At 51.8% G+C, this 57,671-nt stretch carries 45 protein-coding genes and 5 pseudogenes (1 of these 50 running past the window's edge); 29 read left to right on the forward strand and 21 right to left on the reverse strand.

Features of this window, described 5'->3' with window-relative positions; all coding sequences use genetic code 11:
• The 3 genes from HMPREF1028_RS15030 to HMPREF1028_RS01115 form a co-directional block, all read left to right on the forward strand.
• The coding region (locus HMPREF1028_RS15030; RefSeq protein ID WP_009310979.1) for a hypothetical protein at positions 1–242 on the forward strand (242 nt) is incomplete at its 5' end.
• Positions 243–364: 122 nt separating this feature from the next.
• On the forward strand, positions 365–1,594 hold the full coding sequence (locus tag HMPREF1028_RS01110; RefSeq protein WP_009310980.1) for a restriction endonuclease subunit S: 1,230 nt from the start codon (positions 365–367) through the stop codon (positions 1,592–1,594).
• Between the two features lie 49 nt (positions 1,595–1,643).
• Positions 1,644–3,245, forward strand: a complete 1,602-nt coding sequence (locus HMPREF1028_RS01115) for a class I SAM-dependent DNA methyltransferase (RefSeq protein WP_009310981.1) — start codon at positions 1,644–1,646, stop codon at positions 3,243–3,245.
• A gap of 159 nt (positions 3,246–3,404) precedes the next feature.
• Here HMPREF1028_RS01115 and HMPREF1028_RS01120 read toward each other — a convergent pair whose 3' ends face one another.
• From HMPREF1028_RS01120 to HMPREF1028_RS01130, 3 genes are all read right to left on the reverse strand, one after another.
• The gene (locus tag HMPREF1028_RS01120) at positions 3,405–4,073 is read right to left on the reverse strand and encodes a DNA alkylation repair protein (protein ID WP_009310982.1); all 669 of its coding nucleotides are present in this window, start codon (positions 4,071–4,073) and stop codon (positions 3,405–3,407) included.
• A 212-nt stretch (positions 4,074–4,285) separates the two neighbouring features.
• Positions 4,286–5,431 carry an FUSC family protein gene (locus HMPREF1028_RS01125; RefSeq protein ID WP_009310983.1) on the reverse strand — a complete coding sequence of 382 codons (1,146 nt, stop codon included), beginning with the start codon at positions 5,429–5,431 and terminating at the stop codon, positions 4,286–4,288.
• Between the two features lie 198 nt (positions 5,432–5,629).
• Positions 5,630–7,057: a sodium:alanine symporter family protein gene (locus tag HMPREF1028_RS01130; RefSeq protein WP_009310984.1), complete on the reverse strand. Its 1,428-nt coding sequence runs from the start codon at positions 7,055–7,057 to the stop codon at positions 5,630–5,632.
• A gap of 402 nt (positions 7,058–7,459) precedes the next feature.
• On the opposite strand from HMPREF1028_RS01130, the gene HMPREF1028_RS01135 reads away from it, so the two are divergent.
• The 3 genes from HMPREF1028_RS01135 to HMPREF1028_RS01145 all read left to right on the forward strand — a co-directional run bounded on the left by HMPREF1028_RS01135 (position 7,460) and on the right by HMPREF1028_RS01145 (position 9,657).
• Positions 7,460–8,113, forward strand: coding sequence for a hypothetical protein (locus tag HMPREF1028_RS01135; protein WP_009310985.1), 654 nt, complete (start codon positions 7,460–7,462; stop codon positions 8,111–8,113).
• Between the two features lie 337 nt (positions 8,114–8,450).
• Complete coding sequence (locus tag HMPREF1028_RS01140; RefSeq protein WP_009310986.1) at positions 8,451–9,023, forward strand: TMEM165/GDT1 family protein; 573 nt, start codon at positions 8,451–8,453, stop codon at positions 9,021–9,023.
• A 10-nt stretch (positions 9,024–9,033) separates the two neighbouring features.
• On the forward strand, positions 9,034–9,657 hold the full coding sequence (locus tag HMPREF1028_RS01145) for a TIGR01621 family pseudouridine synthase (RefSeq protein WP_009310987.1): 624 nt from the start codon (positions 9,034–9,036) through the stop codon (positions 9,655–9,657).
• A 197-nt stretch (positions 9,658–9,854) separates the two neighbouring features.
• Here the strand turns inward: HMPREF1028_RS01145 and argA are convergent, their stop codons facing one another.
• The 3 genes from argA to pyrE form a co-directional block, all read right to left on the reverse strand.
• The gene (gene argA / locus HMPREF1028_RS01150) at positions 9,855–11,162 is read right to left on the reverse strand and encodes an amino-acid N-acetyltransferase (protein ID WP_009310988.1); all 1,308 of its coding nucleotides are present in this window, start codon (positions 11,160–11,162) and stop codon (positions 9,855–9,857) included.
• Positions 11,159–11,644 (reverse strand): MJ0042-type zinc finger domain-containing protein, encoded by a 486-nt coding sequence (locus HMPREF1028_RS01155; protein ID WP_003759233.1) that lies wholly within the window; start codon positions 11,642–11,644, stop codon positions 11,159–11,161. Before HMPREF1028_RS01155 ends, argA begins: the two co-directional genes overlap by 4 nt.
• Positions 11,645–11,756: 112 nt before the next feature.
• Positions 11,757–12,398: an orotate phosphoribosyltransferase gene (pyrE, locus tag HMPREF1028_RS01160; RefSeq protein ID WP_003741470.1), complete on the reverse strand. Its 642-nt coding sequence runs from the start codon at positions 12,396–12,398 to the stop codon at positions 11,757–11,759.
• Between the two features lie 302 nt (positions 12,399–12,700).
• On the opposite strand from pyrE, the gene HMPREF1028_RS15265 reads away from it, so the two are divergent.
• Positions 12,701–13,558, forward strand: coding sequence for a transferrin-binding protein-like solute binding protein (locus tag HMPREF1028_RS15265; protein WP_009310989.1), 858 nt, complete (start codon positions 12,701–12,703; stop codon positions 13,556–13,558).
• Between the two features lie 347 nt (positions 13,559–13,905).
• Here HMPREF1028_RS15265 and HMPREF1028_RS01170 read toward each other — a convergent pair whose 3' ends face one another.
• Positions 13,906–14,667 carry an OmpA family protein gene (locus HMPREF1028_RS01170; RefSeq protein WP_009310990.1) on the reverse strand — a complete coding sequence of 254 codons (762 nt, stop codon included), beginning with the start codon at positions 14,665–14,667 and terminating at the stop codon, positions 13,906–13,908.
• Positions 14,668–15,108: 441 nt separating this feature from the next.
• On the opposite strand from HMPREF1028_RS01170, the gene HMPREF1028_RS01175 reads away from it, so the two are divergent.
• Positions 15,109–16,059, forward strand: a complete 951-nt coding sequence (locus tag HMPREF1028_RS01175) for a CysB family HTH-type transcriptional regulator (RefSeq protein WP_003759222.1) — start codon at positions 15,109–15,111, stop codon at positions 16,057–16,059.
• A 225-nt stretch (positions 16,060–16,284) separates the two neighbouring features.
• Here the strand turns inward: HMPREF1028_RS01175 and HMPREF1028_RS01180 are convergent, their stop codons facing one another.
• The gene (locus tag HMPREF1028_RS01180) at positions 16,285–17,997 is read right to left on the reverse strand and encodes an ABC transporter ATP-binding protein/permease (protein ID WP_009310991.1); all 1,713 of its coding nucleotides are present in this window, start codon (positions 17,995–17,997) and stop codon (positions 16,285–16,287) included.
• A 127-nt stretch (positions 17,998–18,124) separates the two neighbouring features.
• Between HMPREF1028_RS01180 and HMPREF1028_RS14315 the strand changes: the two are divergent.
• Positions 18,125–18,232, forward strand: a pseudogene (locus tag HMPREF1028_RS14315) (IS5/IS1182 family transposase); the annotation flags it as partial.
• 105 nt (positions 18,233–18,337) lie between these two features.
• Here the strand turns inward: HMPREF1028_RS14315 and HMPREF1028_RS01190 are convergent.
• The 3 genes from HMPREF1028_RS01190 to HMPREF1028_RS01200 all read right to left on the reverse strand — a co-directional run bounded on the left by HMPREF1028_RS01190 (position 18,338) and on the right by HMPREF1028_RS01200 (position 25,653).
• Positions 18,338–20,557, reverse strand: coding sequence for a TonB-dependent siderophore receptor (locus HMPREF1028_RS01190; protein WP_009310992.1), 2,220 nt, complete (start codon positions 20,555–20,557; stop codon positions 18,338–18,340).
• Positions 20,558–20,746: 189 nt separating this feature from the next.
• A complete protein-coding gene (locus HMPREF1028_RS01195; RefSeq protein WP_009310993.1) occupies positions 20,747–22,960 on the reverse strand; it encodes a TonB-dependent siderophore receptor in 2,214 nt (737 codons plus the stop codon).
• A gap of 566 nt (positions 22,961–23,526) precedes the next feature.
• Positions 23,527–25,653: an AsmA family protein gene (locus HMPREF1028_RS01200; protein WP_009310994.1), complete on the reverse strand. Its 2,127-nt coding sequence runs from the start codon at positions 25,651–25,653 to the stop codon at positions 23,527–23,529.
• Between the two features lie 240 nt (positions 25,654–25,893).
• On the opposite strand from HMPREF1028_RS01200, the gene HMPREF1028_RS01205 reads away from it, so the two are divergent.
• The gene (locus HMPREF1028_RS01205; protein WP_009310995.1) at positions 25,894–26,775 is read left to right on the forward strand and encodes a chorismate mutase; all 882 of its coding nucleotides are present in this window, start codon (positions 25,894–25,896) and stop codon (positions 26,773–26,775) included.
• A gap of 591 nt (positions 26,776–27,366) precedes the next feature.
• On the opposite strand, the pseudogene HMPREF1028_RS01210 reads toward HMPREF1028_RS01205, so the two are convergent.
• Together HMPREF1028_RS01210 and HMPREF1028_RS01215 are read right to left on the reverse strand one after the other, a co-directional pair.
• Positions 27,367–27,687, reverse strand: a pseudogene (locus HMPREF1028_RS01210) (DUF705 domain-containing protein); the annotation flags it as partial.
• A 100-nt stretch (positions 27,688–27,787) separates the two neighbouring features.
• Entirely contained in the window at positions 27,788–28,582 is a 795-nt protein-coding gene (locus HMPREF1028_RS01215) for an inositol monophosphatase family protein (RefSeq protein ID WP_009310997.1), read from the reverse strand.
• Positions 28,583–28,658: 76 nt separating this feature from the next.
• Here HMPREF1028_RS01215 and HMPREF1028_RS01220 point away from each other — a divergent pair, with 76 nt between their 5' ends.
• Positions 28,659–29,384, forward strand: coding sequence for a 16S rRNA (uracil(1498)-N(3))-methyltransferase (locus tag HMPREF1028_RS01220; RefSeq protein ID WP_009310998.1), 726 nt, complete (start codon positions 28,659–28,661; stop codon positions 29,382–29,384).
• Between the two features lie 80 nt (positions 29,385–29,464).
• Here HMPREF1028_RS01220 and HMPREF1028_RS14320 read toward each other — a convergent pair.
• A pseudogene (locus HMPREF1028_RS14320) lies at positions 29,465–29,581 on the reverse strand (IS5/IS1182 family transposase); the annotation flags it as partial.
• 107 nt (positions 29,582–29,688) lie between these two features.
• Here HMPREF1028_RS14320 and HMPREF1028_RS01225 point away from each other — a divergent pair.
• The 8 genes from HMPREF1028_RS01225 to HMPREF1028_RS01255 all read left to right on the forward strand — a co-directional run bounded on the left by HMPREF1028_RS01225 (position 29,689) and on the right by HMPREF1028_RS01255 (position 41,665).
• A complete protein-coding gene (locus tag HMPREF1028_RS01225) occupies positions 29,689–30,651 on the forward strand; it encodes a beta-ketoacyl-ACP synthase III (RefSeq protein WP_009310999.1) in 963 nt (320 codons plus the stop codon).
• A 250-nt stretch (positions 30,652–30,901) separates the two neighbouring features.
• The gene (locus HMPREF1028_RS14330) at positions 30,902–31,060 is read left to right on the forward strand and encodes a hypothetical protein (RefSeq protein ID WP_156798027.1); all 159 of its coding nucleotides are present in this window, start codon (positions 30,902–30,904) and stop codon (positions 31,058–31,060) included.
• A 48-nt stretch (positions 31,061–31,108) separates the two neighbouring features.
• Complete coding sequence (locus HMPREF1028_RS01230) at positions 31,109–32,398, forward strand: DUF1294 domain-containing protein (RefSeq protein WP_009311001.1); 1,290 nt, start codon at positions 31,109–31,111, stop codon at positions 32,396–32,398.
• A 19-nt stretch (positions 32,399–32,417) separates the two neighbouring features.
• On the forward strand, positions 32,418–33,344 hold the full coding sequence (gene fabD / locus HMPREF1028_RS01235; RefSeq protein WP_009311002.1) for an ACP S-malonyltransferase: 927 nt from the start codon (positions 32,418–32,420) through the stop codon (positions 33,342–33,344).
• Positions 33,345–33,649: 305 nt separating this feature from the next.
• Positions 33,650–35,503, forward strand: coding sequence for a lipid A export permease/ATP-binding protein MsbA (gene msbA / locus HMPREF1028_RS01240; protein WP_009311003.1), 1,854 nt, complete (start codon positions 33,650–33,652; stop codon positions 35,501–35,503).
• A 112-nt stretch (positions 35,504–35,615) separates the two neighbouring features.
• The gene (locus HMPREF1028_RS01245; protein ID WP_009311004.1) at positions 35,616–39,335 is read left to right on the forward strand and encodes a glycosyltransferase; all 3,720 of its coding nucleotides are present in this window, start codon (positions 35,616–35,618) and stop codon (positions 39,333–39,335) included.
• Between the two features lie 142 nt (positions 39,336–39,477).
• Positions 39,478–40,482, forward strand: coding sequence for a hypothetical protein (locus HMPREF1028_RS01250; RefSeq protein ID WP_009311005.1), 1,005 nt, complete (start codon positions 39,478–39,480; stop codon positions 40,480–40,482).
• A gap of 118 nt (positions 40,483–40,600) precedes the next feature.
• The gene (locus HMPREF1028_RS01255) at positions 40,601–41,665 is read left to right on the forward strand and encodes a hypothetical protein (RefSeq protein ID WP_009311006.1); all 1,065 of its coding nucleotides are present in this window, start codon (positions 40,601–40,603) and stop codon (positions 41,663–41,665) included.
• 254 nt (positions 41,666–41,919) lie between these two features.
• On the opposite strand, the pseudogene HMPREF1028_RS14335 reads toward HMPREF1028_RS01255, so the two are convergent.
• Positions 41,920–42,027, reverse strand: a pseudogene (locus HMPREF1028_RS14335) (IS5/IS1182 family transposase); the annotation flags it as partial.
• Between the two features lie 317 nt (positions 42,028–42,344).
• Between HMPREF1028_RS14335 and HMPREF1028_RS01260 the strand changes: the two are divergent.
• Together HMPREF1028_RS01260 and fabG are read left to right on the forward strand one after the other, a co-directional pair.
• Positions 42,345–43,154: a hypothetical protein gene (locus HMPREF1028_RS01260; RefSeq protein ID WP_232203754.1), complete on the forward strand. Its 810-nt coding sequence runs from the start codon at positions 42,345–42,347 to the stop codon at positions 43,152–43,154.
• Between the two features lie 128 nt (positions 43,155–43,282).
• Positions 43,283–44,029, forward strand: a complete 747-nt coding sequence (gene fabG / locus HMPREF1028_RS01265; protein ID WP_009311008.1) for a 3-oxoacyl-ACP reductase FabG — start codon at positions 43,283–43,285, stop codon at positions 44,027–44,029.
• A gap of 187 nt (positions 44,030–44,216) precedes the next feature.
• Here the strand turns inward: fabG and ispH are convergent, their stop codons facing one another.
• Together ispH and lspA are read right to left on the reverse strand one after the other, a co-directional pair.
• Positions 44,217–45,185 carry a 4-hydroxy-3-methylbut-2-enyl diphosphate reductase gene (ispH, locus tag HMPREF1028_RS01270; RefSeq protein ID WP_003756592.1) on the reverse strand — a complete coding sequence of 323 codons (969 nt, stop codon included), beginning with the start codon at positions 45,183–45,185 and terminating at the stop codon, positions 44,217–44,219.
• Between the two features lie 26 nt (positions 45,186–45,211).
• On the reverse strand, positions 45,212–45,730 hold the full coding sequence (lspA, locus tag HMPREF1028_RS01275) for a signal peptidase II (RefSeq protein WP_009311009.1): 519 nt from the start codon (positions 45,728–45,730) through the stop codon (positions 45,212–45,214).
• 253 nt (positions 45,731–45,983) lie between these two features.
• Here lspA and HMPREF1028_RS01280 point away from each other — a divergent pair, with 253 nt between their 5' ends.
• Together HMPREF1028_RS01280 and HMPREF1028_RS01285 are read left to right on the forward strand one after the other, a co-directional pair.
• On the forward strand, positions 45,984–46,355 hold the full coding sequence (locus HMPREF1028_RS01280) for a hypothetical protein (RefSeq protein ID WP_003762680.1): 372 nt from the start codon (positions 45,984–45,986) through the stop codon (positions 46,353–46,355).
• A 303-nt stretch (positions 46,356–46,658) separates the two neighbouring features.
• Positions 46,659–48,080: a surface lipoprotein assembly modifier gene (locus HMPREF1028_RS01285; protein ID WP_198006974.1), complete on the forward strand. Its 1,422-nt coding sequence runs from the start codon at positions 46,659–46,661 to the stop codon at positions 48,078–48,080.
• Between the two features lie 91 nt (positions 48,081–48,171).
• Here the strand turns inward: HMPREF1028_RS01285 and glnA are convergent, their stop codons facing one another.
• Positions 48,172–49,590, reverse strand: coding sequence for a type I glutamate--ammonia ligase (gene glnA, locus HMPREF1028_RS01290; protein WP_009311011.1), 1,419 nt, complete (start codon positions 49,588–49,590; stop codon positions 48,172–48,174).
• A 244-nt stretch (positions 49,591–49,834) separates the two neighbouring features.
• Here glnA and aroE point away from each other — a divergent pair, with 244 nt between their 5' ends.
• The 4 genes and pseudogenes from aroE to HMPREF1028_RS14340 all read left to right on the forward strand — a co-directional run.
• The gene (gene aroE, locus HMPREF1028_RS01295; protein WP_009311012.1) at positions 49,835–50,644 is read left to right on the forward strand and encodes a shikimate dehydrogenase; all 810 of its coding nucleotides are present in this window, start codon (positions 49,835–49,837) and stop codon (positions 50,642–50,644) included.
• Position 50,645: 1 nt separating this feature from the next.
• Positions 50,646–51,347 (forward strand): monofunctional biosynthetic peptidoglycan transglycosylase, encoded by a 702-nt coding sequence (mtgA, locus tag HMPREF1028_RS01300; protein WP_003756572.1) that lies wholly within the window; start codon positions 50,646–50,648, stop codon positions 51,345–51,347.
• A 101-nt stretch (positions 51,348–51,448) separates the two neighbouring features.
• Positions 51,449–52,015: a hypothetical protein gene (locus tag HMPREF1028_RS01305; protein WP_009311013.1), complete on the forward strand. Its 567-nt coding sequence runs from the start codon at positions 51,449–51,451 to the stop codon at positions 52,013–52,015.
• A 248-nt stretch (positions 52,016–52,263) separates the two neighbouring features.
• Positions 52,264–52,383 (forward strand): annotated as a pseudogene (locus tag HMPREF1028_RS14340) (IS5/IS1182 family transposase); the annotation flags it as partial.
• A 163-nt stretch (positions 52,384–52,546) separates the two neighbouring features.
• Here HMPREF1028_RS14340 and nadC read toward each other — a convergent pair.
• Together nadC and HMPREF1028_RS01315 are read right to left on the reverse strand one after the other, a co-directional pair.
• Positions 52,547–53,428, reverse strand: coding sequence for a carboxylating nicotinate-nucleotide diphosphorylase (gene nadC, locus HMPREF1028_RS01310; RefSeq protein ID WP_009311014.1), 882 nt, complete (start codon positions 53,426–53,428; stop codon positions 52,547–52,549).
• A gap of 73 nt (positions 53,429–53,501) precedes the next feature.
• Positions 53,502–54,440: a membrane protein gene (locus HMPREF1028_RS01315; protein ID WP_009311015.1), complete on the reverse strand. Its 939-nt coding sequence runs from the start codon at positions 54,438–54,440 to the stop codon at positions 53,502–53,504.
• Between the two features lie 202 nt (positions 54,441–54,642).
• Here HMPREF1028_RS01315 and nadA point away from each other — a divergent pair, with 202 nt between their 5' ends.
• On the forward strand, positions 54,643–55,755 hold the full coding sequence (gene nadA / locus HMPREF1028_RS01320) for a quinolinate synthase NadA (protein ID WP_009311016.1): 1,113 nt from the start codon (positions 54,643–54,645) through the stop codon (positions 55,753–55,755).
• 51 nt (positions 55,756–55,806) lie between these two features.
• On the forward strand, positions 55,807–57,351 hold the full coding sequence (gene nadB / locus HMPREF1028_RS01325) for an L-aspartate oxidase (RefSeq protein ID WP_009311017.1): 1,545 nt from the start codon (positions 55,807–55,809) through the stop codon (positions 57,349–57,351).
• A 115-nt stretch (positions 57,352–57,466) separates the two neighbouring features.
• Here nadB and HMPREF1028_RS01330 read toward each other — a convergent pair whose 3' ends face one another.
• Positions 57,467–57,671 carry the end of a hypothetical protein gene (locus HMPREF1028_RS01330; protein ID WP_009311018.1) on the reverse strand. Its footprint extends 506 nt past the window's final position, so 205 of the gene's 711 nt are visible here — the last part of the coding sequence; the start codon falls outside the window, past its right edge; it ends in the stop codon at positions 57,467–57,469.

A 57,671-nucleotide genomic window follows, 5' to 3' on the forward strand; every position in this document is an offset into this window, starting at 1 on the left:
CCCTCTACGGCGACAAACTCAAAGTCTTTAACGCGCTAAACGGTGTAAAAACCGATGCCGACCAAAAAGTGCTGGATATGGAGCAGATTTTGGACAACCAGAATTACTTTGAAAAACAAATGCAGAGTATTGTCTTAAAACGCTTTAGAACGGAACAGCAATTCCCCGTTCAGCCCGCCGACATCCAAGCCATCAACCGCCTGCTGGTGCGGGAGTATTTAAAAGAAAGTGGGCGGATTTGAGGAAGTGGTTTCAGGTAGCCTTTACGGGCGTATTGCATACGTTCGAAGTGGACAATAAAAGTGCGGTCGGATTTTGAAATGTTTTTTCAGACGGCCTTTGAAGAGTTTTGTAACGGAACATCATGAATCATTTTAAGAAACAACAAATTCAAAATATTGCTGATTTTAATCCGAGAGAGCAACTAGCCAAGGGAGCATTGGCAAAAAGTGTTCCGATGGCAATGTTGAAAGAATTTCAACGGCAAATTACGGGTTACGAAATCAAGGCATTTAACGGTGGAGCGAAGTTTCGCAATGGTGATACCTTATTAGCCAAGATTACCCCGTGTTTGGAAAATGGAAAAACCGCTTTTGTGGATATTTTAGATGATGGAGAAGTGGCTTTCGGTTCTACCGAATTTATCGTGTTAAGAGCAAAAAATGAAACTAATCCCGAATTTCTCTATTATTTTGCAATCAGTCCCGATTTTAGAAAACGGGCGATTGAATGTATGGAAGGAACTTCCGGCAGGCAACGTGTCAATGAAAATGCATTAAAAACACTGGAGTTGCCGATTCCAGAACCTCAAACCCAACAATCCATCGCCGCCGTCCTATTCGCTTTGGACAAAAAAATTGCCCTGAACAAACAAATCAACGCGCGCTTGGAACAGATGGCGAAAACCCTGTACGACTACTGGTTCGTGCAGTTTGACTTCCCCGACGCCAACGGCAAATCCTACAAATCCTCAGGCGGCGACATGGTGTTTGACGAAACCTTGAAACGGGAGATTCCGAAGGGGTGGGAGGTGAAGAGTTTATGGAAAGTAGCGAAGTATTTTAACGGATTAGCTTTGCAAAAATATCGTCCTGAAAATGAATTCGATGATTTTTTGCCAGTTATTAAAATTAGAGAAATGAATGAAGGTGTTTCTTTAAATACTGAAAGAGCTAAAACAAATATCCCAAAAGAAGCAATTATTGATGATGGGGATATTTTATTTTCTTGGTCTGCAACTTTAGAAATCAAAATTTGGTCTCAAGGCAAAGGGGCTTTAAATCAACATATTTTTAAAGTAACTTCTTCCGAATATCCAAAATACTTTTTTTATTTTGAATTATTAAACTATTTGAAGCATTTTAAAATGATTGCTGATTTAAGAAAAACGACGATGGGACATATTACCCAAGACCATTTAAAACAAGCATATATTTGTATTCCTTCTCAATTATTGTTAGAAAAAATGGAAAGAATTGTTACTCCTATTTTTCAAAAAATGCTAATAACCCAAAAACAAAACCACCAACTAACCCAACTCCGCGATTTCCTACTGCCCATGCTGATGAACGGGCAGGTATCCGTGGCGGAATAATCTGGATTCAAGAATCTGACCAATACAATAAAAAGAACGAGATAAAAAAATGACCGAACAACACTTTACCGAACAAACCAAAGCCCTGATTGACAGCTTAAAAACCATTTGCGCCAACTATGGTTTGGGCAATGACGGCAACGAGTTCAAAATCATCAGTCAGGCGTTTTTGTATAAATTCCTAAACGACAAATACGATTTCGAAGTTAAACAAATTCGCGAAGAAAAGCCCAACGAGCCAATCGAGTTCGTCAATCTGGATATTGAGAGAAAAACAGCCGTTTTGAAGCCTGAACATTCCATCAAGTATTTGTCGGAGCGACAAAACGGTGCGGACTTTGCCAAACTCTTTGACGATACGCTTACCGACATTGCCACCTGTAATGCGGAATTGTTTTCAGTGAAAACCGAAGGCGGGGCGAAAATCGTGTTGTTCGAGCGTATCAGTCAGTACATTACTGACGAAGGTCGCCGCGACGATTTTTGCCGTGCGCTGATTTCCAAGTTGGCGGGTTTTAGTTTCGAGGCGATTTTTGCGCAAAAATTCGATTTTTTTGCCACGATTTTTGAATACCTGATTAAAGACTACAACAGCAATTCCGGCGGCAAATATGCCGAATACTACACGCCGCACGCGGTGGCACGGATTATGGCGGATATTTTGGTGCCAGAGGCGGTGCGCGGGCAAATCCGCAGCGTGGACGTTTACGACCCGTCGGCCGGTTCAGGAACGCTGTTGATGAATGTCGCCCATGCCATCGGCGAAGATAAATGTATGATTTATACGCAGGATATTTCACAAAAATCATCCAATCTGTTGCGGCTGAATCTGATTTTGAACAATTTGGTGCATTCTTTGAATAATGTGGTTCAGGGCAATACGATTTTGTCGCCCGCCCATAAAGATGCTTCAGGCCGTCTGAAAAAATTTGATTTCATCGTTTCCAATCCGCCGTTTAAATTGGATTTCAGCGATTTCCGCGACCAATTGGAGGGCGATGAAAACCGCGAACGCTTTTTTGCCGGTATCCCGAAAATCAAGGCGAAAGATACGGATAAGATGGAAATCTACCAGCTTTTTATCCAGCATATCTTGTTTTCCCTGAAAGAAAACGGCAAAGCGGCAATTGTATTGCCGACGGGCTTTATCACCGCCCAATCGGGCATCGACAAAAAAATCCGCGAACATTTGGTGGAAAACAAAATGCTAGCCGGCGTGGTGTCCATGCCTTCCAATATTTTCGCCACGACGGGAACCAACGTTTCCATCCTGTTTATCGACAAAGCCAATAAAGATAACGTGGTGTTAATCGACGCATCGGGCTTGGGCGAAAAAATCAAAGACGGCAAAAACCAAAGAACCGTACTCTCCCGCGCAGAAGAACAAAAAATCTGCAATACCTTCACGCACAAACAGGTAGTAGAAGATTTCAGCGTGGTGGTCAGTTACGATGAAATTAAAGCCAAAAACTACAGCCTGTCGGCGGGGCAGTATTTCGAGGTGAAGATTGATTATGTGGATATTTCTGCCGACGAATTTGCGCAGAAAATGGCGGGATTTTCGGCGGATTTGGACAAGCTCTTCACGGAATCTGCCGAATTGGAAAAAGAGATTAAAGAAAAGCTGCAAACGCTGAAATTTAACGGATAAGCGTAAGTCTGCACAAAGCGGGTTTGTGTAAAGGATGAGTGATGTTTTAGTATTACTCAAATGAAATTAAAGTAGAAAGCGGTCTGCACTTTGATAAATGCAAGTGCAGACCGCTTTTTACATTTTGGCTCTGCAGAAACTTCGTTGAAGCCCAAGCTTTCAGACGACCTTTGGCGGCAGGTATTTACTTGCTTCGCGCAAGCTCAGTTTGGCCATTTTGTGCCGGTGTCGGTTGATAAAGCCTTGTACCCATTCGGGGTTGGTTTTGCTGTAATCGCGCAATGCCCAGCCTATGGATTTGTTGATGAAAAATTCTTTTTGCCCCAGATTGTTGCAGATAATTTTTTCCAGTAGCGCGGTGTCGGTGCGTTGTTTGCGGAGCAGTTGGTGGTCGATGGCGACGCGGCGCAGCCAGATGTTGTCGTCCGTGCTCCATGCCAATAGGATGGTATTGACTTCGGGGTGGCGCAGGGCAATGCCGCCGACAATGCGGTCGAGGACGTCCGAACTGTCCCACCATGATTTTTCGGTAATCAGCGTTTGCAAACGCGGGATGTCCTGCGGGGTCAGGTGCTTCTGCATTTTTTTCAGGTATTCGAGCGCGGCGTATTGCAATTCGCGGTTCGGGTCGTCCCAGCAGCGGCGCACGAAATCCCAATCGACCGGCTGTTTGGCGGCGCCTTTGAAAAACGGGCTGCACAGGCGGGCAAGCTGGGGTTTGCCGATGCCGAAATAGGTAAAGCGGTGTTTCATGTATGCCTGCATCGGCACAGCGCGTTCGGGGTTGGCGTGTTGTTGCAGGACGGCGAGCAGGGTGGGGTAGTCCATACGTTTTTCCTTTTTGCAGGAGATGGCAGGGTTTGGGGTCGTCTGAAATCTTGGTCTTTGTTCTGCTTCCCTTTCGCCGCGCTGGTTTTTTTGCGGAAACATTTTCATCCTAAATGTGGTGCAGCGCTTCTCGAAAAATCTTGGCGGGTTGTCTGGCTGAATCTGTTTTCTGTTTTTCTTTGATATGGCGGGTTCTTTGAAAGGATTTGTTTTCAGACGACCTCTTCTTCCAAATCGCCTTCGCGGGTTTCGCGCAGGTGTTCGCGCAGGCGTTGGAGTTCGTGTTTGTCCAGCCACTTGCGGCGGCTGCGTTGCAGGAGGATGACGAGTGCGGAGATTTCGTTGCGCATATTGGTGCTGAGCCAGAGGAAGCCTTGCCATTCGTAATGGAGGCGGGCGGCGAGTTTGCCCAGCTCGGGATTGATGGAGGTGTCGATGCGGATGCGGCGGGCGTAGTGGCCTTTGATGAGGCGGACGGTCAGGCGCAGGTCGCGTTGGAGGCGGTTGAAATGGCGGTCGAGCAGGCGGATTTCGTGTTCGTTGAGGGTAGGGGCTTGCAGCTTGGCGGCGGTGGTGAGGAGCAGCTCGGTGGTGTTGACGATTTTGCGGTGGGCGTGCTGCATGGCTTCCATCATGGCGGGGCTGATGTGGCTTTCGCCTGATGTAGCAGCGAGGTGGCTGCGGCTTTTGACCATGCGGGCGTTGATTTGGCGCATTTTGACCATGTTTTGCTCCAGCCGCTCGCGGGTCATGCGTTTGCCGTTGCTGATTTCGGCAATCATTTTGCCGCATTCGGTCAGGTTGTCGGCAAGCATGAACCGCCACATGAGTGTGGAACGCAAGGGCAGGAGTTTGGCGGAGATGATGGCGATGGCGGCGCCGATGAGGACGTTCATGGCGCGCATAAGGCCGCTGTCGAGCCAGTTGTTGCTGTTGTCGCCGATGAGCATGCACATGGTCAGTCCGGCAAGCATGGGGACGTAGCCGTTTTTGCCGACCGCCGCCCAACCTGCGGCTGCGCTGGCGGTGCCGACGGTCAGGTAAAAGAGAATGCCGCCGTGGAAGTAGTGCTGGTTGAGCCACAACAGGGTCAGGCCTGCGCCCAAACCGATGACGGTACCGAGCATGCGTTCGACGGCTTTGGAGTAAATCGCGCCTTGAAATTGGAGCATGCCGAGGACGACGAATACGGTCATGCCTATCCATTCGCCGTGTTGGAGGTGGAGGAGTTTGGCGAGCAGGGTAGAAAACAGTACGGCCAGTCCGAGCCGGACGGCGTGTATGTGGCGGCGGTAGCGGTAGCGTTCGTAGGAGTTGAGCCAGCGTTTGACGAAGCGTTCGCGTTGTGAGGCGTTCATGATTGGGGCTATCTTGTTGAGATTTTTGGGTTTATCGGGCGGTATTGTAACGGGAATCGATAGGGAGATACAGGTTTCTGAATAAAGGATTTTCGGCAGGGCTGAAACGGATTGGTTTGGGGAGATTCGGTAAAAGGCAAAAGGTCGTCTGAAACGCTGTATGGTGTTTCAGACGACCTTTTTAACCGGGCTATGGGTTTACCAAATATCGGATTTGATTTTGCGTTTCAAGCCCGGATGTTCGGAAAGTTTGAAGACGGGGTCTTTGCCCATTTTCAGTTTCGCCGTGTAGTCCCTCAACAGCAGGAAGGCAAGCGGAGAGAGGATCAGGATGGCGACCAGGTTAATCCATGCCATCGTACCCATCGCCATATCCGCCATATCCCAAATCAGCGGGACGTTGGCGACTGCGCCGAAATATACCCAGCCCAAGACGAGCATGCGGAACAAGGCGGTCAGCAGCCAATGGTTTTTGATGAACTGCACGTTTGATTCGGCATAGGCATAGTTGCCGATGATGGTAGAAAAGGCAAACATAAACAGAATGATTGCCAAGAAGTCTGCGCCCCATGCACCGACTTGGCTGATAATCGCTGCTTGGGTCAGCTCTGCGCCGTTCAAATTGCCGTAAGGTTGTTGGTAAACCAAAACGATAAACGCCGTGCAGGAGCACACGATAATCGTATCGACGAATACGCCCAGCATTTGAATCATGCCTTGGGAAACAGGGTGTTTGACTTCGGCTGCCGCGGCAGCGTTAGGCGCAGAACCTTGACCTGCCTCATTGGAATACAGGCCGCGTTTGATACCGATCATCATGGTTTGCGAAATCAAACCACCGAGCAGGCCGCCGCCGGCTGCTTTAAAGTTGAATGCGCTGTCAAAAATCTGACCGAAGACGTGGGGAATCAGGCTGATGTTGGTGACGATGATGTAGAGTGCCATCAGCAGATATAAAGTCGCCATCAGCGGAACAAGCATTTCGGCAAAGCGGGAAACGCGGCGGATACCGCCGAAAATAATCGGTGCAGTCATGATGACCAATGCGACGCCGACCGCATGTTCGTCCCAGCCCCATGCGGCTTTGGCGGTTACGGCGATGGTGTTGGTTTGAACGGCTTCATAAACGAATCCGAAGCAGAAAATCAGGCTCAATGCAAATACGATGCCCAACCATTTTTGACCCAAGCCTTGGGTAATATAGTAAGCAGGACCGCCGCGGAAATGATGGTTGTCGTAATCGCGGATTTTGAACAACTGCGCCAGTGAAGATTCGACAAACGCCGAACTCATACCGATTAATGCGGTGATCCACATCCAAAATACTGCGCCCGGGCCGCCGCTGCTGATGGCAATCGCCACGCCCGCGATGTTGCCTACGCCCACGCGGCTGGCAAGTCCGGTAACGAAAGCCTGAAACGGCGTAATACCGTGCGGATCATCGCCTTGTTGGCGGCCGCCGAGCATCTCTTTGATACTGCGTCCGAGCAGGCGGAATTGTACGAAACCGGTGGCAACTGTGAAAAACAGCCCTGCACCCAGCAGGACATACACCAGCCCTGTCCACATCGGATCATTGATTTTCTGAACCAATTGGTGCAGCGATTCGGTAAAGTTGTTATCCATAAAAACCTTTCTGAGTTTGAATGACGGACGGTTTGCCGCCGTTCGGAAGTAGTGCATTGTAACAGACTGTCAACAAATTGAAAAAGTTTTATATCGGCGTGAAATAATATATCTAATTGATTGATATTTAATAATTAAAATCCTTGATCAGAGGCGGATGAGGCCGGATCTGCTTTCCTGTGCGAAGCGGACAAATGCCTGAAAGAGGTCGTCTGAAAACGGGTTGGGCCTGTCTCGGAACCGGGTGCAAAGTGCCGTATATTTCCCAACTGTTACCGCTTGTTATTCAATTGCGCCGAAAAATACGGTTTACGTTAGAATGCCATCCGAAATTCCGGCTGTATGGCGATAAACGCGGCAGTCCGGTTTCAGACGACCTTTGTGCCACAAACAGGAAAATCTATGCATGCTACGATTCAAAGCCGTTTCGCGCCGATTTTATACGTCGTAATATTTTTTGCGGGCTTTCTGACCGCCTGCCTTTGGTTTAACCCCAAAGACTATCTTGCTGATTTGGCGCCCGTTGTTGCCGCGGTTTGCGCCGTTGCGCTGGTGTGGTTGGCATGGACGGCGGTTTCGGTCATTGCGCGGAAAAAGAACGAATGGCTGCGCAGGGAAAAATTGATACAGCAGGAAAAAGTCCATCCCGTCTTGCATGCTTCCCTGCAAAGCGTGGAAGAACAGCCGGAGATGCTGGCATTGACTATCCGCAACCACGGCAAAGGCATGGCGAAAAACATCCGCCTGCAAGTGTCGTCCGTGTCTGATAAAGCGGCGGAACGCGCTATCGTTGAAGCGGTCAGCAAATTGGTTATCGTTGGCGACGGCTTGGATATGCTGGCTTCGGGAGAAGTGTACGGCAGCGTCTTTGGCGATATCCGCGAGCTGTCGGCAAGTCTGCCGGAGAAAAAATTCGGCGGCATCATGAAGCTCGTCATGACGTATTGCAATGTGTTCGGCGAAACCTGTATCTCCGAAACATCTTTGGATTTGAGCCTGCTCAACGCGGTGGAGCTGTCCGAAGCCGAACACAAACCCAGCAAATTATTGTATTGATGCTGGCTGAGTCTGACATCAAAGGTCGTCTGAAACGCATTTTTGTGAAGCAGGTAAAAATAGCTTCTGGAAAATGAAAGCCGTTTCAGACGACCTTTATGATTGTCTTTACGCGCCAACCTCTTTATAATGCGCACACTCTTACGGGAGTAGCCATCTGATTTTCACTGACAATCAGAGCCGTTATCAACATAATTGACCGAGTTCGACAAAGATCGGTCATGGTGGCGGCATCTTCCTGACAACAGGAAGACAGGCAAGACGTAAGCGTTGTCCATACCCTTGCGGGCGGTATGTGCAACGCTTTTTGTTTTTGCCCGCTTCGGTTGAGTATCTTATGGAAGCATTTTTCTCTTCAATACTGGGCGTTGCCATTGCCGAAATCGGCGATAAAACGCAACTGCTCGCCCTTTTCCTTGCCGCACGTTTCGCCCAGAAAAACGCGGTAGTCTCCGGCATCTTCATTGCCACTTTACTGAATCATTTGGTCTCCGCATTTGTCGGCGTATGGCTGGCGGAAACCGTTTCCCCCGATACCGTCAAATGGGCGGTCGGCATCAGCTTCATCGCGGTCGGCTTGTGGCTGCTCCTGCCCGATAAAGATGAAAATCCCGACAGCCGTTGGCTTAAATACGGCGCGTTCGGGGCGACGGTTTTCCTGTTTTTCATGGCGGAAATCGGCGATAAAACCCAAATCGCCACGGTCTTGTTGGCGGCAAAATACCAATCCTTATCCATGGTCGTACTCGGCAGCGTTGCCGGATTGATGTTGGCAACCGTCCCCGTGGTTTATTTGGGCGATATGCTGATGAAAAAAATCCCCGCCAAAGCCGTGCGGATTTCTGCCTGCGTACTGTTTTGCGTATTGGGCGTCATCACTTTGGCGGGCGGCGGCATTATGTTGAAATAGGTCGTCTGAAATGTGGGAAATCTTATTCAGACATCCGGATTTTGTCGCCGTCAACAAACCTTGCGGCGTATCCGTACATCAGGAAGAGGGCGCAGTCAGCCTGACGCAGACGCTGGCGGCGCAACTCGGCCTTGAGCAGGTTTGGCTGCTGCACCGCTTGGACAAGCTGACCAGCGGCGTGCTGCTGTTTGCCCTGAACCCGCAAAGCGCGTCGTCGCTGGCGCAGCAGTTTGCCGCCAAAACCATGCGTAAAACTTATTTGGCGCTGGCAACGGACAAGCCGTCTAAGAAGCAAGGTTGGATTAAAGGCGATATGGAAAAATCGCGGCGCGGCGCATGGAAACTGACGCGCGGCATGGAAAATCCCGCCGTGACCGAATTTGGCAGTCATAGTTTAGAACCCGGCCTGCGCCTGTTCGTCCTGCATCCGCATACGGGCAAAACCCACCAACTCCGTGTCGCCATGAAAAGCTTGGGCAGCCCGATTTTGGGCGATACGCTCTACGCCGGGAAGCCTGCATCGAGGATGTTCCTTCATGCGTGGAAAATCAAATTCGACTATCAAGGTCAGACGTTTGAAATTGTCGCGCCTTTGAGTGAGGAATGGCCGTTTAGGAATATCGATTTTTTGTGAACATCAAGCCGCCTGAAAACCTGCTGCAACAGCGTTTTCTTTTTAGTTTTTCAAAACGTAAGCCTGACGGTTTGTCGTCTTCTCTTCATGAAAGAGGGCGGCAAACCGTCAGGCTTATTTTTTAAGTCATGTTTGATGTTTGGGTGCGTTAAACAAGGTCGTCGGCAGTTTCAGACGACCTTGGGTTTGAGTCCCGCTTAAGCCAACTCTCGGACGAATACTTGCGAATTGCGGCCGTTGGCGAGGTAGTCGCGGCGGCGTTCTTCGGGTAATGCGTCGGGGGAGGTCGTCTGAAAACCACGTTCGGCAAACCATTCGCCTGTGCGGGTGGAGAGGGCAAACAGGCGGCGGATGCCTATGGCGCGGGCTTTTTGGAAGAGGTGGTCGAGCAGCATTTCGCCGTAGCCGCTGTCGCGGGCTTCGGGGGAGACGACGAGGCAGGCGAGTTCGCCGATTTCGGGGTTGTCGAAAGTTTTGAGGGCGACGCAACCGTAGATGTTGCGGTCGTGTTCGAGAACGGAGAAGCCGGAGATGTGGTTTTCGAGATATTCGCGGCTGCGGTGCAGCAGGATGCCTTGTTCTTCCAGCGGGCGTATCAGGGCGATGATGCAGGGGATGTCGCGGCTATGGGCTTGGCGGATGGAGACGAAGGAATCGCGGGCGATGGCGGTGCCGCAGCCTTCTCGGGTGAAGAGTTCGCGCAACAGTCCGCCGTCTTCGCGTCCGCTGAGGATTTGAACGCGGCTGACGCCGTTTTCGACGGCGTTGACGGCGGCTTGGAGCAGGCGCACGGGAACGTTGTTTGCGGTTTCTATCAGATTGCGGACTTCGCCTGAGGACAGGGTGGACATGAGGATGCTGTCGGCGTTGCAAATGCCGGCTTCTTCGGTCAGGTACACGAGTTTTTCGGCTTGAAGGGCGACGGCGACGGATTCGGCGGCTTCGCTCATGCTGAGGTTGAAGGTTTTGCCGCCGTAGGAGTGTCCGAGCGGGCTGATGAGGACGATGGCGCCGTCGTCGAGGCGGCGGTTGATGGAGTCGGTGTCGGTTTTGCGGACGATGCCGGTGTAGCCCATGTCTATGCCGTCAATGACGCCGAGCGGACGGGCGGTGAGGAAATTGCCTGAAGCGGTGGGAATCGGTTTGTTGCGCAAGGGGGCGGATGCGCTGCTGCACAGGGCGGCTTCGATGTCGCTGCGTATCATGCCGACCGCCTGCTTGGCGTCGCGCAGGGTGGCATCGTCGGTAATGCGGCGGTTGCGGTGGTATTGCGGAACGAATTGTCTGTCGGCGGCGAGGCGGTTGAGGAAATGGCGCGTGCCGTGTACCAACACGAGCCGCACGCCCAATCCGGCGAGCAGGTGGAAATCGGCGGCAAGCCGGTTCAGGGTGTCGCCTTCGAGCAGGCTGTCGGTGATGCCGATAACCAGTGTTTTGCCGCGCAGATAGTGGATATAGGGTGCGGCTTCGCGAAAATCGGCAACAAAGCCCGGAGATGTGTTCATAACAAGACCAGATAGAAAAGCTGCATGATGAGGACGGTCAGCGCAACCAGTACCGCCAGCGTCCAGTTGAAGCCTTCTTCGGATTTGGCGGGTTTGGCAGCGGCAGCCGCCATTAGGGCTTGGAATTCTTCAGTCCGCCGTTTTTCTTCTTCTGCCCGTCGCTTTTCCTCTTCGGTGCGCCGTGCCGCCTCTTCTTTGGCTTTTTTGGCGCGTTCGGCGCTGTCGAGCAGGCTGGCGATTTCGTGGCGGGAGAGTTGTTTGCGGTTGCGGATGTTGCCGCCCATGTCGTGTACGAGGCGGACGTCGGTAACGGCGTTGGGCAGCGTGTCGGGATTGGCGGGAGCGGAAGACGGCGCAAGACTGTCTTTGGCTTTGAACAGACCTTCGCATTTATTGCAAACGACAAAGCCTTGTGCGACGTTGAGCTGGGTGTCTTTGACCCAAAGTGAGGTTTTGCAGTGTGGGCATATACAGGCGGGCATAGGGGTTTTCCGTGTAAAGTGTGGAATGTGTTGTTTTAATGTGTGTTTGATTGGGGTGGGTCGTCTGAAAAAGGGATTGTCCGTTTTCAGACGACCTTTTGTTTATCGTATTTTAGGCGACGCCGTAGCGTTCGCGGTAGGCTCTGACCGGCTCGAGGAAGCCGCCGAATTCCGCATTGTTTTGCAGGAGCGTGAACAAGTCGTTCAGATTGGCAATGGCGACGACGGGCAAGCCGTATTGTTTTTCCACTTCCTGAACGGCGGACAATTCGCCCGTGCCTTTTTCCATGCGGTCGAGTGCGATGGCGACGGCGGCGGGCGTTGCGCCTTCCGCTTCAATCAGTTTGACCGATTCGCGCACAGATGTTCCCGCAGAAATCACGTCGTCGATAATCAATACGCGGCCTTTGAGCGGCGCACCGACCAATACGCCGCCTTCTCCGTGGTCTTTCGCTTCTTTGCGGTTGTAGGCAAACGGCACGTTCACGCCTTTTTCCGCCAGCATCATCGCAGTCGCCGCCGCCAAAATAATGCCTTTGTAAGCCGGGCCGAACAGCATGTCGAATTTTACGCCGCTCTCGATAATCGCCTGCGCATAAAATTTCGCCAGTTGCAGCGTCGATGCGCCGTCGTTAAACAGTCCGGCGTTGAAAAAATAAGGCGACTGACGGCCTGCCTTGGTCGTGAATTCACCGAATTTCAATACATTCTGCGCCAGCGCAAACTTGAGGAAATCTTGACGGAAATCGGACATTTTGCTTCTTTCAAAAGATATTGATTTATAAAGGAAGAGATTATAAAGGATTCATGAGGAAAATGCAGGTCGTCTGAAAAAGTGAGTTGATTTGATGTGTTTCCTGCCAATAAATTGTTAACTTAGTCATAATTTAGTTATATTTTGTTTGTAAATTTACTTGAATTAACTATTACATATGGGTTGTCTTATCTTTTTAGTATAAATGTCTAAGTCATTGATTCAGGTGCATCGCAAGCACAATCAAGACTTGTTCCAGGATACAGAAACTTCGAGACCCGATTTCAAAAGGATGATACGACATGAAAAAAGTACTTGCATTGATTTGTACAGCAACTTTGGCTGCCTGCGGAGGCGGGGGCGGCGGTGGAAATTCCACTCCATCTTCACAATCTACGCCTAACGCAGGTCCAAGCAATCCAACAGCGTCGCAGAAGCCTGCAACTCCCCCATCAACGACAACTCCTGCAAAACCTGAGACGGGCAAAACACCTTCCACTCCTAAAACTTCTACACCCCCTAAAACGCCAACTGCTCCTAAAACTCCTGCTACTCCGACGGTTCCTACCGCCGCACAGCAAACAGTTGGCGGTAATAGCATTGCCATCGATAATAGCAATATCAAACACATCCGCGTTGACGGTGTGGATTTCGACTTGACCCAAAGCGGCGGTATTTCTTTGAATAATTGGAAAGGCAAAGTTCCTGGTTTCATTTCAGGAATTGCATCCGGCGAGCCGAAATCCGTACAGAAATTCTTGGTCAATACCGCTTCAGCAAACGCTACTGCCGGCGTGTTGGAAGTTAACGGCAAAAAACAAGCTTTCTTCAGCGGACACTTTACGCCCTCAGCCGAGCTGCCTAAAGGACAAGTTCATTACAGCACCAGCGTTGCCTCTATGCATAGCGGCGCAAATTACGATATTACCCGCACAGAGTTGACTGCCAATTTTGACAGTAAAAAATTAACAGGCACTATCTCTCGTGATGCTAAATTTGGCGACAACATTGCTGTTAATGCCCAAATTAGCGGCAACAAGTTTGAACAATCCGGTGCGACCCAAGTCAAAGGCGGTTTCTTTGGCAAAAATGCAGCGGAAGTTGCAGGCGGATTCTCTAGCGGCAATACGGTAGGCGCATTCGTCGGCTCGAAGAAATAATCTTCCGGTAAACGGTATTGCAAATAAAGGTCGTCTGAAAACAGGTTTTCTGGTTTCAGACGACCTTTTGCTTTTGTACGCTTTTTAATTTTTTGTATTTGGCTATTATCTGTGTCAAATGGTGACGGCGATATATGGCAGGTTGATACCGAAATTCTCAGCTTCTATCAGATAGATTGATCGAGAAGAGGTAGAAAAGGATTCATGAGGAAAATCTAGGTCGTCTGAAGGGGAAGTTGTGGCAAAGTGAAAAGAAGCCAAATCTTGATTTTCAGACGACCTTTGTTTCAGTGTTAATCCGATAAAATAAAACCCCGCAGAGAAGCGGGGTTTCTGGGATGTTTCGATTAAGGCTTAGCGTAGCCGTGTACGCCGTTGTATGGAGAAGGAATCCAGCCTTCATCCACTGCAGGACGTTCGCCTTGACCTTCAATTGTTTGACCCGGGGCAACTTGTTTGGTAACAGTGCTGCGGATTTTCACATCAACGCGACGGTCAGGCTCGATACATGCGATCAAAGCAGCGCGTTTTTTGGCTTTGGATACTTTTTTGCCCAGTTTTGCTACTTCTGCTTCACAAGTAGCAGTCATTTGAGCTTGAGACTCGCCAAGACCTGTAGCGGAAACTTTGCTGGAAGGAACGCCACGACCTACCAAGTAGTTGGCCACTACGTTGGCACGACGCTCAGACAGGTTTTGGTTGTACTCTTCAGAACCCATGAAGTCGGTATGACCTTCGATACGTACGGTTTGTATGTTTTCGTTGCTCAGGCGTTGAGCCAGGCTGTTCAGGTTTTCTTGAGCTTCAGGACGCAGGATGTCTTTGTCGAAGCCGAACAGGGTTTTCGCAGACAGGGAAACAGTTTCGTCAACGTATTCGGGAGCTTGTTGAACTGCGGCTACCGCTTCGCGGTCACCACATTCGACACGACCTTGGGTTTCTTTGTCGAAGTAGCTGTTTTTCCAGCACTCGCCGTAGTTGTTACGGACGACTTCTTGAGATTGGCTGCTTACGGTGTAGCCGTGTTTGGTGTGCGCTTCACTTGCCATTGCAGTGCCTGAAGCAACCAATGCAACGAACAATGCGCTTAATTTCAGCTGTTTGGTCATTTTATTCCCTCATCAAAATTGTTATGCGGCGGATACAGGAAGCAGCCGCAGCAAATTACCAATATACAGGCCGCAGCATAAAACAGCGGCAAATCGGATATATCAGTTTGCACTATAAAGAAGCATGGCACAGACTGTCAATACTCGATGCCTTGATAAAAACATGAAACTGCTTGCCTCCTAATGGTGAATCATGCCTAAAAATCAAGCTTGTGTCATTTATTTATCAGGAAATTCGGGTCTGTTTCCATTTGCAGTTGCGGAAACGCAACAAGAGTTTGCGTGCTGTAAAGACGGTTTTCATAGTTTATATGTATAGTTTTATTGAAAACAAAAACTTCCTTGTGTGTTTTTTGGATGTCCGACAAATCCGGCAAAATATGTTAAATTATGTGCCGCTTGTCGTATAAAACATACAAACACAATACAACCGGACTACCTATGAAATTACAGCAATTGCGGTATGCGTTGGAGGTGTACCGCCATAATTTGAATGTATCTGAGGCTGCGGATGCGCTATTTACTTCGCAACCGGGTATTTCCAAGCAAATCCGCCTTTTGGAAGAAGAACTGGGGGTGCAGATCTTTATACGCAGCGGCAAGCGTGTGGTGTCTGTTTCCCAGCCGGGTAAGGCGGTGTTGGAAATTTCGGAACGGATTTTGCGCGATGTCCAAAATATTAAGAATATCGGCAGCGAGTTTACTGATCACGACAGCGGTGCTCTGACGATTGCGACGACGCATACGCAGGCACGCTATGCGCTGCCTTTGATTGTGGCGGATTTTGTGAAGCGTTATCCGAGGGTCAATCTGACGATCAAGCAGGGGAGCCCTGCTGCTATTGCGCAAATGGTCAGCAATGGTGAGGCGGATATTGCGATTGTGACGGAGCGGATTGACGATCATCCCGAACTGAGCAAGTTGACGTGTGATGAATGGAACCATGCGGTCATCGTGCCGAAAGAGCATCCTTTGTTGGAATGTATGAATCCTTTAAGTATTGAGGATTTGGCTTCGTTTCCTCTGATTACTTACGAATTTGCATTTAATCAGGGCAGCAGTATTGCGCGTGCTTTTAATAAGGCGCATTTGGATAATCCGGATGTGGTGTTGTCGGCAGCGGATACGGATGTCTTGAAGACTTATGTCCGACTGGGGCTTGGGGTCGGGTTGATGGCGAAGATGGCATTTGATCCGGAGAAGGATGCGGATTTGGAATTGGTCGATGCGGCGCATCTGTTTGAACCTTCGCCCATTTGGATTGCAGTACGCTCGGATACTTATCTTCGCGGTTATACCTACGATTTTATCGAAATGTTCTCGCCGAAGCTGACGCGGGATGTGGTGGACCGTATTCTTTATACGCCGGTGGTCGAAGATTTTTCTATTTGATTTTGGATATGGCAAGAGGTCGTCTGAAAAGCAGAAATGTTTTCAGACGACCTTTTTTTTTAGTGCGGTTGATATTGGCCGGGTGCTTTGAAATTCAATGTCTTAAGCGCAGGCAAAAAACTGCGGAAAAAAAAACGCCTCCTGCCGGGAGCTGGCGGAGGCTATCCAAGGAGTTTTAAAAGTAACCCTAAAGAACTATGAAACTAGTCAGAAAGAACTATATTACTAATCTGAACGGTTTGCAAGTTCGTCGAGTGGTTTTAAATTAACTTTACGTCCGAACAAGGCTTGGATTTCGGGTTGATGGCTGATGCCGACGACGAGGGTGTCGGGTAAAGTGCGTTTGAGGATTTGCATCAGCGTTAATGCAGATTCGCCGTCGAGCTGGTTGGTGGCTTCGTCGAGGAACAGGATTTGCGGTTTGTGCAGCAGCGCGCGGGCGAGGCTGAGGCGTTGCTGTTCGCCGCCGGAGAGAATGCCGTGCCATTCGTATGGTTCGTCTAAATTATCTTTCAGGCGGCCTAGTCCGACTTGTTCCAAGGTCGTCTGAATAAGTCGGTCGTCTTGACAGGCGGGGTGGGGATAGCTGACAGTGTGGCGCAGGGTGTCGGCGGGGAGGTAGGGGCGTTGGGGCAGGAAGAGGAGGCTGCCGTCGAGGGCGAAGCTGCCTTGATAATACGGCCACAAGCCTGCGAGGGCGCGCAGCAGGGTGGATTTGCCGATGCCGCTTCTGCCCTCGAGCAATACCCATTCGGGGGTGTGGGCTTCGAGGTTGATGTCGGTAAGCAGTGGGCTGCCGGTTTGGGTGTGGACGGTGAGGTTTTGCAGGACGAGGATGCCGCCTTGGCGGCGGTTGTTTAAAGTCAGGGCGGGTGCTGGGTGGGCGGGATTTCTGCCTTCCTGCTCTACTTGTTCCAAGGCCGTCTGAAAACCGGAGAGGCGTTCGACGACTGCCGCCCATTCAATGAGGCGGCGGTAGGAGTCGGTAAACCAGCCGAAGCTGTCTTGGACGCGGGCAAACGATGTGCGGGTCTGCATCATGTCGCCGAAGGTCATGGTTTTGGCGAGGTACATGGGCAGGGTGGCGAGGATGGGGATGAAGATGCTGATGCGGACATAGGTTGCCCAGAAGGTTTCTTGGCGGAATTCGCAGTTGGTGAGCCGCCGCCAGTTGTCGCGGATGCGGAGGTAGCGTTGTTTCAGACGACCTGTTTCGGCTTCGCCGCCGTTGTAGAAGGCGATTTGTTCGGCGTGGTCGCGCACGCGCAGGAGGGCGGCGCGGTAGTCGGCTTCGCGGTGCTGGCGGTCGATGTTGAGGTTTTTCAGTTTGCGGCCGACGAGGTGGGCAATCAGGGTGCTGATGACGGAATAAATCAGGGCAACCCAGACGAGGTAGCCGTGTATGGTGATGTCGCGCCCGCCGATATTGAAGGTCTGTATGCCGGAGAGCGTCCACAATACGGCGACGAACGCGCTGAATTTGGCAATATTATTGATGAAGGAGCGGAACAGTCCGATGCTTTTGTCAGCGAGGAGGTAGATGTCTTCGGCGATGCGCTGGTCGGGGTTGTCGGGTTCGCCGGTCAGGCGCAGGCGGTAGTGTTTGTGGCCTTCGAGCCAGTTTTGCTGGAATTGCTCGGTCAGGTGGGTGCGCCAGCGGAAGATGAGGCGTTTTTGCAGCCAGTCGCCGCAGACGATGCAGCCGATAATCATCGCCATGTAGCCGAGGTATTCGACGATGAGCGCGGGCATGGACGCGCCGTCAAACGCGGCGAGCGCGTCGTAGAAACGTTTGTCCCACGCGGCGATCCAAACGCTGATGGTGATGGAACAAAGGGTGAAGCCGATGAGGACGGCGAGCATCAGCCATTGGATGCGCCCGTGCGCCCCTGTCCAGAAAGGACGGGCGAGTCGGGAGAATTTTTTGAGGATGTTCATGGATGGTGTGTTGGTACGAATAACGGGAGGTCGTCTGAAAATCTGCATTGGCGGGATAACGGCATCAGACACGTTATCCGACGCTTTTGTTTCCTGCTGGGTTTCAGACGACGGTTTGCAGTGGTTCAAATATAGTGGATTAACTTTAAATCAGGACAAGGCGACGAAGCCGCAGACAGTACAGATAGTACGGCAAGGCGAGGCAACGCCGTACTGGTTTAAAGTTAATCCACTATAAAAATACCGATGCCGTCATGTCGGGATGGGCAGCATGGCGGCAGGACGGGAGGTCGTCTGAAAGCCGGATGGTGTTTTCAGACGACCTCGCTTTATAAAATGGCTACATCTTCCACTTGAAGTTCAAGGTTACATTGCGCGGTTGTCCGTAGAAATGTCCTTGGTAGGTAGCGCGGTGGGCGTAACTTTCGTAATAGCGTTTGTCGGTCAGGTTGTCGACTTTCAAGCTGAGTTTGGCGTGTTTGGAGGGTTCGTATTGTACGGTAGCATGCCAGACTGCGTAACCGCCCAAATATTGTTTCTCTCCGTCCACCATAATCGGGCCGGATTTGTTTTGGACGTTGACACCGCCGCCCACCGTCCATTTGCGTGCCGCGCCGGGCAGGCGGTACAGGGTATTGAGGCGGAAGATATGTCGGGGCGTGTGCTGGCTGAAATCGACCCCGCGACCGTTGCGTTCTGCGGTTTGGGCGGCAGCGGTGGAGGTATAACGCCTTTTGTTGAAGGTGTAGCCCGCAAAAATCTGCCAGTCGTCGGTGATGTTGCCGGCAATTTCGGCATCAATACCGCGGCTTTCCAGACGGACAGGCGTGTAGATGGCGCGGTCGCCGCGTACCCAAGGACGGATATTGCCCGTTGAGAGGTCTTTACCCAGCCATGTGTCTGTGGGTTGGTTGTGTTTTTCGGTTTGAAACAGGGCGAGGGTGGTGTTCAATTTATTGTTGTTCCACGCGCCTTTCCAGCCGATTTCGTAGCTGTTGCCCATTACAGGCGGCAAGAGCTTGTCATTGATGTCGTAATAATCGCCCGAGTATTTGAAAATGCTGGTGTAACTTGCATATAGGTTTTGTTGTGGGGTAATGTCGTAGGTAATACCTGCGTAGGGGATGAAACGGCCTTTTTTATAGTGGCTGTCGGGGGTTTTCATCCATGACAGATATTGTGATTGCCGCCAGCGGCTGTAACTTGTGCCGAGCAGGATGTGCCATTTGTCGGCAATGTTCAGGCGGGTGGCTATGGTTGCCGTGTGGGTGTCGGGAACGGTTTTACGGATTTCGATATTGCGGGCCGTATTCCAATCAGGTTTGGCAATTTCATCACCCGTCCAAGAAAAAACAGGATAGTTGCCATCTTTCAAGGGCGTGCCTCGCCACATATTATCGAATTTTTCTTTGGTGTATTCATAGCCCGCGTAAAACTCATGTTCGCGGCCGAACCAATCAAATTTTCCTTCTAAATCGCTTTGCACCGTCCATTGACTGTTGTTGCGGTCGCTTCTGCCGGTATAGCCGTCGCTCAATGTGCCTGTGGGCGAAATATTTTGCCGCTGCGGGACGTAACCATATTCGGTAACGGATTTGTTGCGGCGGTAATCGACGGAAGTGGTCAGATTCCAACGATCGCCGAAATAGTGCTTCCATTCGGCGAAAATAGTGGCTTTTTTGTAATCCGCACGGTTCCAGTTCGCACCCAAATAGCTGTCACGCGGCAATCTCAGGTCGCTGCCGTCGGGATTGGCGGGCAGCCCGAACAGGGAAGGTACATCTTTTTCACGGTGGTACATCGCACTCAACGTCAGCATATCGTTTTCCCCGACTTGCTTGTCGATAACGCCGTAAATGATCCCTTTATTGCCGTCGCTGTTTTTACGCCAGCTTTTATTTTTTTCAAGTACGGCAACCGCGCGCCCGCGCAAGCCATTTTCGCGGCTGAGGAATCCCGATACATCGGCGGAAGTTCGCAGTGTGCCGAAGCGGTCGGCGGTTGCGTCAAATTCAAGTAGCGGCGCAGCGGTCGGGCGTTTGCGGATGGCGTTGATGCTGCCGCCCGGCTCGCTTTGCGCTTTACGCAGACCGGTTGCCCCGCGCACGACTTCGATGCGGTCGTAAAGCGCGGTGTCGGTCAGTTGTTTGGCATCGTGCGGATTATTGCCGCACATGGTACAGACAGTCGAATTGACACCGTCTTCGCTTATCTGCGCGATGTCGAAGCCTCTGGATTGAAAGCGGGTTTGGAAACCCTGTTTGTAAATATTCAGCCCTGTGGTGGTTTTCAATGCGTCTTCCAGCGTGGTCGCGCCCGAATCGTCCATCTGTTTGCGCGTAATGACGCTGACGGATTGCGGCGTGTCTTTGGGGGAGATCGGCAGGCCGGTGGCGGTGGACATGGTTGGCACGGTATAACTGTCGCGTGAAGCAGTACGGCTTTGGCCGGTGACGTTAACGGCTGGCAGGTCAACATGTTCCGTCTGTTCGGCGGTTTGGGCGGAAAGTTGCAGCGGGACGGCGGCAAGCAGGCAGGCGTAGCGGATCGGATGGTTCATCGCAGCTCCTTCAAGTGGGGATGAAGAGGTTTTTATGGGAAAGGGGTCGTCTGAAAACCCAACGGCGGTTTTCAGACGACCCCTTTCTTTACAGCAACGGCAACCGTTTCCTGTCTGTCAGGAGCAGGTCGGATAGATTGCCGAATATGATTTGGTTATTGTTTTTTTAATTTTGCTACCGCAGACGGACTACATCTTCCACTTCAGGCTGAACACGGCGTTGCGCGGTTCGCCGTAGAAGCTGCCGCTGTTGGCGGCACGGCTGTATTGGTTTTCGTAGTAGCGTTTGTCGGTCAGGTTGTTGACCGCTAGCCCCAGTTGCAGGTTTTTGCTTGGGCGGTATTGGATGTTGGTATTCCAAACCGTGTAGCCGCCTTGCTTGATGGAGCCGTAGGAATTGGCGGTTTTGCTGCTGCTCTTTACCCCCAGACCGACCGTCCATTTGCCGTCATCCACCGGCAGGATGTAGCTGGTGTAGAGGCGGAACATATGTTTCGGCGTATGGCTGCTGAAGTTGTAGCCTTTTCGGCGCGATTCAACATTGTCGCCGACGCTGTTGCGGTTGGTGCTGCGGTTGAAGGTGTAGCCTGCGTAAACTTGCCAACGGTCGGTCAGGCTGCCGGAAATTTCGGCGTCCAAGCCGCGGCTGCTTTGATCCAGCGGTTCCCAATAAGGGTGCGGACGGGCATTGACGCGTTGGTTGTTGTTGTCCTTGTCGGTGCGGTAGAGGGCGACGGAAGTATTCAGACGACCTTCGTTCCATTCGCCTTTCCAACCGATTTCGTAGTTACGCCCCATAATCGGCGGCAGCAGGTTGTCGTTATAGTCGCGGTTCATCGTTTGTTTGAAGATGGACGTATAGGCGGCGTAAATACTTTGTTTAGGCGTGATATCGTAAGTGATGCCGGCATGAGGAACGAAGCGGTTGCGTTTGAGCGAGTCTGATGAACCTGCTACCCCGTCTTTGAGATCGCGATCCCAATAGAAGTCGCGTTTCCAGCTGGTATAGCGTCCGCCTGCGATGATGTGCAGTTTGTCGGTAGGATTGATGCGCGCGCCCAAACCAAAGGCATGGGTAGTATAACGGCCGTCGCCGCCACGGGCTTTGGCTGTGGCGGAATCCCAATCAGGTTTGGCTTTTTCGCTGCCGTTGAAGGCATCTGCGTCATAGGTGCTGCTGTCGTTGAGCCAGCGGTTGCTTGAGTTCACGTTCTCTTTGGAGTAGCTGTGCATGAAGAAGAGGTCGTGATTTTGGCCGAAAGCGAAGATGCGGCCGGTCAGGTTGTTTTGGAAAGTGAACTGGCGGTTGCCTGCATCGTAACGGTCGAAGCTGTATGTGGTCCCCAGACTGTCTGTACCGATGCCGTTACCCGTGCCGCCCAGCGTGTAATATTCTTTTGAGCTGTCGCTTTTGCGCCAGTCCAGCTTGCTGCTCAGTTTCCAGTTGTCGTTGAAATAATGTTCAAACTCGGCAAAGAGGTTGTGTTTTTTCAGACGAGCTTCGTTCCAATCTGCACCGAGATAGCGGCTGCGTTTCCACTCTTTGCCGTCAGCGCGCATGGGCAGGCCGTCGGGGTCGGGCGTTTTGGTTTGGTTGAGATAGCTCGCGCCCCAAGTGAGCTTGCTGTTGTCGCCGATGTCTTTGTCCATCACGCCGTAAAGCAGGATGTCGCGGCCGCCGGATTGGTCTTGGAAGGTTTTGTTGCTGCCAACCGAGCCGACAAAACGTCCGCGCAGGCCGTGTTCCGGACTTAAAGCGCCTGAAGCGTCAAACGTGCCGCCCACTCTGCCCCATGTGTTGACCGTCAAATCGGCGGAAAGCTGGCGTTTGGAGGTCGGTTTCTTACGGACGGCGTTAATCGTGCCGCCCGGTTCGTTGTTTGCCTGCGTCAGCCCGGCCGCGCCGCGTACCACTTCGATGCGGTCGTACATCGCTATATCGGTTACGCTGGTCGGGTCGCCCGAAGGGCCGCCCAAGCCGAATCCGCCGGGCGAGCCGATTTGAGTAGCAATGCCGTCTTCTTCAAGTTGCTCGATAAAATAGCCGCGCGACATAAAATGCGTGCGCCCGCCGCTTTTGAAGACGTTGATGCCCGTGGCGTTTTGCAACGCGCCTTCGAGGCTGGTCACGCCTTGGTCTTCAAGTTGTTTTTTGGTGATGACGCTAACGGATTGGGGAATTTCCCTCGGAGAAAGCACCAACCCCGTAGTCGAGCGCATCGCGGATACGATGTAGCTGTTTTGATTTTCGGTACGCAAGCTGCGGTTTTTGCCGACCACATTGACCTGCTTTAATTCCACCTGCTGCACTTCTTCAGCGGCGTGAACGGCTTGCGGCAGCGCGGCAAGACAGAACGCCAAGGTGCTGAGTTTGAAAAGTTTCTCTTTGTTTGTATTGTTCATTTGATTGATCCCGGATAAAGCTGTTGTCGTAAAATGTTTATTTTTATTTGATATTTATAACCATAAAAACTATAAATATTCAAAGTATTAGGTTTTTCAGACGACCTGCGTCAGATAAAACGAATAAAATTTATCAAACCCTTTCGGATAAAAAAATGTTGCCGCCGGGCGGAGTACCCAATGGCAACTACTTATCCAAGGTTGCAAAGATAGATATAAGGAACTAGCTGAAAAATAGTTATAAAGAACTATAAACCATCTGTAAAAAATGGCAACCGTTTTTTCAGACGACCTCACGTTTTTTCACATACTCTTGCCATAAGTCAAAATTCTGACCGGCGATAAAATACCCCTTCTTCTGTTTGGTGGAAGAGGGGGTGTCTGCGTATCAGTCAGTTTTAGCTTCATTTTCTTGCGAACCGTGAAAAGGCGGATTGCCGTATGGCTAGGCAGGTCGTCTGAAAACCGGTCAACGTCTGTTTGGCATCATTATCTTTTGTGTATCCTCTTCCTGTGGGGCATAAAGCCAAAGGTCGTCTGAAAACGGTTTTCAGACGACCTTTGAGTTATTTGCGGTTGGGGTTGATCCATTGCCATTGTTCGCGCAGGGTGTTTTCGAGGGCTTTTTGTTTTTCCTGCGGGCTGTTGAGGCCGTCGGTCAGGCGGTTGTAGTCGATGGTGATAGACGGGTTTTGTACCGTGCCTCTGATTTTGAGCGGAATGGGTTTGTTTTGCGGGTTCAGGGCATTGCGGATGAGCAGGTCCTCCGATAGCTCTTGGGTGCTGAGGTCGGTATAGCCGCTGCTGACAACGTGCAGGCTGTCGGAAAAGAGTTCGGTGTTGACATGGCGGCTGATGCCTTTGTCGATTTCGCTGTTGAGGACGAAATGGTGGAAAGGGGTTTTGGGCGGTGGGGTTTGTTGGGTGTTGTCTTTACTGATGATGCCGTTTTTGAGGATGTTGTCCATGTCGATGCCGTGCCATGCGCCTTCGGAGATGTTGAGGGTCAGCATCCCGTTGAGGTTTTTGAGCATTTGCTCGCGGTTGTTGCCTTTGGTGGTCAGGTCGATGACGGCGTTGCCGTTGCCGCTGAAGCTGTGGAAGCCGAACAGGTCTTGCAGCAAGCGTTGGATTTGTACGCTTTCTGCGTTTTGTTGGAGGTGGTAGGAGAGGGGAGTGGTGTTGGCTATGCTGATGCCGCCCTCGGTACGGCCTCCGTAGAGTCCGGCTTTGAAGTTGCTCAGGGTGATATGTTCGTTATTGGCGGTCAGCCGGGTTTCGACATTGTCCAATTGGAAGCCGGGCGTTTGGATATTGTTGACCTTGATGCTGGCTTCGATATCGGGGGTGTTGGCGTGATTGAGAAATTTCGGGTAGGGGTCGTCTGAACCGGCTTGAAAGTCTTCCAAGTAGGGAGTGAGGTTGAGTTTTTGCAGGGCGACGCCTGCTTCGAGTCTGGGTTTTTGCTCGGCTTGGGTTTGGTATTTTAAGCTCAAGGCAACGGGTTGGCGGTCGAATGTGCCTTTGAAGCTGCCTTGCCAGTTGCCGGAATCGGTCAGGCTGAAATTTCCGTCGAGCATGCTGATAAAGCGCGGTTGGGGCAGTCGGTTGACGGTGTCCTGCAGGGTGGTAATGCGCAGGCTGTCGGATTGCAATCCGGTTTTTTTCTGCCACAACATGGGGCCGCTGACGGTAAAGCTGGTTTGGCGCAGTTGGTTTTTGTATCTGCCGTTGAGATCGAAGCTGTCCAGGGTGATGACGCTCGGACGCAGATTGGTTTTGTCGAGTTTGAAGGAACCGTCCCATTGGCTGTCGGGCGAGCCTGCGGTAAAGGCTCCGCTGACGGTATTGAGGCTGAGGTGGTTGTCTTTGAAGATGAGTAGGGGCGCTTGGGCGGTCAAGTGGAGGTTTTGTTGAACGCTGTCTGCGCGCAGGTTGATGTTGCTGACTTGCAGGGTGTGGTTTTGCGTTTGCCAGTCTAAGGCACTGGTAATGTTGATTTTTACCGTGTTTTGGTCACGGCGGCTCTGCGCTTCAAAGCGGAGCTCGGGAATGTTCCAGTTTGCTGCGTTGGTTTGAAGCAGGCCGTTGCCGTTCCATTCGAGGGGAAACTGCGGGTTGCGGATGTTGCCGCCGATTTTGAAACGGCGGCCGTCGGAATCTTCCGAACGGAGGTTGAGGCTGAAGTCTTCGATGGTGTACGGTGTGTTGTCGAGTTTCAGACGCAGGGTGCTGTTTTCTACGACGAGGCGGTTGAGCGTGGCCGTGTTGCGGGGCTGCTGCCAAAGGTCTTGCAGGCTCCATTTGCCGTTTTCGGCGCGTTCGATTGAGACATCTGCGCCTTTAAGCACCCATTTTTCGATAATGGGTGTGTCGTTCCACAGGCTGCTCCAGCCGATTCCGATGTTGGTTTCTTTAATGTGGATGGCGGCTTGCGTGCTGTTGGGGTAGGAGATGACGACGTTTTTAAGGGTAAGGGTGGGGCGGGGGAACCAACTGCGCCGGATTTCCGGACTGAAGCGGATGGTGCGTTGGGTTGATTGCAGGGTGGATTGGGTAAGGGTTTCGATGCGTTTGGGTGTGAAGAAGTTGTAAACCGATGCGTATAGTCCGGCTGCGGTGGCGATGACCGCTATGAGGCTGAAGATGAGGAGTTTCAGCCAGAATTTTCCGGAGTTTGGCAGAAGGTTCATGGGCTTTTATAAAAATTAAAGTATAAGAGTATAGCACATGCCTTTGGGATGGTTGGTGCGGCAGGACAGAGGGTTGTAAATGGGTATGAATGGTGGTTGCGGGTTTCAGACGACCTGATGGTTTGCTATGCCTTATAAATATGAATGTGGGCGGTTTGCACTTGTCTCTTTGTGTTGAGGTATCGTTTGGATAAAACGTGGCTATATAATGCAGGTTCTATTGGTATGAGGAGGGTGTCGATGATTATCGTAATGCGCAAATGGTCGAGTGAGGAATCTGTTCAACGGGTGGTGGATACGATTCGCAGCCGTGGCTTGCGGGAACATATTTCGCGTGGCGAAGAAAGGACGATTATCGGCGCGTTGGGCGACGAGCGGGTCTTCCATTCCAATGAATTGGCTAGATTGCCCGATGTGGAGCGCGTGTTCCGGGTTTTGAACGATTGGAAAATCATCAGCCGGGAGGGGCAGTCTGAAGACAGCAAGATTTCGATACGGGGTGTGTTGTTTGGCGGCGAGAAGGTTTTGGATATTGCGGCGGATATCAATCGGATTGAGGATGCGGATGCGGGATTTGTCGATCCGTTTTATCTGTCGGCACGGCCTTATGCGGAAATGGACAACGGGAGCGAAAAGGCGAGAATCCAACTGATGCAGCAGGATATTCGGCGGCTTCATGAACAGGGAAAACCGATTTTGGTGCGTATCCGCGATGTGCGTCAGATTGATGAGGCTTTGAAGGCGCAGGCAGACGTTTTGTATTTGGGCGGAGAGCTGATGGGGAATCGGGTCTTGTTGGATGAAGTGGGTCGTCTGAATACACCGGTAGTGTTGTGTAAAGATAAGCATCATCGGGTTGATGATTGGCTGGCGGCTGCCGAACACATCGCTTTACGCGGCAATCACCATATTATCTTGGGCGAGGCGGGGACTTTGAGTTTCGAGCCGGAACATGCTTATCGTTTGGATGTGGATGCGATTGTCAGGGTGCGGCAAACCTGTCATCTGCCGGTGATCGCGAACATCACGCGGTTGTGGCACAACGATATGCCGCAACATATCTTATATCGGTTGGCGCAGGCTGCTGGTGTCAATGGGATTGTCGGTTCTGGGGTGGATTGATATTTTAGTTTTTGAATAAATTTTGGCATAAAATGCTGTTTCGTGGATTGGGTGTATATCTGCCTTATTCTGTTATCGACTTTTCAAGGCGGTTTTTGAAGCCGGATAATGGGATGGTAGATATACCCTGTCTTGCAACGGGATTTTTATGGCGTTTGGGATATGGATATTGCTTAATCAGGCGTCAGGACAGAGTTATTAAAACCGTAGATAAAAAAAACCATTCATACCAAGGGAGAAGTATGAATGGCCAATACATTGCGGGAAAACGTCTTACTTGCTGCACCGCCCAAAAGGGATAAAAGAGCGGTGTGTGTCAGCAATTTGAATTCTAGCAGCATTAGTATTAAATGCTGTTAAGAAGTGAAATCTTTTGAATAAATTGCGCGAAAACTCCGATAGACGTTAATTTATCGAGATAAGCGGTATTAAATTTGTTGTATTTTAAATTTCATATGTCATATTTTTGCAACAGCCAATTTAGAAGGTCGTCTGAAAAGCTATTTTCAGACGACCTTTTTGTATATGAGGCATACCAAGATGCGTAGCAATGGCATTTTAATCCCATCGGGCAAAATGCCACTATTGCCGCTATCCGTCGATTTGCCCGCTGTTGGTAGGAAGGAAGTGGGTGCAGAACCGCCATTCGTGTACTGCTTGATCGTCAATATAGGCGTTCGGTTTGGGTAAAAATGCTTGGAAACATTCCGATATGCCCAATTCTTCTGCGCTGCGACGGGCGTAGTCGGCTCCTCCGCTGCTCCAGAGGTAAAGCATATGTCCGTTTCCATGCAGGCGGCGGACTTGGCGGATGACTTCGGGCATGGGAATGCGCGTACTGCCTACGCTTCTGACAAGGGTGTCGTCCACATCAATGAAAATAAAGGAAGGTCTGCTCATTAGATTAATTGTTTTGAAATGGGTGGATGGATGTCAAAAAGGTCGTCTGAAAAACCTTTTCATAATTTCTATCGTTGTTTTGTTCAATTAATGCTTTTTTGTTAAAACGGGTTTATTGGTTCTCCCGTATCCATTTTTCCCAACGCTCGAACAGGGCGGGTTGCAGGGCGGCGATGACGGAGCGTTTGAAAACGTGTTCGCCGCTCCAGAAGTCGTCGCCTTCCAAAGTGGACAGGTTGCCGCCTGCTTCTTCGAAAATCAGCGCACCGGCGGCGTAGTCCCACAGTTTTTGCCCACCGTGGACGTAAACATCGTAGCGTCCGCTGGCGAGGTAGCACCAGTCGAGCGTGCTGCTGCCCATGCTGCGGATGGTGCCGAAGGGGGCGAGCGTGCTCATGCGGCTGGTGAGTTTGCCGGAGCGCAGGTATTTGATTTCAACGCCTGCGATGGCTTCGCTGAGTTTTTTGTCGACGGTGCGCAGGGGCAGTGGTGTGCCGTTGAGGTATGCGCCTTTGCCGTGTTCGGCGTAGAAACATTCGCCGCTGACGGGGTTGTAGATGATGCCGAGTTCGGCACGGCCGTTTTTGACGAAGGCGACGGAAACGGCGAAATGGGGCAGTCCGTTGACGAAGTTGTTGGTGCCGTCTATGGGGTCGACGACCCACAGCCCGTCGGTATGCGCGTGCATTTTCCAAAGGGTGGTTTGTTCTTGCACGCTCATTTCTTCGCCGAGCATGGGGCTGTCGATCAACAAGGGCAGGGCGGCGGCGAAGGCGGTTTGGGCGGCAAGGTCGGCTTCGCTGAGCATGGAGCCGTCTTCTTTGCGGTGCGACGGGGTATTCAGGAAGCGCGGCATGACTTCGGTTTGCGCGATGTGCCGGACGACTTTTTGTAATCGGTGTAACACTTTTTGTCCTTGTTTTTGCGGTTGGGGTGCGAAATCGTATAATCGCGTTATTATATCCGTTTTCACTTGAAGAACCATGTCCAGATTTTATCTGCCTGATGCTTTATATGCGGGGCAAGTCGTTGAACTGCCTGATAATGTTGTGCGTCATTTGAATGTTTTGCGCGTGCGCTGCGGGGAAGAGGTCGTTTTGTTTAACGGCAACGGCAAGTCGTATCCTGCGCGTTTGGATGTTTTGGAGAAACGCCGTGCCTGTGCGGAAGTGTTGCGCGAGGAGGAGACGGACAACGAGTCGCCGCTGAAAATCACGCTGGTGCAGTCGGTATCGAGTGGCGAACGTATGGATTTTACTTTGCAGAAAAGCGTGGAACTGGGCGTAGTCGCGATTCAGCCGGTGATCAGCGAACGCTGCGTCGTGCGCCTGAGCGGCGAGCGGGCGGATAAACGGGTGGCGCGTTGGCAGGAAATTGTGGTGTCTGCCTGCGAACAAAGCGGCAGGAATATGGTGCCGGAGGTACGCCCGCTGCTGCCTTACCGCGAGGCTTTGAAACAGATGTCGTCTGAAACGACCAAGCTGTTGATGAGTTTGAACCGCGCCCAAAGTTTGCGTACCGTCAAGCCGTTTTCAGACGACCTGATTTTTATGGTCGGGCCGGAAGGCGGCTGGACGGACGAGGAGGAGCGGTTGGCGTTTGAGGCGGGATTCCAGTCGGTAACGCTGGGCAAGCGGGTGTTGCGGACGGAAACCGCTTCGCTGGCGGCGATTGCGGCGATGCAGACGCTTTGGGGGGATTTTGTGTAACCGAGGTCGTCTGAAAACGGGATGGGAAGCGTAAATCCCTAGATGGTTTGAAAAGTAAGTTTTATTGAAATCATGGGTTTATATAGTGGATTAACTTTAAACCAGTACGGCGTTGCCTCGCCTTGCCGTACTATCTGTACTGTCTGCGGCTTCGTCGCCTTGTCCTGATTTAAATTTAATCCACTATATTTGTTTTTCAAGCCATTGCCTGCTTTACCTGTTTTACGCCTTCGCAGCGTTGGGCAATTCATCCGTTTTCGCTTACAATAGCCGATTATCCGAATCAACGCTCAAAGGCCTTCACATGCAATACGCCAAAATTTTAGGTACCGGCAGCTATCTTCCCGCCAACCGCGTCAGCAACGACGATTTGGCGAAAAAAGTCGATACGTCCGACGAGTGGATTACCACCCGTACCGGCATCAAGTTCCGCCATATTGCAGACGAAGGCGAAAAAACCAGCGACCTCGCCGCCGAAGCATCGCGCCGCGCTCTGGTTGCTGCCGGTGTCGCTGCCGATGAAATCGATTTGATTATCGTGGCAACCGCCACCCCCGATATGCAGTTCCCGTCCACCGCGACCATCGTCCAGCAAAAGCTCGGCATAGCAAACGGCTGCCCCGCATTTGACGTACAGGCGGTCTGCGCGGGCTTTATGTACGCCCTGTCCACTGCCAACGCCTACATTAAAAGCGGCATGGCGAAAAAGGCTTTGGTCATCGGCGCGGAAACGTTCAGCCGCATCGTCGATTGGAACGACCGCACGACCTGCGTTTTGTTCGGTGACGGCGCAGGCGCGGTCGTGTTGGGTGCATCCGACGAAGCGGGCATCATCCACAGCAAACTCAAAGCCGACGGCAACTACCTCGACCTGCTCAACGTGCCCAGTCAAATCGCCAACGGACAAGTTTGCGGCTCGCCCTACATTACGATGGATGGGCCGGGCGTGTTCAAATTCGCAGTCAAAATGCTCGCAAAAATCGCCGACGAAGTCATCAGCGAGGCAGGTTATACCCCCGATCAAATCGACTGGCTCGTACCGCACCAAGCCAACAAACGCATCATCGACTCAACTGCCAAACACTTGGGTCTGGACATGGAAAAAGTCATCCTGACCGTACAGGAACACGGCAACACATCCGCCGCTTCCATCCCGCTCGCGCTCGATGTCGGTATTCAAAACGGTCAAATCAAGCGCGGACAAAACCTGCTGCTCGAAGGCATAGGTGGCGGCTTCGCTTGGGGCGCGGTGTTGGTGAAATACTGATTTTTTGTCCGTTTGAAACTTAAAAGGTCGTCTGAAACTGCGTTGGTGCGGTTTCAGACGACCTTTTTGATAGGAACGCCGGGATTCGTATGTTGAGGGCCGGATTAGTTGTTTATAGTGGATCAACTTTAAATCAGGACAAGGCGACGAAGCCGCAGACAGTACAGATAGTACGGCAAGGCAAGGCGAGGCAATGCCGTACTGGTTTAAAGTTAATCCACTATAAAGTGTAGAAGATTCAGGGCGGTAGTTGAAAAGTATGCTAGGCAGAGGGGGAAGGGCGCTGTCTCTGTTGAGCATTGAAAAGAGGTCGTCTGAAAATGTGTCGTTGCTTCAAACCGACACCGTTTCAGACGACCTTTTATTTATTATGGTTAAAATCCACATGGATTATGATGAATTGGTATAATTTCAAAATTGATTATCCAATACATTTTTTCCTTAATATAAAAATAAAATGAACCATAATAAACATTACGGGACAATCGCCCATTGGTTCGGGGAAATGAGCCGCGGCTCCATTATTTGCGACGAATCTTCGCAACGCATCTTTGCCAACCGCCAATCCCTCCACCCCGATTATCAAGAACCTGAAACCGGACACCGTGTCAGCTTTCAAATAGAAACGGAAAACAACCGCGCCGTCGCAAGGGATGTCGAGCGCGTCAATCCGGGTTATAAAAACAATGACAGCGCGGTCATTACGCTGACCGACTGGGATTGGTCGAAGAATGGTGGTTATGGAATGGACGTTTCAAATGAAGGGCAGCCGGTGTTTGTGCTGGGACAGTTTCTTGCCGACCAAACCCGTACGCCTAGGGCGGGCGACCGCCTTGAAGGCACGCTCCGCCGCCATCCCAACGGACAATGGCTGCTGGTCAATGCCGTTATCCGCAGTACGCCTGAGTCCGAACCCGAGCCTGAATCGATACACGCTGCGCCCGCCCAAAAAGCGCAAGGTCAAACCGTACACTTTTTCCGTCCGGAGCACGGTCCTAAAGTTGAAGTCAAAATCGAGCAGCCGTTGGTTGCCGAAACCCGCTATCCCGCTCCAAAATCCGCCCAAAAGAATCTGTTGCCGCCCAATCAGGTCATGAGCGGTACGATTACCACATGGGACGATGCCAAAGGCTACGGCTTCATCCGTTTCGGCGACGAATCCCAAAATATTTTCTTCCATATCAGCGCGTACCATTACAATACCTGCCGTCCGCAAACAGGGCAGCGCGTCAGTTTCTACTGCAACCGCCCGATAGAAGGCAACCGCCAACAAGCCGTCAAGGTTGTCCGGCTTGGCGACGAAGCATTCCTGTTTGACGAATTGCCACCCGACTACAACAGGCTCAATATCGATATGCAGGCACTCCTGATCAACAGCGTCATTGCCGTCGTTTTCCTGACCGTTGTCGCCGTACTTTCCAATAAACTGTTTTTCATTTACGTCCTTATCAGTATCGCCGCCTTCATCCTCTATCAACAGGACAAGCAGACGGCGATGGAGTCCGCGCGCAAAATCAGACGTAAAAACGAATACCAAAACCGTATCCCAGAAAACAAACTGCACGCATTCAGCCTGCTGGGCGGCTGGCCCGGCGCATTGGTTGCGCGCGCCGCGTTCCGACATAAAACCAAGAAAGTTCCTTTTGTTCAGATTTTCTGGCTGACAGTGGCAATAAATGTTGCCATTACCTATGCCCTGCTGATACATTACGCCGATAATCCTCTGACGAATTTTCTGAAAAACTAAACTGAAACAAAGGAATATCATGTCTTTTGCATTTTTCTTCCCCGGTCAGGGTTCGCAAAGCCTCAATATGATGGACGGCTTCGCAGGACAATCGGTCGTAAAAAACACCTTCGACGAAGCTTCTGCCGTCTTGGGCCAAGATTTGTGGGCGATGATTAACGGTACGGATGCCGAACTCATCGGACAGACCGTGAATACGCAGCCCATCATGCTGGCTGCCGGCGTTGCCGTTTACCGTGCCTATCTTGAAGCGGGCGGCAAAACGCCTGCCGTCGTTGCCGGCCACAGCCTCGGCGAATACACAGCACTTGTTGCCGCCGGCGCATTGGATTTTGCGGATGCAGTCAAACTCGTCCGCCTGCGCGCCGAACTGATGCAGTCTGCCGTACCGCAAGGCGTAGGTGCGATGGCGGCGATCCTTGGCTTGGAAGATGAGCAGGTTAAAGCCATTTGTGCAGAAGCCGCGCAAGGCGAAGTGGTCGAAGCCGTCAACTTCAATTCGCCCGGACAAGTCGTGATCGCGGGTAATGCCGCCGCCGTTGAGCGTGCCATGAACGCCGCCAAAGAAGCGGGAGCCAAACGCGCGCTGCCGCTGCCTGTATCCGTTCCTTCGCATTGCAGCCTGATGAAGCCTGCTGCGGAAAAACTTGCCGAAGCGCTCAAAACCGTCGAAATCAAACAACCGCAAATCCGAGTCATCCATAATGCCGATGTTGCCGCTTACGACGATGCAGAGAAAATCAAAGACGCACTCGTCCGCCAACTTTACAGTCCTGTACGCTGGACGGAAACCGTCAACGCACTCGTTGCAGAAGGCACTGCCGAATCCGCCGAATGCGGACCGGGCAAAGTGTTGGCAGGTTTGGCAAAACGCATCAACAAAGAAGCCGTGTGCAGCGCTTTGACCAATTCCGAACAAGTCGCTGCCTTTATCGAAGCGCATTAAACTTGCCGCCTTGTCTGTTTCAGACGACCTTTCTTAATGAAAGGTCGTTTTTTAATGTCTGTCGGTTGTGTTCGGATAGGGAGGTGCAGACAGCAGGAGGGCGTTTCTTATTCCAATCCACTATCAATTTATTTTGAACATTTAAGATCGTCGTCTGAAAAAACTTTACAGAAATAAAAATCGTTATTCATTTAAAAACAGCAATTTCGTCGCATCGGTAACTTCGTTGCGATATAATCATAGGCTTTACCAATCCGACAGATTGATAAAATATTCAATCTGCATTAATCCGGAACACCGAGCCAATGATAGAAAAACTGACCTTCGGCCTGTTTACCCAAGAAGATTCGCGCAGCTTCATGCGCTTGATGGCTTACATCCGTCCTTATAAAGTCCGCATCATTTTTGCGTTAATTGCTATCTTTGGCGTTGCCGCCACCGAAAGCTACCTCGCCGCCTTCATTGCACCCTTGGTCAACCAAGGCTTCGCCCCGCCTTCCGCGCCGCCCGAACTCAATACAGCAGGCGGCATCGTCGCCACACTGCAAAATTGGAAAGACCAATTTACTTACCTGATTTGGGGGACGCCCAATAAAGTCTGGGTCGTGCCGGTATTTTTTATCTTTTTGGTCATCATTCGAGGCATCAGCCGCTATGTCAGCACATATCTGCTGACTTGGGTTTCCGTCATGGCAATCAGCCATCTGCGCCGCGATATGTTTGCCAAGATGCTGCAACTCTCTTCCAAATTCCATCAGGAAACCCCGTCCGGTACGGTGTTGATGAATATGGTGCAAATGGCGGAATCATCCATCAGCAACGCCAGTAATGTCTTTATCGTCCTGACCCGCGACACCATGATTGTCATTGGTTTGGTCTGCGTCCTGCTGTATTTGAACTGGCAGCTCAGCCTGATTGTCGCCCTGATGTTCCCGTTGCTGTCTTTACTGTCCCGCTATTACCGCAACCGTCTGAAAGATATCATTGCCAGTGCGCAGCAAAGTATCGGCACGCTGAACAACGTCGTTAACGAAGTCCACCAAGGACACCGCGTGGTCAAACTCTTCGGCGGTCAGAAGAAAGCGTCCGAACGCTTTGCCGAAGTCAATGACACCATTGTCCGTCTCGGTAAAAAAATCACACAAGCCAGCGCGGCGCGTTCTCCGTTCAGCGAACTGATTGCGTCGTTTGCTTTGGCTGTCGTCATCTTTATCGCCCTTTGGCAGAGTCAGCAAGGCTATACCACCATCGGCGAATTTATGGCGTTTATCGTTGCCATGTTGCAAATGCTCGGTCCGATCAAAAACTTGGCGAACATCAGCATCCCCATGCAGACCATGTTTATCGCTTCGGATGCGGTTTGTCAGTTCCTTGATACCGAGCCTGAACAAGACAAGGGTACCAAACATCTGAAAAATGTTTCAGGTCGTCTGAAATTCGAAAACGTCGATGTCCGCTACCACGAAGACGGTAAAAAAGCCTTGGACGGCTTCAATCTTGACATCCGCCAAGGTGAACGCGTTGCTTTGGTCGGTCGCTCAGGCAGCGGCAAATCCACCGTCGTCAACCTGCTTCCGCGTTTTGTCGAACCAAGTTCCGGCGCGGTTTATTTGGATGATGTCAACATCGAAGACATCAAACTCAACAACCTGCGCTCCCAATTCGCCCTTGTTTCCCAAGATGTTTTCCTGTTTGACGACACCCTTTTGGAAAACGTCCGTTACAGCCGTCCCGATGCCACTGAAGAAGAAGTATTGGCAGCCCTCAAAGCCGCGAATTTGAAAGACTTGGTTGAAAGTTCGCCATACGGCTTGAACCAACCGATAGGCGCAAACGGCAATCAGCTCTCTGGCGGTCAGCGTCAACGCGTCGCCATTGCACGCGCCATTTTGAAAGATGCCCCCATCCTGCTTTTGGACGAAGCCACCAGCGCGCTGGACAATGAATCCGAACGCCTCGTCCAACAAGCCCTCGAACGCCTGATGGAAAACCGCACCAGCATCATCGTCGCCCACCGCCTGACCACCGTCGAACAAGCCGACCGCATTATTGTTATGGATGAAGGCCATATTGTCGAACAAGGCACACACAGTGAGTTGATGGCTCAAAACGGCTATTACTCCATGTTGCGCAATATGCCGAAACAGGCAGCAGGTTGATTTTCAGACGACCTGTCGGTCAGTTGAAGGACGATTTGTCTAAAAGGTCGTCTGAAAACACCAAGCTGCAAGACAAGGAAGGCTGCCGAACAGACAGAAAGGAACTATCCGCATGAATCATCAAGCCCAGTCCCCCACCGTCTCCGTGATGATCCCTTACTACAACTGTAAGGAGTACATTGTAGAAACCGTCCGGTCCGTCCTTAACCAAAGTTATCAGAATTTTGAAATCATCATTGTTGATGACGGCTCCGCCCCGGAACACGCCGATTATTTGAGGGAGTTTCTGGCGGACAAGCCTGCAATACGTTACGCCGTACAAAACAATCAAGGTGTTGCCGCCGCCCGAAACCATGCGGCGCGGCTGGCGGGAGGCAAATACTTTCTGTTTCTCGATTCAGACGACCTCATCCTGCCGGATTACATCGAAAAATGCGTCACGGTTTTGGAAAACAATCCCGACTGCAAGCTGGTGTATCCGTTGGCGGAATATTTCGATGCGCAAGAAGGCTTATGGAATCTGCCGGATTATGACGGTTTGGAAAGCCTGTTGATGGGCAACCGTTTTCCTTCATCCGTCTCCATGCACCGCGCCGAAGATTTTGCCGCCTTGGGTGGGTTTGATGAAAACCTGACGACACACGAAGACTGGGATTTCTGGATACGCCTCTTAAGCAACGGCGGAACCGTTATCCGTATTCCGGAAGTGTTGTTCCGCTACCGCAAACGCCGTGACGGGTCATCACTGATTAACCGCTTGGAACAAAATCCTGATTTAAACCGCGAAGACTGGCAAAAAGTCTATGAGAAAAACCGCGCGCTGTTTATGCAATATCATTTGGGATATTCCGACTGTATTCAAAAAATATCCTTACTAGAACAACAAATCCAATCTTTATCCGAGCTAAACCTTCAATTGCGAGAAGACAATACCAATATGCAAAATCAAAACCAAGAATTGCAGCATGTAATGGCAAAACTGCTGCAACAAACCGAACTGTCTGCCAAGCAGACCGAGTCTCTGCAACAGCAAATCGACATGTTGATGCAGTTGATGGTGCGCAGCCAGGCAGCAGAAGAGCAATCGAAAGAACAAGACAAACAAATCGAACTGCTGAAAAAACAAATCGATACCTTGCAGCAGGAAAAACAGTCGCTCGAACACACCATCCATACCTTGAACGAAAACAGACAATCGTTCGAGCAAACTATACACGGACTCAATGAAAACCGTGCTTTATTGGAGCAGCACATCCGTCAGGAAAGCCAACGATTGGCAAAATACAAAGGGTTGTGGACGGTTAAGGTATTCAAACCGTTCGTTAAAACCGAACAGGCCATCAGCTCTGCCAACCGCTACCGCAAAGGTTTCCGTCTTTTGGTGCGCGAGAAGGGCAGTATCGGCAAGGCATATCAGTTTTTACGCCGCCATTACAAGCAAACCCATTCGATTAAAAGCGTAAAACAGCTTTTAAAAACAGTCGGTTCTTCGCCTGTTATTGCACAGGAAGTTCTTGGTGTTCAGGCAGACCCGATTCCGCAAACGTTTATCCAGCGGCTGTCCAAACATGCTGCCGACACGCTTGCGCCTAAAGTTGCCATCATTGCCGAACTTAGCATTCCGCAATGCAAAAAATACCGCGTTATCCAAAAGCAGGAAATGCTTGAAGAGCTGGGTATTCCTTGTTCCGTGACTTCCTGGACGGACAGCAACGAAGCCAAGAAACAGATTTCTTTGGCAAGTTTGGTGATTTTCTACCGCGTTCCCGGTTTTGACAGCGTAATGGATTTAATTGCGGAATGCCGTCGTCTGAACATCAAAACATTATGGGATGTTGATGATTTGATTTTTGACGAAGATGTCCTGAAAACCAGCAGCACCATCAACTCGCTTGAACCGGCTGAAAAAGAAGGCGTGATCAACGGCGCGAAACTTTACCGTCAAGCCATGTTGGCGTGCGACGAAGGCATCGCTTCGACTTCCGGGCTGGCAAAAGCCATGAAGGAAGCAGGTTTGGAAACCGTTTATGTGGTTGAAAACGCGCTGGATGATGAAACGCTGGCAGCGGCACGCAGCATTGAGGGTCGTCTGAAAAAACAAGAAGACGGTCTGATTCGGATTATTTACGGTTCGGGCACCAAAACGCACAACATCGACTTTTTGGAAGCCGCTCCCGCGCTTGCCAACATATTGAAAGAAAATCCGAATGTCAGGTTCAGAATCATCGGCTATTTGGAGCTGCCCGAATATTTCGATGAAGTACAAAGCCAAATCGAGCGCATCCCATTTTGCAGCTATACGGAATACCTGACTTATTTGTCCGAATGCGACATCAGCATTGCGCCTTTGGAAAACTTCGTTTTCAACGATGCCAAAAGCAATATCAAATACCTTGAAGCATCAATTACCAAAGTGGCGTCCGTATGTTCGCCAAGGGCGGCTTTCGCCGATGTGATTGTTAACGGCGAAAACGGTTTTCTGGCAGACAACGAACAGCAATGGCATGAAGCGTTCGACACCCTGATTCAAAATCCCGAGTTGCGCGACAGTATGGCGCAGGCGGCATACCGTACGGTCACGGAAACATACAGCCCGCAAGCCATCGGCAGCACGCAGCTTGCACCCGCCGTCCGTTTTGAATCTGCCGCAAAAGGGAGAACCAAAGTCTTATCGTTTAATGTTTACTATCATCCGCAATCGTTTGGCGGGGCGACTATTGTTGCCGAGCAACTGAACAAACTGCTTGCCGATGAAGAAGCCTACGAAATATATGCGGTAACGACTTTGCCGATGAAGAGCTGGCTGCCGCCGTACAGTGTCATCCGTTACGAATACGGCAAAGTGACCGTGTTCGGCGTTGCCGTTCCTTCAGAAGATGCAGCCGCCCACGAAAACCCGCGTTTTGATGCAGCTGTCAAAGACATCATCGAACTCGTACAGCCCGACATCGCCCATATCCACTGCATTCAAAGCATGGGTGTCGGTATGGTCGATATTTGTCGGGAAGCTGGTGTCAAAACCCTCGTTACCCTGCATGACGCATGGTGGATTTGTCCGAACCAGTTCATGCTTGACGAAAATGAAGTCTTCCGCGAGCAATGGAATACCGAAGACGAACGGAGCAAAACCATAGCCCGCGCCTTGGCGAAAATCGATATGTTGCTTGCGCCCAGCAAATATTTTGCCGAACTGCATGAAAAAACCTTGGGCAGGAACGTCCTCGTCAACAAAAACGGTGTTACCCGCCCCTTGGGTCAAATATCCAAACGGAAAAAAGACGTTATCCGCTTCGGCTATGTCGGCGGAAAAACCAAAATCAAAGGCGTTCATCTGATTTTAGAAGCCTTCAGGAAACACCGTTTCCCCAATACCGAACTGGTTGTCGTGGACAATATGCTCAATGTCGGCGCACGTTCGTTTTTTGACAGCGATTTCGACGGCGTGGAACGCTTCCGCATCGAACCTGCTTACAGCCAAGACACCATCGACTATTTCTTCTCGGAAATCGATGTTTTGCTGTTCCCGACCCAATGGAAAGAAAGTTTCGGCTTGACGGTTAGGGAAGCGGTGTTGCGTGATGTTTGGGTAATCGCCACGGATGCAGGCGGCGTGTCCGAAGACATTATCGACGGCGAAAACGGCACGGTCATTCCGTTTGACAGCGGCGTGGAAGAGTTGAGCCGCGCCATTGCCAAAGTCTGCGAACGCTATCAAGCGATGGACGACGGCGCAGTCATTGAATTGCCGAAAAACCATATTCGGACTTTTGCGGAACAAAAAGACGAATTGGCAGGCCTATATCAAGAAATACTGTCGAACCAAGCAGATTGATGTTTTCAGACGACCCTTTCGATGGCAGAAAAGGGTCGTCTGAAAATGACAGCGAATGAATTTAAATCTGTACAGCGTTGTGCCGCCAAGCCAATATCCAATGAGTTGAAGTAGCTAAGATTAACTGTACCCCACCCGAATCATGAACAAAACCATCATCCTTGCCGTACCCTATATGTACGAACTCGACAAGTGCATCGAAAAAAATCTGCGTTTTTTGGGGTTCGACGTCGTCAACCTTTGTTACGACGACAGGGATTCTTTTTATCCCAATATGGCGAGCAGGGTGAAAAACTTATATTACAAATATGTTGCCAAAGACGGCGACTACAAAAAGGTTTTGAAATATAGCCGTTATCGGGATGACATTGCACGCAAGCTGGGTTCGTTAAACGGCAAAAAAGCGGATTACGCCTTGTGTATCCGTGCCAACATTTATCCCAAAGAAATCATTGCTGCTATTCGTGCGCACAGTGAAATATGCGTCAATTACCAATGGGACGGCATCGGAAGATTCCCCGATATCTTGGAATATTTGGATTATTTTGACCAATGCTGGGTTTTCGACCCGCAAGATATTAAGCAATATCCGGAGTGCGGGTTCAAAGCCACGACCAATTTCTACTTCGATTTTCCTGTCCCAGAATTGCCGTCAAACGGCGGCCTCTACTTCCTCGGCGGCTACGAATTGAGGAGGGAAGGGCAGACTAAGCATTTCATCAGCGAAGCGGAACGCCTCGGGCTGCCTTTGGATTTCCATATTTATTGCAAAGACGACCGCGCCGAAAAAGCCTTCGGCACAAAAGGCATCACTTATCTCGACCGCAGCAGCATCCTTAGTTTTGAAAACAATTTAAGCAAGGTACAAAGCTGCGGGGCAGTGGTCGATTTTGCCCAGTTTGACCATTACGGTTTGTCGTTCCGCATTTTCGATGCCCTGCGGTTCGATAAAAAACTGATTACGACCAACCAAAGCATACGGGATACCGACCTTTATCATCCCGAAAATGTGTTTTTATGGGATGGCGGCAGCTTGGACGAATTGCCTGATTTCTTGGCGCGCCCGTATCAGCCGGTCAGTCCGGATATCAAAGAAAAATATTCGTTTACCCAATGGCTCAACCGTATGCTCGGTATCGGCAATTAATGAAGGCGAACCTGTGTCGCAGCCGTTTTAAGAATTTCATCATTGCCTGATTGTATAGTGGTTTAAAGTTAATCCACTATATTTTCAGACGACCCTTCCTCTTTACCGTACGACGATTATGAAAAAGAAAACCGTTATCCTGGCTATGCCGGAGCTGTTTAAAATCCACGAGCTCATTATTGAGAATCTGGAAAAATGTGGCTTCGACGTACTGTCCCTGACTTACGAAGAAAAAGAATTCAAATATAAAAGCATCTTCCAACGTATGCAGAAAATCTGGTACCGCAACGTCCTCGGACGAATGGATTTCAAGAAACGGGTGATGTTCCGTTTGGTGGAAGAGCGGCTGGAAGCGTTGTTGGAACAATATCCCGAGCAGGCGGATTATTGCTTCATGATTTGGCTGGGTGCGTATCCGAAAGAGTTTATTTCCAAGCTGCGCAACCACGCCAAACTGATGGTCTATTACAACTGGGAAGCGCTGACTTTCCTGAAAGAAGATTTTGAAAATATCGAGTTTTTCGACAAATTTTATTTCTTCGATCCGTTTGATCAAAACAAGCTGCCCGAATACGACCATGTATTGCATCCGACCACAAGTTTCTATTTCGACAGCTTCACGTCGTCTGAAAAAACCGAAAACAAAATCCTCTTTATCGGATCGTACGCAGAAGACCGCAACAGCGACATCCGCGCATTCTGTGACGCCGCACGCGCCATCGGTTTGGATATCGACTTCCGACTGGCGAGCAAGAAAATCGCCGAAGAGCAAGCCGCACTGGGCATCCCCGAAGTACAGTTCTTCTCGTTTGCCAACGCGTTGTCTTACCGCCAGAATTTAGAAGAAGCCGCCAAATCTTCCGTATTGGTCGACTTCCTCAACCGCAAGCATTACGGCTTGTCTTTGCGGATTTTTGAGGCCATCGGTTTGGATAAAAAACTGATTACCACCAATCCGACCATCGTGCATTACGATTTTTACCATCCCGACAATATGTTCTACTGGAACGGCAGCAATCTCGACGAACTCAAAGACTTCCTGACCCGACCGTTCGTCCCCATCGCGCCGGAATTGAAACGCAAATACAGCTTCAGCAACTGGATAAACTGCGCATTCGATATTGAGCCGAACATACCGATCGGGCTGCCGCATATCGACAGGGATGCTATTAAACAGATATAGCGGAGAAGCAGATTTGCGGGATAGGCGGTACAAATAAAAGGGAAAATATTCACTGAGTGCTTTGGCACTTTCAAAGTCTATTCACAATAAACGATGCAGCGCGGACGCCGGCTGTTCAAACACAGGCGGTTTGTCCGTTAAAAGACATCTTTCACATCGAGAATGTACGGTTTGCCGTACCTTCTCCCGCTTGCCGTTTCCCGAATCTGAAACCTATCCTGTTTTCAAAGGTCAGTTTGAACAGGGCAACAAGATAGTGGATTAACTTTAAACCAGTACGGCGTTGCCTCGCCTTGCCGTACTATTTGTACTGTCTGCGGCTTCGTCGCCTTGTCCTGATTTAAATTTAACCCACTATATTTATTCATCTGTATAACAATAATAAGTTGATGATTTTAAAATCAATAGGAGGACACATACCATGTCTCGGAAACCTATTATCCTATTAGGCATGTACCAAGTTAACGACATTTATAAATTGCTTATCCAAAATTTAGAAAAACAAGGATTTCAAGTTGTCGATATCAGCTACAACCATATCGCGCCCCCCTTCAAATATTCGTCTTTAAAAATGAGGCTGGGGGCATTCTGGTGCAAAAAAGTCCTGAAGCAGAAAAAGAAAAAAGAAATTTTGAGGAAAAAAGCCCGGCTTCGGCATTTCACGAAAATTTATCAAGAAATGATGGAGAAAATAAAAACATACGAGTATTTCGATTACGCATTGTTTTTAAACGGACAAATCTATCCGAAGTATCTGCTGGAACAGGTCAAGCGAAAAACCGAAAAGCTGATGGTGGCCTACCAATGGGACGGGTTGGACAGATTTCCCAAAATATGGGAGAGCATCGATATTTTCGACAAAGTGTATGCCTTCGATCCTGAAGATAACCGGAAATATCGCGATAAAGTCATTCCCGCCGCCAATTTTTATTTTGAAGTAGACCAACCAACCGATACCGACAACCGCTACGATTTTTATTTTCTGGGATCGCATGTTCCCGATCTTGGCAGGGACAAAGCCATTTCGACTTTTTCCGAATATGCTGAAAAGAAAGGCTGGAAAGTCGATTTCACGATATTCCATGTCAACGACGGCAGTTTGAACGAACATTCCGATGTTTATCCCGACAGTATCAAAGCGACGGCAGAGCCGCTCACGTTCGAGGACAACATCAAACGCGAAATGCAAAGCCGCGTCTTGCTGGATTTTAAAGCGGCGGTGCATACGGGTTTATCGTTTCGGACAATCGAGTCGGTCGGCTATCGGAAAAAGCTCATTACCACCAATGCCGAAGTTGCCAAATACGATTTTTATCATCCCGACAATATCTATATTTGGGACGGCAAAACCTTTGACGGCATGGAAGCGTTTCTCGACAAACCCTATTGCGAGCTGCCGCCCGAAATCTACCAAAAATACAGCTTCGACAACTGGTTGAGATACATATTGGATCTGCCTCCGTATCAAGAAATCACGTTACCCGAGTAAGCCTCTTTGAGGTCGTCTGAAAGCCTTTGATGTTTTCAGACGACCTCAAAAATTAGATTCATCACACTATTTATGCTATAAGGTCGTCTGAAATTAACAGACTCCATTCCCAAAACAAGGAAGTAAACATGAGCACACAAGATTTAAGCGGCAAAGTCGCATTGGTAACAGGCGCATCGCGCGGTATCGGCGCAGCGATTGCCGACACGCTGGCGGCGGCAGGTGCCAAAGTCATTGGTACGGCAACCAGCGAAAGCGGCGCGGCAGCAATTAGCGAGCGTCTGGCGCAATGGGGCGGCGAAGGCCGTGCATTGAATTCCGCCGAACCCGAAACCATCGAAAACCTGATTGCCGACATCGAAAAAGCGTTCGGCAAGCTGGACATTCTGGTCAACAACGCCGGCATCACCCGCGACAACCTCCTGATGCGCATGAAAGAAGAAGAGTGGGACGACATCATGCAGGTCAACCTCAAATCCGTGTTCCGCGCCTCTAAAGCCGTCTTGCGCGGCATGATGAAGCAACGTGCCGGCCGCATCATCAACATCACATCCGTCGTCGGCGTGATGGGCAATGCCGGTCAGACCAACTATGCCGCGGCAAAAGCGGGCTTGATCGGTTTCTCCAAATCTATGGCGCGCGAAGTCGGCAGCCGCGGCATTACCGTCAACTGCGTCGCCCCCGGCTTTATCGACACAGACATGACCCGCGCGCTGCCTGAAGAAACCCGCAAAACCTTCGAAGCGCAAACTTCGCTGGGCAAATTCGGCGAAGCGCAGGACATCGCCGATGCGGTCTTGTTCCTCGCTTCCGACCAAGCGAAATACATCACCGGTCAAACGCTGCACGTCAACGGCGGCATGTTGATGCCTTGATTCGGCTGGCAAAATATAGTGGATTAACTTTAAACCAGTACGGCGTTGCCGTACTATCTGTACTGTCTGCGGCTTCGTCGCCTTGTCCTGATTTAAAGTTAATCCACTATAAAGAAGGTCGTCTGAAAACGGATTTCAGACGACCTTTTTGTTTTGCCGCTTGGATGAAAAGGCTGGGATAAACAGTTTAACCTTTGTTCAATATCTGTTTGTTTTCGCCTTCGCGCCGCAGCTCTTTGGGGAGGACGAAGACGATGCTTTCTTCCGCGCCTTCGCCTTCGCGTATGGTTTCGTGTCCCCATTGCTGTATGGTTTGCAGGACTTCCCTGACCAAAACTTCAGGGGCGGATGCGCCGGCGGTGACGCCGACTTTGTGTTTGCCTTCGAACCATTCGCGTTGCAGGTAGCCGGCGTTGTCGACCATATAGGCATCGACGCCGCGTTGGGCGGCAACTTCGCGCAGGCGGTTGCTGTTGGAAGAGTTGGGCGAGCCGACGACGATGACGATGTCGCATTCTTCCGCCAATTCTTTGACGGCGGTTTGGCGGTTGGTCGTGGCGTAGCAGATGTCTTCTTTGTGGGGATTGCGGATGTTGGGGAAACGGGCGTTCAGCGCGGCGATGATGTCTTTGGTTTCATCGACGGACAGGGTGGTTTGGCTGACGTAGGCGAGTTTGTCGGGGTTTTTGACTTGCAGTCCGGCGACGTCTTCAACGGTTTCGACCAGCAGCATCCTGCCGGGCGGAAGCTGTCCCATGGTGCCTTCGACTTCGACGTGGCCTTTGTGTCCGATCATGATGATTTCGCAGTCTTGCGCGTCGAGGCGGGCGACTTCTTTGTGGACTTTGGTCACGAGCGGGCAGGTGGCATCGAATACGCGGAACCCGCGTTCGGCGGCTTCCTGCTGCACGGCTTTGGATACGCCGTGTGCCGAGTAAATCAGGATGGCGCCTTTGGGTACATCGGCGAGGTCTTCGATGAATACCGCGCCTTTTTCGCGCAGGTTGTCCACGACGAATTTGTTATGGACGACTTCGTGGCGGACGTAAACCGGCGCGCCGAATTCTTCCAGCGCGCGCTCGACGATGCTGATGGCGCGGTCAACGCCGGCGCAGAAGCCGCGCGGGTTGGCAAGGATGATGGTTTTTTGGGTCATGTGTATGGTCCGGATTTCAGACGACCTTATGGGTTGTCGGTTGTTGGTTCGTCGGTCGGTTTGGGTTGTTTTTTGTGGAACAGTCCGTCCAAAACCAATAAAACGGCACCGACGCAGATAAAGCTGTCGGCAACATTAAACGCGGGATAATACCAATCCTTCCAGTAAAACAGTAGGAAATCAACGACATGACCGTGAATCAATCGGTCGATGACGTTACCGAGCGCGCCGCCGATAATCATGGCGGAGCCGATTTTGCCCGAAAGGCGGAACTCGTCGCGCAGGATGGCGCGGGCGAGATAGGCGCTGATGACGAGTGCCAGCCCTAAGAAAAAGAATTTCTGCCAGCCGCCTTGGTCGGCAAGAAAGCTGAACGCCGCACCGGGGTTGTAGGCAAGGGTCAGGTCGAATAAGGACGGGATAATATTGAGTCGCTCGCCTTCTTGGAAGTGGGCGAGGATTTCCCATTTGGTCAGTTGGTCAAGCGCGATGCCGGTCAGCGCGATCAGCAGGTAGGCGGTTTTTTTGGAAAGGGAGGAAGACATTTGGTTGAAGCTGCCTGAATAAAAACAAAGCGGCTATTTTACCCGAAAGCGCAAAAGCCGTGTTTCAAAAGGTCGTCTGAAAACCTTTTATTACAGGGCAAGGCGCAGGGTTTTGCAGGGTTATCGCAAAACCGCGTAAACGCTGCGTGCAAAAACACTGTCATACGTAAAACAAGGTTTATTTGCTTGATAGGGTGTTGCCTTGCCGATAACATGGCGGCGTTTTTATATGCCTTCCCCGAAAGGATACAGTATGGCTAAAACAAAATCTTTATTGGCAACCGGCATTTTGGCGCTTTTCTCCGCCACCGCCTTCGCCGCCCCGCTTCCTGCCGAAATTTACCTTCCCGCAGGCGCGCATACGGTTAAAGCCGACCGTCAGGGCAACGGCGAATTCGAATACGAAGCCGAGCTGCCCGCACGCGGCAACCCGATTCCGTCTTTGGCGAAAAAAGTCATCGCCCACGCGCGCAGCAAAGGTTTTCAAGTGGTCGAATCTGAAATCAAACACGACGATGCCGATTTGAAATTCAAACGTGGCAGACAAGAATTGGACGTGTCCATCGAAAACAAAGGACACGGCCGCATCGAATACAAAGCTGATTTAGACTTGGACAAACGCTAAATCGAAAAATACCGGAAAGGTCGTCTGAAAAGAGGTTTCAGACGACCTTTTTGTTTGGTTGGACAAACAGAACCAAACGGTAGAGCAGGGCATTTACTGTGGTTTAGGTCAAAGCCGAATCATGTCGTATCGTTTTATTTGCCCCCGCAATATTTTGTTTTACTGTAAAACACGGTAAAATCCGCGCTCAAAACAATATAAAGCAAAACCATGCCCGAAAGCACCAAAATGCCCGATATGGTTTCGCCTCAAATAAAAAACGCAGATTCATGCACCATTGCAACCCAAACGTCTTACGAAAACATGAAAACACTCTTACTCCTCTCCCTGCTCGCCGTGTCCGCAGCGGAAGCCGCCGACGTGCCACCCGAGCCTCAAAACCAGCCTGCCCCCGAGTTGCAGGTCAAAACGGCAGAACCTGCCCCTGTCGAAGAAGCAGCGGCCAAACCTGCCGCCGAAACGTCGTCTGAAAAAGTCGTCAACGTCGATGCCAAAACCCTGCTCGACAATCCCCAATTGCTTTCCCGCGCCATGTATTCCGCCGTTGTGTCGCGCAACATCGCGGGCATCAAAGTCGTCCTGCCGATTTACGAACAATGGCAGGGACACGATAAAAACATGGCGCTCTACGCGCACGGATTGGTTGCCCAAGACGAAGGCAAAATGAAAGAAGCCATCGGGTATTACCGTCAATTTATCGCTGAAAACCCCGATGCCCCCGTCGTCCGCTGGCAGCTTGCCACTGCTTTGTTTGAAGACAAGCAAAACGAAGCCGCCGCCGACCAGTTCGACAAACTCAAAACAGAAGCCAACCTGCCCGAGCCGCTCGTCAAAGGCATCGAATCCTACCGTAAAGCATTGCGCGAGCGCGATTCGTGGAAATTCAACGCCGGTTTGAGCGTTACCCGCGAACAAAACATCAACCAAGCCCCCAGCCGCCGCACATACGGCAACTGGACCTTCCCTGAGCCTATCGACGCCACCGCCATCAACTACCAACTCGGCGCAGAGAAAAAATGGTCGCTGCCCAAAGGCTGGTACGTTACGGCAGGCGCGGACAATTACGGCAAAATTTATCCCGAACAAACCAAGTATAACGACGTAACCACCCGCTTCTCAGTAGGCGCAGGCTATGCCGACCAGCGCAACGACATCGGCTTGACCCCGTTCCACGAACGCCGCTTCTACGGCAACGACCCGTACACCTACTCCAGCGGTGCGCGCCTGCACATCAACCGCTGGTGGCAGCCTAAGCTGCAAACCTTGAGCGCCGTTGAAATGGGTCGTCTGAAAAACACCCGCCGCGCCCGTTCCGACAGCAACAACCGCCTGCTGAGCAATTCCGTCGTCTATTACCGAAACGCCCGCCAATACTGGGTCGGCGGTTTTGACATCTATCAGGAACGCAATAAAGAAGACAAATCGGACAGCTTCGACCGTTACAGCCTCCGTACCGCATGGGGGCAGGAATGGGGCAAAGGGCTGTCCACCATGTTGCGGCTGAGTGCGGCGCAACGCCGTTATCAAACGCCCAGCCTTTTGAGCGGTCAGGAAAACCGCCGCGATAAAGAAGCGGATATTTCGCTCGCCGTGTGGCACCGCGCTTTCCACTTCAAAGGCATCACCCCGCGCCTGACCGTCGCCCACCACAAAACATGGAGCAACGACAAATATTACGAATACGGCAAAACCAGAATGTTTGTCGAATTCAGCAAAACGTTCTGACAGTTTGCTTTGAACGATAAAAAAGGTCGTCTGAAAACCTAGAAACAAGGTTTTCAGACGACCTTTCGTTTAGCCCGACAGGAAATGCGGATTACAGGCTGTAATACATTTCAAATTCCAGCGGATGCGGTGCCATGCGGATGCGGCGGACATCTTCTTCTTTGAAGGCGATGTAGCTGTCGATCCAGTCTTTACTGAACACGCCGCCGCGCAGCAGGAATTCGTGGTCGGCTTTGAGGGCGGCGAGGGCTTCTTCTAAAGACGCGCAGACGGTTGGGACGAGTGCGTCTTCTTCCGGCGGCAGGTCGTAGAGGTTTTTATCGGCAGGGTCGCCCGGGTGGATTTTGTTTTGAATGCCGTCCAAACCCGCCATCAGCAGGGCGGCGAACGCCAAGTATGGGTTGGCGGTCGGGTCGGGGAAACGCGCTTCGATGCGGCGTGCCTTGCTGCTGTTCACGGACGGGATGCGGATGGACGCGGAACGGTTTTTGGCAGAGTAGGCGAGCTTGGTCGGCGCTTCGAAGTGCGGTACGAGGCGTTTGTAAGAGTTGGTGGACGGATTGGTAATCGCGTTCAGGGCTTTGGCGTGTTTGATGATGCCGCCGATGTAGTAGAGCGCGGTGTCGCTCAAGCCGGCATAGCCGTCGCCTGCGAACAGGTTTTGACCGTCTTTCCAGATGGATTGGTGGACGTGCATGCCGCTGCCGTTGTCGCCCATGATGGGTTTAGGCATGAAGGTGGCGGTTTTGCCGAAGTTGTGGGCGACGTTTTGGATGACGTATTTCATGTCTTGGGTTTGGTCGGCGCGTTTGACCAGGGTGGCGAAGCGAGTGCCGATTTCCATTTGGCTGCCGGTGCCGACTTCGGCGTGGTGGACTTCGACTTCGATGCCGAGTTCTTCCAAAATGTTCACCATGGCGGAGCGCAGGTCTTGTCCGGCGTCAATCGGCGCGACGGGGGCGTAGCCGCCTTTGACGGTAGGGCGGTGGCCGGTGTTTTGACCGTCCATGTGCAGGCCGCTTGCCCATGCGCCGCTTTCGGACGTGATTTCGTAACGGGTTTTGTGCATATCGGTTTCAAACTCTACGCCGTCGAAGACGAAGAATTCGGGTTCGGGGCCGAAGTATGCCGTGTCGCCGATGCCGGAGGATTTGAGGTAGGCTTCGGCGCGGCGGGCGATGGAGCGCGGGTCGCGGTCGTAGCCTTGACCGTCGGCGGGGTCGATGACGTCGCAGGTGAGGACGACGGTGGTGTCGTCGAAGAAGGGGTCGATGAAGGCAGTCGCAGGGTCGGGGCGCAACTGCATGTCGGATGCCTGAATGCCTTTCCAGCCGCCGATGGACGAACCGTCAAACGCCTGACCGTTTTCAAACCACTCTTCGGGGTCGTCGAGGACGATGCGGGCGGGGACGGTGAAGTGGTGCTGCTTGCCTTTGGTATCGGTAAAGCGCAAATCTACGAAGCGGGCTTCGCTTTCTTCAATCAGTTTTACTGCGTCTTTAATAGACATTTTCGGCTCCTAAATGGGAAGTAACGGATACGCAATCTCGCGGAAAATCTGCTGCATTTTATCACGCCGAAGGTCGTCTGAAACCGCAAATCCGTTAAATTTCTGACTTGCGGAATATAGTTTCAGACGACCTGATTGTCAACAATCCGATGCGTATTTGGATTTATTGGAAAACAGCGGTGTGAGGCGGCAAAGGCGGTTATAATGGGCGGTCTTTGCATTTGTCCTGCCGGATAGGATTTTTATGAACACTGCTCCCCGTTATGCCGTTTTCGGCAACCCCGTCGCACACAGCAAATCGCCGCAAATCCATCGGCAGTTTGCCTTGCAGGAAGGCGTTGAAATCGAATATGAACGCATTTGCGCCGACATCGGCGGTTTCGCGCAGGCGGTCGAAGCGTTTTTTGCCGACGGCGGGCGCGGGGCGAATGTTACCGTACCGTTCAAGCAGGAAGCGTTTGCCTTGTCGGACGAACATTCCGAACGCGCGTTGGCGGCGGGTGCGGTCAATACGCTGATTTTGCTGGAAAACGGTAAAATACGCGGCGACAATACCGACGGGCTCGGACTGACGGACGATATTTCAAAGAGGCTGGGCGTGGAAATGTCGGGCAAAACCGTCTTGCTGCTCGGCGCGGGCGGTGCAGTGCGCAGCGTCATTCCCGTCTTGAAAGAATACCGCCCTGCGTGCATCGTTATCGCCAACCGGACCCACGCCAAAGCGGCGGAAATGGCGGCGCATTTCGATATTGAAGCCATACCTTTGGATGAACTGGAAGGCGGCTTCGACATCATCATCAACGGCACATCCGGCGGCTTAAGCGGACAGCTTCCCGCCGTATCGCCCAAAGTCTTTGAACATTGCACCTTGGCTTACGATATGGTTTACGGCGAAGCGGCAGAGCCGTTTTTAGCGTTTGCCCGCCAATCAGGTGCAAAACAAACCGCCGACGGATTGGGCATGCTGGTCGGGCAGGCGGCAGCTTCCTACCGGCTTTGGCGCGGTTTCGCACCCAATGTCCTGCCCGTCGTCCAATATATGAGAGAGTTATAAAATGTTCCGCATCATCAAATGGCTGATTGCCCTGCCTTTGGGCGCATTTATCTTTTTCAACGCTTACGTGTACGGCAACATCATCACTTACCGCGCCGTCGCGCCGAATAAAACCGCCTTCATGGCGATGCGGATGCGGCAGTTTCAAAGCGAAGGCAAAGATGTCGCGCTCGATTACCGCTGGGTACCTTACGACCGCATTTCGGTCAACCTGAAAAAAGCACTGATTGCCTCCGAAGATGCCAAATTCGCCGAACACGGCGGTTTCGACTGGGGCGGCATCCAATACGCCATCAAGCGCAATAAACAAAGCGGCGAAGTCAAAGCAGGCGGCTCGACCATCAGCCAACAGCTTGCCAAAAACCTGTTTTTGAACGAAAGCCGCAGCTATATCCGCAAAGGCGAAGAAGCCGCGATTACCGCGATGATGGAAGCCGTTACCGACAAAGACCGCATTTTCGAGCTGTATCTGAACGCCATCGAATGGCACTACGGCGTATTCGGTGCAGAAGCCGCGTCCCAGTATTTCTACAAAAGACCCGCCGCCAACCTGACCAAACAGCAGGCCGCCAAACTTGCCGCCCGCGTCCCCGCGCCGCTGTTTTACGCCGACAATCCAAAAAGCAAACGCCTGCGCAACAAGACCAATATCATCCTGCGCCGCATGGGGTCGGCGGAGCTGCCTGAAAGCGATATGGATTGAGGTCGTCTGAAAACCATGTGATGGGTTTTCAGACAACCTGTCGGGAGGTTTGAATCAGGAGCGATGGTAGGTCGACTTATATACAAAACAAAGGAATGGAAATGAAACCAATAAAACCCTTATTCTTGTCTTTATTGCTTCTGACTGCCTGCGGAACGAATACGCCACCTGCCGCGAAATCCGAAGTCTCCCTGCAAAAGCAGGAAGAGCAGCTTTTCGGGGCATGGGACTGCGAATTGAAAGCGCAACGCGATATCCATTCGTTTGCGCCGAAATTTATTGAGTTTCAGCAAAAGGACAAACTGCCGGCGCATTTATGGGCAGGCTATATCGAGATTGAGTGGAAAGAAGAAAACCTGAACGACGCAGTTCCCTTACGTTATCGGGAATGGTACAACGGCTTCTGGCGCATTAAAGACGACAGGCATATCGTCATGACTTTTGAAAGCGCAGGCTCGGAACGTTTGTTTGACGTCAAAGACTTAAAAACCGCCAAAGGCCGCGAAACCGACCGTTCTTATATGAAATTCAGTGAACAAATGGCCGCCAAGAAAAGTTTTAAATCCACCGATTACCAAATTCTCGATATCAATCAAACTTCCATGAGCATCACCGACGGCGAATCTTTAATCGCCTGCCGCAAGATAGAGAAGGTTGAAAGCGAATAAGCAGGTATCCGATTTTGAGGTCGTCTGAAAACCATGTGACGGGTTTTCAGACGACCTTTGTGCAACTGTAACCTTGTTTGCCGTATCACATATATCGCCTATCTTCCCAGTTTCGATACGTTCTTCCGTCATTCCCGCGCAGGCGGGAATCCATTGTAAAACTTGAGAAATCTTGGTTTAAAAAAAGGTTTCTGAATTTCAAAAATGGATTCCCGCCTGCGCGGGAATGACGACAAGCGGTAAGTTGCGTGTCGAAAATAAAGTATATTGGATTAAATTTAAATTAGGACAAGGCGACGAAGCCGCAGACAGTACAGATAGTACGGCAAGGCGAGGCAACGTCGTACGGGTTTAAAGTTAATCCACTATAATTTAGCTAAAGTCCATAATGGCGTTGGCAACGCCTTATCATTGCAATTTTAATCCGCTCCAGAAAACGCCCGTTTCGTCATCTTTACCCCGCCTGTGCGGGAATGACGAAACGGGCGTTTTTGAATGGATTTCTTTCTGCGCCGCTGTCTTCGGCAAAATTTACGCCACGAAATCCAAACCTATGTCCAACGAGCGGCTGCTGTGGGTCAGATAGCCGAGGGCAATGCCGTCTACGCCGGTTTGCGCTACGCGCTTCAGGCGGTCGAAGCCGATGCCGCCCGATGCTTCGCAATAGACGGTGTGGGGGTGGGCGGTTTGCGTGTGGCAGCGGTTTGCCGCTTCTTTCAGGGTGTCGTCGTCCATGTTGTCCAGCAAAATCCGTTCCACGCCAGCCGCGATGGCTTCGTCCAGTTGTGCCAGCGTGTCCACTTCGATTTCCACGTAGGTCAACGGTCCGACTGCCTGCTTCGCCTGCCGCACGGCTTGGGCGATGCTGCCGCAATAGGCGAGGTGGTTGTCTTTGATGAGCACGGCGTCGTCCAAACCCATGCGGTGGTTCACGCCGCCGCCTGCTCTGACGGCGTATTTTTGCAGGACGCGCAGCAGGGGGATGGTTTTGCGGCTGCACACGATGTCTGTACCGTATTCGGCGACTTCGGCGACGGCACGCGCGGTAGCGGTGGCGATGCCGCTTAAGTGCGTGAGGTAGTTGAGCGCGGTGCGTTCGGCGGCGAGCAGGGCGCGGGCGTTGCCTTCGACGGCAGCAAGCGTCTGACCTGCGCGGACGGCTTGTCCGTCGTGAATTTCGGCTTGGAAGCGGACGGACGGATCCATCGTCTGAAAGGCGAGGCGCGCCAAGTCCATGCCGGCGATGACGCCGTTTTCGCGGCTGACGAGGAAGAGTTTGGCGGTTTTGTCGGGTGCGATGACGGCGGCGGACGTAATGTCGCCGCGCCTGCCCAAATCTTCGCTCAGGGCTTGTTCGACCATGGGGCGCAACAGGGTGTCGGGCAGGGGGAAGAGGGTGTTTTCAGACGACATGGGGTTTCCTTTGTTGAAAAATATTGGTGTTGCGGCGAGGGCAAAACTTCGTTTGAGGTCGTCTGAAAACGGGCTAACGGCTGCCCAGCGGCAGCCCGATGTCCGAAATCAGCCTGTCGGGCAGGACGTCGTCGCGGAAGCGGTAAAGCTGCGCGGGGCGGCCTTTGCTGCCCGATACGCCGGTATCCGACGGCTCGATGAGGTTTTGCTGCTGAATCTGGCGGCGGAAGTTTTGTTTGTGCAGCAATCTGCCGCTGATGGCTTCGACGCTGTTTTGCAGTTGCAGCAGAGTGAATTCGGGCGGCATCAGTTCGAAAATCACGGGGCGGTATTTGATTTTGGCGCGCAGGCGGGACAGGGCGGTCGCCAGTACGCGGCGGTGGTCGTGGCGCATGGGCTGCCCCGTGAGCGCGAAGTCGAAGTTTGCCTGCGGCTCGGCGGCTTCCGCTATCAGGCCGCTTTCATACAGCATTTCATAGCGTTGCAAAACGTATTCTTCCGACCAGTTTTCCGGCTCGACCCCCCAGCACAAATGAATGCGCTTGAGCCGCTTTTGGCGCACTTCCTCCGTGTCCGCCGAGTTTGCCCAAATGCGCAGGCGGCTGACGACGGCGTCGCGCTGCCCGCCATCGGTGCGCAAGTCTTCCCACGGGAAATAGCTGTAGCAGTCCTGCCATTTCGCGTCGGGATGCAGGATGCTGTCGGCTGCCTCGCGCACCAGTCCCAGATAGCTGACGTACAAGACGGGCATGCCGTGTTCGTTGCGGCGGTGGGTATCGACAAAGGTGTAAAGCTGTTCCACATAGCCCATAGGCTGCGAAGTCTGCTTGGCGACCCACAGCTTCACGCCCGCCTGCAAGGAATTGCGCAGGGGGGAGAGCGGGCCGTTGGGCAGGAGCGTGCCTTGGGCGACGGTCAACACCCGCAGGCCGCCGTCGGTAACGGCAATCAATACGGGAACCAGCTCGACGATGCTTTGCGGCGGGGCTTCGGCTTCGGGGTAGGCGTCCATGCTCGGCTTTCTGCGGGTGGGAAAGGCTTTATTGTAAACCAAAGCGGTTTGTCGGAACGAAGCGGGTCGGTTTTGCGGTATCGCAAACCTGTTTTCAGACGACCTTGCATATTATACTCAAGTTGAGCATAATATAAAAACAGTTTGAAAAACAGACGGCAAACCTTCATGCCGCCTCAAAAACCAGCTACAAGGAAACATCATGCAAACCGCCGCCCGCCGCTCGTTCGACTACGATATGCCCCTCATTCAGACGCCGACTTCCGCCTGCCAAATCCGTCAGGCGTGGGCGAAGGTTGCCGATACGCCCGACCGCGAGACGGCAGGTCGTCTGAAAGACGAAATCAAGGCTTTGCTGAAGGAGAAAAACGCGGTCTTGGTGGCGCATTATTACGTTGATCCGCTGATTCAGGATTTGGCTTTGGAAACGGGCGGATGCGTGGGCGATTCGCTGGAAATGGCGCGCTTCGGCGCGGAACACGAAGCCGGTACGCTGGTGGTGGCGGGTGTGCGCTTCATGGGCGAGAGCGCGAAAATCCTCTGCCCTGAAAAAACGGTGCTGATGCCTGATTTGGAAGCGGAATGTTCTTTGGATTTGGGTTGCCCGGAAGAGGCGTTTTCAGCGTTTTGCGACCAACACTCCGACCGTACGGTGGTGGTGTACGCCAACACTTCCGCCGCCGTGAAAGCGCGTGCCGATTGGGTGGTCACGTCTTCGGTGGCGTTGGAAATCGTGTCGTATCTGAAATCTCGCGGCGAGAGGCTGATTTGGGGACCCGACCGCCACCTTGGCGACTACATCCGCCGCGAAACGGGCGCGGATATGCTGTTGTGGCAGGGTTCGTGCATAGTCCATAACGAATTCAAAGGGCAGGAACTGGCGGCGTTGAAGGTGGAGCATCCCGACGCGGTGGTGCTGGTTCATCCCGAATCGCCGCAAAGCGTCATCGAACTGGGCGACGTGGTCGGCTCGACCAGCAAACTGCTCAAAGCCGCCGTATCGCGTCCTGAAAAAAAATTCATCGTGGCGACCGACTTGGGCATCCTGCACGAAATGCAAAAGCAGGCGCCCGACAAAGAATTTATCGCTGCACCGACGGCGGGCAACGGCGGAAGCTGCAAAAGCTGCGCGTTCTGCCCGTGGATGGCGATGAATTCGCTGGGCGGCATCAAACACGCCCTGACAAGCGGACGTAACGAAATCCTGTTGGACAGAAAGCTGGGCGAAGCCGCCAAACTGCCTTTGCAGCGTATGCTCGACTTCGCGGCAGGGCTGAAGAAAAAAGATGTGTTCAACGGCATGGGCCCCGCCTGATTTGCCGCCCGTATTGCCATTTCAGACGACCCCTCAAACAAGGACAACACCATGCAAAACGATTGCGACGTATTGATTGCCGGAAACGGGCTGGCGGCACTGACGCTCGCCCTGTCGCTGCCTGAATCGTTCCGCACCGTCATCCTGTGCAAAAACCGGCTGGACGACACCGCCAGCCGTCATGCGCAAGGCGGGATTGCGGCAGCGTGGTCGGGAGAGGACGACATCGAAAAACACGTTGCCGATACCTTGGAAGCGGGCGCGGGTTTGTGCGACGAAGCCGCCGTCCGCGCCATCCTGTCGCAGGGCAAACCGGCAATCGAATGGCTGTTGGCGCAGGGCGTGGCGTTCGACCGGAATCATAACGACCTGCACCTGACGCGCGAAGGCGGGCATACCTGCCGCCGAATCGCCCACGTCGCCGACTACACGGGCGAAGCCGTCATGCAGAGCCTGATTACCCAAATACGCCGCCGCCCGAACATCCGCGTTTACGAGCGGCAGATGGCGTTGGACGTTCAAACCGAATCAGGCGCAGCGTGCGGACTGACCGTCCTCGACTGCCGAACGCAAGAAACCTACCGCATCCGCGCCCGCCATACCGTACTCGCAGGCGGCGGCTTGGGGCAGATTTACTCCGCCACCACCACGCCGCCCGAATGCACGGGCGACGCCATCGCCATGGCGATACGCGCAGGCTGCGCAGTCGAAAACCTCGAATTTATCCAATTCCACCCCACAGGCTTGGCAAGGTCGTCTGAAAACGGCCGCACCTTCCTGATTTCCGAAGCCGTGCGCGGCGAAGGCGGCATTCTGACCAACCAAGCGGGTGAACGGTTTATGCCGCATTACGACCGCCGCGCCGAACTCGCGCCGCGCGACATCGTTGCCCGCGCCATCGCCGCCGAAATCGCCAAACAAACGCAAGATTTCGTCTCGCTCGACATCAGCCATCAACCCGCAGCGTTCGTCCGTCAGCATTTCCCGTCCATCCATCGGCACTGCCTGTCCCAATGCGGTTTGGACATCACGCGCCAAGCCATCCCCGTCCGCCCCGTGCAACACTACACCTGCGGCGGCATCCAAACCGACCCCAGCGGCAGAACCTCCCTGCCGCAGCTCTACGCCTTAGGCGAAACCGCCTGCACAGGGCTGCACGGCGCCAACCGCCTCGCCAGCAACTCCCTACTCGAATGCGTCGTGACCGCCAGGCTTGCCGCCCGAACCATCGCGGACGGACAAGCATTCCAAACCTTACCGTCCAAAAGGTCGTCTGAAAACCCCTCCGCCGAAGCAGGCATCTTTTCAGACGACCTCCAAAACACATTCAGCCGCCCCGTCCTGCAAACCTTTAACCAACGCCATCTGGGCATCCTCCGCACCGATACCGGCCTGCGCCGCGCCATCGCCCAACTGCGGCTTTGGAAGCAAAACCAAGCCGAGCCGCACACCGCGTCCGAATACGAAGACCGCAACCTGCTCGAATGCAGCCTCGCCGTCGCCCAAGCCGCATACGCAAGGCGGCAAAACATTGGTGCGCATTTCAATACCGACTTGACAGAGCGTGTCGATTGGAAAAAGCAGGCGGCAGGCTGATGATGGATGCCTCCGTATAAAAGATAAAAGGTCGTCTGAAAACTGATTTTCAGACGACCTTTTGGCTGATTTGAAACGATGTGCACCGTTTAGATGGACAGACGGCTTCTAATGCTCAACTGCCCCACATTTTCAAGACACGTTGCGCGGCGGTTTGTCCGTTGGGAAGTGCCGTCGTTTGCAGTTCGTGCAATTTGTCGCGTGCGGCTTGGTAGCTGTGTTTGCCGATAAGTTCTATGGCGCGTTCCTGCACATACATATCCTCGTCATCGAGATAGGGCAGCAGCCATTGGGCGATTTCGTCTTTAGCGATGAGATTA

Source organism: Neisseria sp. GT4A_CT1 (genome assembly GCF_000227275.1).
Taxonomy (GTDB): Bacteria; Pseudomonadota; Gammaproteobacteria; order Burkholderiales; family Neisseriaceae; genus Neisseria.

Excerpts from the sequence above, each read along its gene's own strand:
- HMPREF1028_RS01250 (WP_009311005.1), top strand. The coding sequence starts at position 39,478 with ATGAACAAAACCATCATCCTTGCCGTACCCTATATGTACGAACTCGAC.
- HMPREF1028_RS01255 (WP_009311006.1), top strand. The coding sequence starts at position 40,601 with ATGAAAAAGAAAACCGTTATCCTGGCTATGCCGGAGCTGTTTAAAATC.
- lspA (WP_009311009.1), bottom strand. The coding sequence starts at position 45,730 with ATGTCTTCCTCCCTTTCCAAAAAAACCGCCTACCTGCTGATCGCGCTG.
- HMPREF1028_RS01305 (WP_009311013.1), top strand. The coding sequence starts at position 51,449 with ATGAAACCAATAAAACCCTTATTCTTGTCTTTATTGCTTCTGACTGCC.
- HMPREF1028_RS01175 (WP_003759222.1), top strand. The coding sequence starts at position 15,109 with ATGAAATTACAGCAATTGCGGTATGCGTTGGAGGTGTACCGCCATAAT.
- nadA (WP_009311016.1), top strand. The coding sequence starts at position 54,643 with ATGCAAACCGCCGCCCGCCGCTCGTTCGACTACGATATGCCCCTCATT.
- HMPREF1028_RS15265 (WP_009310989.1), top strand. The coding sequence starts at position 12,701 with ATGAAAAAAGTACTTGCATTGATTTGTACAGCAACTTTGGCTGCCTGC.
- glnA (WP_009311011.1), bottom strand. The coding sequence starts at position 49,590 with ATGTCTATTAAAGACGCAGTAAAACTGATTGAAGAAAGCGAAGCCCGC.
- HMPREF1028_RS01180 (WP_009310991.1), bottom strand. The coding sequence starts at position 17,997 with ATGAACATCCTCAAAAAATTCTCCCGACTCGCCCGTCCTTTCTGGACA.
- HMPREF1028_RS01220 (WP_009310998.1), top strand. The coding sequence starts at position 28,659 with ATGTCCAGATTTTATCTGCCTGATGCTTTATATGCGGGGCAAGTCGTT.
- ispH (WP_003756592.1), bottom strand. The coding sequence starts at position 45,185 with ATGACCCAAAAAACCATCATCCTTGCCAACCCGCGCGGCTTCTGCGCC.
- HMPREF1028_RS01135 (WP_009310985.1), top strand. The coding sequence starts at position 7,460 with ATGCATGCTACGATTCAAAGCCGTTTCGCGCCGATTTTATACGTCGTA.
- HMPREF1028_RS01140 (WP_009310986.1), top strand. The coding sequence starts at position 8,451 with ATGGAAGCATTTTTCTCTTCAATACTGGGCGTTGCCATTGCCGAAATC.
- HMPREF1028_RS01130 (WP_009310984.1), bottom strand. The coding sequence starts at position 7,057 with ATGGATAACAACTTTACCGAATCGCTGCACCAATTGGTTCAGAAAATC.
- nadB (WP_009311017.1), top strand. The coding sequence starts at position 55,807 with ATGCAAAACGATTGCGACGTATTGATTGCCGGAAACGGGCTGGCGGCA.
- mtgA (WP_003756572.1), top strand. The coding sequence starts at position 50,646 with ATGTTCCGCATCATCAAATGGCTGATTGCCCTGCCTTTGGGCGCATTT.
- HMPREF1028_RS01245 (WP_009311004.1), top strand. The coding sequence starts at position 35,616 with ATGAATCATCAAGCCCAGTCCCCCACCGTCTCCGTGATGATCCCTTAC.
- HMPREF1028_RS01120 (WP_009310982.1), bottom strand. The coding sequence starts at position 4,073 with ATGGACTACCCCACCCTGCTCGCCGTCCTGCAACAACACGCCAACCCC.
- argA (WP_009310988.1), bottom strand. The coding sequence starts at position 11,162 with ATGAACACATCTCCGGGCTTTGTTGCCGATTTTCGCGAAGCCGCACCC.
- fabD (WP_009311002.1), top strand. The coding sequence starts at position 32,418 with ATGTCTTTTGCATTTTTCTTCCCCGGTCAGGGTTCGCAAAGCCTCAAT.
- HMPREF1028_RS01195 (WP_009310993.1), bottom strand. The coding sequence starts at position 22,960 with ATGAACAATACAAACAAAGAGAAACTTTTCAAACTCAGCACCTTGGCG.
- HMPREF1028_RS01280 (WP_003762680.1), top strand. The coding sequence starts at position 45,984 with ATGGCTAAAACAAAATCTTTATTGGCAACCGGCATTTTGGCGCTTTTC.
- HMPREF1028_RS01315 (WP_009311015.1), bottom strand. The coding sequence starts at position 54,440 with ATGGACGCCTACCCCGAAGCCGAAGCCCCGCCGCAAAGCATCGTCGAG.
- HMPREF1028_RS01115 (WP_009310981.1), top strand. The coding sequence starts at position 1,644 with ATGACCGAACAACACTTTACCGAACAAACCAAAGCCCTGATTGACAGC.
- HMPREF1028_RS01225 (WP_009310999.1), top strand. The coding sequence starts at position 29,689 with ATGCAATACGCCAAAATTTTAGGTACCGGCAGCTATCTTCCCGCCAAC.
- HMPREF1028_RS01205 (WP_009310995.1), top strand. The coding sequence starts at position 25,894 with ATGATTATCGTAATGCGCAAATGGTCGAGTGAGGAATCTGTTCAACGG.
- HMPREF1028_RS01200 (WP_009310994.1), bottom strand. The coding sequence starts at position 25,653 with ATGAACCTTCTGCCAAACTCCGGAAAATTCTGGCTGAAACTCCTCATC.
- HMPREF1028_RS01230 (WP_009311001.1), top strand. The coding sequence starts at position 31,109 with ATGAACCATAATAAACATTACGGGACAATCGCCCATTGGTTCGGGGAA.
- HMPREF1028_RS01285 (WP_198006974.1), top strand. The coding sequence starts at position 46,659 with ATGAAAACACTCTTACTCCTCTCCCTGCTCGCCGTGTCCGCAGCGGAA.
- HMPREF1028_RS01125 (WP_009310983.1), bottom strand. The coding sequence starts at position 5,431 with ATGAACGCCTCACAACGCGAACGCTTCGTCAAACGCTGGCTCAACTCC.
- pyrE (WP_003741470.1), bottom strand. The coding sequence starts at position 12,398 with ATGTCCGATTTCCGTCAAGATTTCCTCAAGTTTGCGCTGGCGCAGAAT.
- HMPREF1028_RS01170 (WP_009310990.1), bottom strand. The coding sequence starts at position 14,667 with ATGACCAAACAGCTGAAATTAAGCGCATTGTTCGTTGCATTGGTTGCT.
- msbA (WP_009311003.1), top strand. The coding sequence starts at position 33,650 with ATGATAGAAAAACTGACCTTCGGCCTGTTTACCCAAGAAGATTCGCGC.
- HMPREF1028_RS01190 (WP_009310992.1), bottom strand. The coding sequence starts at position 20,557 with ATGAACCATCCGATCCGCTACGCCTGCCTGCTTGCCGCCGTCCCGCTG.
- HMPREF1028_RS01145 (WP_009310987.1), top strand. The coding sequence starts at position 9,034 with ATGTGGGAAATCTTATTCAGACATCCGGATTTTGTCGCCGTCAACAAA.
- HMPREF1028_RS01155 (WP_003759233.1), bottom strand. The coding sequence starts at position 11,644 with ATGCCCGCCTGTATATGCCCACACTGCAAAACCTCACTTTGGGTCAAA.
- nadC (WP_009311014.1), bottom strand. The coding sequence starts at position 53,428 with ATGTCGTCTGAAAACACCCTCTTCCCCCTGCCCGACACCCTGTTGCGC.
- aroE (WP_009311012.1), top strand. The coding sequence starts at position 49,835 with ATGAACACTGCTCCCCGTTATGCCGTTTTCGGCAACCCCGTCGCACAC.
- HMPREF1028_RS01260 (WP_232203754.1), top strand. The coding sequence starts at position 42,345 with ATGATGGAGAAAATAAAAACATACGAGTATTTCGATTACGCATTGTTT.
- HMPREF1028_RS01110 (WP_009310980.1), top strand. The coding sequence starts at position 365 with ATGAATCATTTTAAGAAACAACAAATTCAAAATATTGCTGATTTTAAT.
- fabG (WP_009311008.1), top strand. The coding sequence starts at position 43,283 with ATGAGCACACAAGATTTAAGCGGCAAAGTCGCATTGGTAACAGGCGCA.